The organism is Phycisphaerae bacterium (assembly GCA_018003015.1).
Classification (GTDB): domain Bacteria; phylum Planctomycetota; class Phycisphaerae; order UBA1845; family PWPN01; genus JAGNEZ01.
In genome coordinates this window covers 1-48865 of record JAGNEZ010000049.1, presented here as the reverse complement: position 1 = coordinate 48865, position 48865 = coordinate 1, and the positions used below count along the sequence as shown (strand labels likewise).

35 protein-coding genes are annotated in these 48865 nt (G+C 64.0%); 11 read left to right on the top strand and 24 right to left on the bottom strand.

Annotation, left to right across the window (positions count from 1 at the left end; genetic code table 11):
• The 3 genes from KA354_18345 to KA354_18335 form a co-directional block, all read left to right on the top strand.
• The coding region (locus KA354_18345; GenBank protein MBP7936606.1) for a hypothetical protein at nt 1–1308 on the top strand (1308 nt) is incomplete at its 5' end.
• 71 nt (nt 1309–1379) lie between these two features.
• Complete coding sequence (locus KA354_18340) at nt 1380–3842, top strand: BNR-4 repeat-containing protein (protein ID MBP7936605.1); 2463 nt, start codon at nt 1380–1382, stop codon at nt 3840–3842.
• Nucleotides 3843–4106: 264 nt separating this feature from the next.
• On the top strand, nt 4107–4745 hold the full coding sequence (locus KA354_18335; protein ID MBP7936604.1) for a peroxiredoxin: 639 nt from the start codon (nt 4107–4109) through the stop codon (nt 4743–4745).
• 161 nt (nt 4746–4906) lie between these two features.
• Here the strand turns inward: KA354_18335 and KA354_18330 are convergent, their stop codons facing one another.
• Complete coding sequence (locus KA354_18330; protein MBP7936603.1) at nt 4907–7741, bottom strand: insulinase family protein; 2835 nt, start codon at nt 7739–7741, stop codon at nt 4907–4909.
• Between the two features lie 445 nt (nt 7742–8186).
• Between KA354_18330 and KA354_18325 the strand changes: the two genes are divergently transcribed.
• On the top strand, nt 8187–8987 hold the full coding sequence (locus tag KA354_18325) for a PEP-CTERM sorting domain-containing protein (protein ID MBP7936602.1): 801 nt from the start codon (nt 8187–8189) through the stop codon (nt 8985–8987).
• 196 nt (nt 8988–9183) lie between these two features.
• Here the strand turns inward: KA354_18325 and KA354_18320 are convergent, their stop codons facing one another.
• Genes KA354_18320 through KA354_18295 form a run of 6 tightly spaced genes read right to left on the bottom strand, consistent with a single transcriptional unit; the run spans nt 9184 to nt 14062 of the window.
• Nucleotides 9184–9573, bottom strand: coding sequence for a hypothetical protein (locus KA354_18320; protein MBP7936601.1), 390 nt, complete (start codon nt 9571–9573; stop codon nt 9184–9186).
• A complete protein-coding gene (locus KA354_18315; GenBank protein MBP7936600.1) occupies nt 9570–10085 on the bottom strand; it encodes a hypothetical protein in 516 nt (171 codons plus the stop codon). The genes KA354_18320 and KA354_18315 overlap by 4 nt, the downstream gene beginning before the upstream one ends.
• A complete protein-coding gene (locus KA354_18310; GenBank protein MBP7936599.1) occupies nt 10082–10471 on the bottom strand; it encodes a type II secretion system protein in 390 nt (129 codons plus the stop codon). Before KA354_18310 ends, KA354_18315 begins: the two co-directional genes overlap by 4 nt.
• A gap of 16 nt (nt 10472–10487) precedes the next feature.
• Entirely contained in the window at nt 10488–11654 is a 1167-nt protein-coding gene (locus KA354_18305) for a type II secretion system F family protein (protein MBP7936598.1), read from the bottom strand.
• A gap of 10 nt (nt 11655–11664) precedes the next feature.
• Entirely contained in the window at nt 11665–12861 is a 1197-nt protein-coding gene (locus tag KA354_18300) for a type II secretion system F family protein (GenBank protein ID MBP7936597.1), read from the bottom strand.
• A 52-nt stretch (nt 12862–12913) separates the two neighbouring features.
• Nucleotides 12914–14062: a type II/IV secretion system protein gene (locus tag KA354_18295; protein ID MBP7936596.1), complete on the bottom strand. Its 1149-nt coding sequence runs from the start codon at nt 14060–14062 to the stop codon at nt 12914–12916.
• 200 nt (nt 14063–14262) lie between these two features.
• Between KA354_18295 and KA354_18290 the strand changes: the two genes are divergently transcribed.
• Together KA354_18290 and KA354_18285 are read left to right on the top strand one after the other, a co-directional pair.
• Nucleotides 14263–14844, top strand: a complete 582-nt coding sequence (locus KA354_18290) for a sigma-70 family RNA polymerase sigma factor (protein MBP7936595.1) — start codon at nt 14263–14265, stop codon at nt 14842–14844.
• The gene (locus KA354_18285) at nt 14841–15380 is read left to right on the top strand and encodes a hypothetical protein (GenBank protein MBP7936594.1); all 540 of its coding nucleotides are present in this window, start codon (nt 14841–14843) and stop codon (nt 15378–15380) included. Before KA354_18290 ends, KA354_18285 begins: the two co-directional genes overlap by 4 nt.
• Nucleotides 15381–15981: 601 nt before the next feature.
• On the opposite strand, the gene KA354_18280 is transcribed toward KA354_18285, so the two are convergent.
• The 3 genes from KA354_18280 to KA354_18270 form a co-directional block, all read right to left on the bottom strand.
• On the bottom strand, nt 15982–16530 hold the full coding sequence (locus tag KA354_18280; GenBank protein ID MBP7936593.1) for a response regulator: 549 nt from the start codon (nt 16528–16530) through the stop codon (nt 15982–15984).
• Between the two features lie 233 nt (nt 16531–16763).
• Nucleotides 16764–19061 (bottom strand): HDOD domain-containing protein, encoded by a 2298-nt coding sequence (locus KA354_18275; GenBank protein MBP7936592.1) that lies wholly within the window; start codon nt 19059–19061, stop codon nt 16764–16766.
• A gap of 31 nt (nt 19062–19092) precedes the next feature.
• Nucleotides 19093–19656 carry a response regulator gene (locus tag KA354_18270; GenBank protein ID MBP7936591.1) on the bottom strand — a complete coding sequence of 188 codons (564 nt, stop codon included), beginning with the start codon at nt 19654–19656 and terminating at the stop codon, nt 19093–19095.
• 225 nt (nt 19657–19881) lie between these two features.
• Here KA354_18270 and pyrR point away from each other — a divergent pair, with 225 nt between their 5' ends.
• Together pyrR and KA354_18260 are read left to right on the top strand one after the other, a co-directional pair.
• The gene (gene pyrR / locus KA354_18265; GenBank protein MBP7936590.1) at nt 19882–20415 is read left to right on the top strand and encodes a bifunctional pyr operon transcriptional regulator/uracil phosphoribosyltransferase PyrR; all 534 of its coding nucleotides are present in this window, start codon (nt 19882–19884) and stop codon (nt 20413–20415) included.
• A complete protein-coding gene (locus KA354_18260; GenBank protein ID MBP7936589.1) occupies nt 20412–21446 on the top strand; it encodes an aspartate carbamoyltransferase catalytic subunit in 1035 nt (344 codons plus the stop codon). Before pyrR ends, KA354_18260 begins: the two co-directional genes overlap by 4 nt.
• Before the next feature lie 15 nt (nt 21447–21461).
• Here the strand turns inward: KA354_18260 and ccsA are convergent, their stop codons facing one another.
• From ccsA to KA354_18240, 4 genes are all read right to left on the bottom strand, one after another.
• Nucleotides 21462–23363: a cytochrome c biogenesis protein CcsA gene (gene ccsA, locus KA354_18255; protein MBP7936588.1), complete on the bottom strand. Its 1902-nt coding sequence runs from the start codon at nt 23361–23363 to the stop codon at nt 21462–21464.
• A gap of 120 nt (nt 23364–23483) precedes the next feature.
• The gene (thiC, locus tag KA354_18250) at nt 23484–25400 is read right to left on the bottom strand and encodes a phosphomethylpyrimidine synthase ThiC (GenBank protein ID MBP7936587.1); all 1917 of its coding nucleotides are present in this window, start codon (nt 25398–25400) and stop codon (nt 23484–23486) included.
• A gap of 346 nt (nt 25401–25746) precedes the next feature.
• Nucleotides 25747–26655 (bottom strand): isochorismatase family protein, encoded by a 909-nt coding sequence (locus KA354_18245; protein ID MBP7936586.1) that lies wholly within the window; start codon nt 26653–26655, stop codon nt 25747–25749.
• Between the two features lie 178 nt (nt 26656–26833).
• Nucleotides 26834–28801, bottom strand: coding sequence for a glycoside hydrolase family 127 protein (locus tag KA354_18240; GenBank protein ID MBP7936585.1), 1968 nt, complete (start codon nt 28799–28801; stop codon nt 26834–26836).
• Nucleotides 28802–29095: 294 nt separating this feature from the next.
• Here KA354_18240 and KA354_18235 point away from each other — a divergent pair, with 294 nt between their 5' ends.
• Nucleotides 29096–29983: a hypothetical protein gene (locus KA354_18235; GenBank protein MBP7936584.1), complete on the top strand. Its 888-nt coding sequence runs from the start codon at nt 29096–29098 to the stop codon at nt 29981–29983.
• 165 nt (nt 29984–30148) lie between these two features.
• Here KA354_18235 and KA354_18230 read toward each other — a convergent pair whose 3' ends face one another.
• The gene (locus tag KA354_18230) at nt 30149–33079 is read right to left on the bottom strand and encodes a LamG domain-containing protein (protein MBP7936583.1); all 2931 of its coding nucleotides are present in this window, start codon (nt 33077–33079) and stop codon (nt 30149–30151) included.
• A 372-nt stretch (nt 33080–33451) separates the two neighbouring features.
• The gene (locus KA354_18225) at nt 33452–34126 is read right to left on the bottom strand and encodes a YdcF family protein (protein MBP7936582.1); all 675 of its coding nucleotides are present in this window, start codon (nt 34124–34126) and stop codon (nt 33452–33454) included.
• 54 nt (nt 34127–34180) lie between these two features.
• Here KA354_18225 and KA354_18220 point away from each other — a divergent pair, with 54 nt between their 5' ends.
• Nucleotides 34181–35737 (top strand): DUF2723 domain-containing protein, encoded by a 1557-nt coding sequence (locus KA354_18220; protein ID MBP7936581.1) that lies wholly within the window; start codon nt 34181–34183, stop codon nt 35735–35737.
• A gap of 222 nt (nt 35738–35959) precedes the next feature.
• The gene (locus tag KA354_18215; protein ID MBP7936580.1) at nt 35960–36358 is read left to right on the top strand and encodes a hypothetical protein; all 399 of its coding nucleotides are present in this window, start codon (nt 35960–35962) and stop codon (nt 36356–36358) included.
• A gap of 52 nt (nt 36359–36410) precedes the next feature.
• Here KA354_18215 and KA354_18210 read toward each other — a convergent pair whose 3' ends face one another.
• The 8 genes from KA354_18210 to KA354_18175 form a co-directional block, all read right to left on the bottom strand.
• Nucleotides 36411–37892 (bottom strand): metallophosphoesterase, encoded by a 1482-nt coding sequence (locus KA354_18210; protein ID MBP7936579.1) that lies wholly within the window; start codon nt 37890–37892, stop codon nt 36411–36413.
• Between the two features lie 158 nt (nt 37893–38050).
• Nucleotides 38051–39511: a hypothetical protein gene (locus KA354_18205; GenBank protein ID MBP7936578.1), complete on the bottom strand. Its 1461-nt coding sequence runs from the start codon at nt 39509–39511 to the stop codon at nt 38051–38053.
• A gap of 58 nt (nt 39512–39569) precedes the next feature.
• Complete coding sequence (locus KA354_18200; protein MBP7936577.1) at nt 39570–40145, bottom strand: Gfo/Idh/MocA family oxidoreductase; 576 nt, start codon at nt 40143–40145, stop codon at nt 39570–39572.
• A gap of 128 nt (nt 40146–40273) precedes the next feature.
• Nucleotides 40274–43456, bottom strand: coding sequence for a CusA/CzcA family heavy metal efflux RND transporter (locus KA354_18195; GenBank protein MBP7936576.1), 3183 nt, complete (start codon nt 43454–43456; stop codon nt 40274–40276).
• Nucleotides 43457–43587: 131 nt separating this feature from the next.
• Nucleotides 43588–44850 carry an efflux RND transporter periplasmic adaptor subunit gene (locus KA354_18190; GenBank protein ID MBP7936575.1) on the bottom strand — a complete coding sequence of 421 codons (1263 nt, stop codon included), beginning with the start codon at nt 44848–44850 and terminating at the stop codon, nt 43588–43590.
• A gap of 15 nt (nt 44851–44865) precedes the next feature.
• Nucleotides 44866–45006, bottom strand: a complete 141-nt coding sequence (locus tag KA354_18185) for a hypothetical protein (GenBank protein MBP7936574.1) — start codon at nt 45004–45006, stop codon at nt 44866–44868.
• Nucleotides 45003–46457: a TolC family protein gene (locus KA354_18180; GenBank protein MBP7936573.1), complete on the bottom strand. Its 1455-nt coding sequence runs from the start codon at nt 46455–46457 to the stop codon at nt 45003–45005. Before KA354_18180 ends, KA354_18185 begins: the two co-directional genes overlap by 4 nt.
• Nucleotides 46458–47417: 960 nt before the next feature.
• The coding region (locus tag KA354_18175) for a sigma 54-interacting transcriptional regulator (GenBank protein MBP7936572.1) at nt 47418–48865 on the bottom strand (1448 nt) is incomplete at its 5' end.

Genomic DNA, 48865 nt, shown 5'->3' with positions numbered 1-48865 from the left:
GTGGTGGTCAACGGCATCGTGTCGGAGGCGGAGCAGGTGAACGTTTACCTCGACGGAAGCCTGATCGGTTTGGCAAGCGGGAGTCCGCACGGGACGCCGGCCACGCTGACGGTCCCGATCAGCGCAAGCCCTCCGCTGAGCGGCCTGGTCACGGCCGGGCAGGTGGTGAACGGGGTGGAGAGCTGCTGGCCCGCGCCAAGCGTGCAGGTCAACAACTGTGCGGCCGTGGGAGCGGTCTCGATCCAGGGGGCTCTCGTGCTCGGTGACACCACCGTCACCGTGGTGGGCATCGATGCGGCCGCCACGACGGTGAACGTGTATGCCAACGGCACAGCGCTCATCGGCACTGCGCCGACCGAAGGGGCCACGAGTGTGATCGTTACGGTTTCCCCGCTGCCGCGCGATGCCCGTATTTCGGCCACTCAGGTCATTCGGCGGGTCGAGAGCTGCATGCCGACCGGCGTGGAGGTCATCAACGGGAGAATCACCTACGTTGACGCGGTTCCGAACACCACCGGGACGGACGGCAACACGACGCTCGACGGGGCCCTGGTGGATCTCATCGTTCTCCCAGACGACCCCAGCGGCAACGTCACGACCGCAGGAGTCGCCGACGACAACCTCTGGAACTGGCGGAGCATCGCGACCAATGGTGGCAGGATCTGGGAGACGGACACCAGCGGCACGGTGAACGAGAGCACCGCGCTGCTCAAGACGACGCTCTCGCTGCCCGCGGGGACGTACGACCTGTACGGCATTTTCTGGAACAACTCGCCTAGTTCGACCCTCAACAATGGTGTCTGGGACATTGGTTTCCGCGTCGGTGAGACGGGGCCCTTCAGCGTTTTCACCAGGTCCAATGCGTGGTTTGCCAGCGACGTGGGCACTCACGAGTTTGTGGACTCGACCCCGCCGGTGGTCACGCGTCAGGGCACACAGCCCGCGCAGGTGCTGCTGATCGCACCGCTGGGCCGATTCGAGACTGCCGGGCCGATTGACGTTTACGTGGATGCGTCGGGCACGACTTCGGCCAGCGATGACGAGCGCACATGGTATGACGGCATCGGTTACGTGGCCGCATGCCCCAGCCCGTTCGCGGACACGGACGGCGACCGGGACGTAGACCAGAAGGACTTCGGCGTTTTTCAGTTGTGCTACACGGGTTCGTCGTTCAGCGGAGCGCTGCCGTTCGAATGCGGCTGTCTGGATCACGTTCCGGACGGCAAGATCGACCTGGTGGACTTGGCCGCCTTCGTGAACTGTGTGAGCGGTCCGGCGGTTGCTGCTGATCCGAGCTGCGGCGATTGAGCCGTTCGCGGCGCGGTCGCAGCCTTGTGATGCCGGTCCCCGGGCGGGTCATGGAACGGGGGGCGTGGGGCATGGATCTGAAGTGGTTGTGCCGAAGGCTGCTGGCCGGTGTGGCGGCCATCGCGGTGACAGGCTCGTTGCCCTTGAGGGCGACCGACGATGTTGCCGGCGCCTTGACGATGCTCAACGACAACGGCGCCTGGTGCTGGTACCAGGGCGAACGGGCCATCATTCACGACGGCAAGCTGATTGTCGGCTCGGTTGCCGATGCCAACGGGGCGGGTGGAGCGGGGCGTGACGGCAACATCGAGGTCGCCACGTGCGACTTCCGCTCGGGCCGAATCACCCGGTTCGTTCTCCACGCCAACCTCGAGGCCGACGACCACAACTCCCCTGCACTGCTGGTCCGGCCCGATGGCCGGTACCTGGCCATGTATGCCCGCCACGGCTCGGACGCCCTGAGCCGCTGGCGGATTTCCGTGGACCCGGGGGATACCGCCGCGTGGTGGCCGGAACGGACCTTCGATCATGGGACGGGCGTCACCTACTCGAACCTCTATCGCCTGTCGGGCGAGAACGGCGGCGCGGGCCGTCTGTATGACCTAGTCCGCACGGTCGGCATCGACCCGAACCTGCTGACCTCGGACGACGATGGCCAGACCTGGGGCTATGCCGGGCGTCTGCTCGACTGGCCGACGCCCACGGGCGATCCCAAGTTCACTGGCTCCGACGGCAGTCGCCCCTACCTCCGCTACGCCTCGAACGGGGTGGACGAGATTCACTTCATCGCCAGCGATGACCATCCGCGGGCCTATGACAACAGCATTTACCACGGTGTGATTCGTGCCGGCAGGGTGTACGATTCCTTTGGCCACGTCGTTGACGAAAACGTTTTCGACGGCTTGGCCAAGAAGCCCAACGAATACGCCACGGTTTTCGACACTGATACCTCGCCTCTTGGTTTCGCCTGGACGACCGATCTTCGCCTGGACGGGCAAGTCCGTCCTTACGCCCTGTTCACCGCCCGGGCCAACCACAACGACAGCACGGACCACCGGTTCCTCTACGCCCGCTTCGACGGAGCGGCATGGCAGGTGCACGAGATCGCGAGGGCGGGCGGATACCTTTACGCCTCAGAGAACGACTACACCGGGCTTGGGGCGTTGGATCCGCATCGGGCCGACACGGTGTACATCTCCACCAAGATCGACCCCCGAACTCACTTGGCCGGTGCCCACTACGAGATCTACAAGGGTGTCACCGCGGACGGAGGGGCCGCGTGGACGTGGACGGCGGTCACCTCCAACTCGACGGTCGACAACCTCCGCCCGGTCGTGCCGCCCAGCGACGGCCCCCAGGAAGCCCTGCTGTGGCTGCGCGGCACCTACGCCAGCTACACGAACTTCAGCACCCAAGTCGTCGCTCTGCTGGTGCCCCCGCTGGCCTGTGCGGGAATACCTGCGGTCACGGTGGAGTCCCCGATTCTTCCGGGTGTGACGACCACCACGATCAGTGGCATTGTCCCCGAGGCCGAGAGCGTCCACGTTTACGTGAACGGCCTCACGTTGGTCGGCTCCGCCGCGGGCAATCCGCCGAACACGCCGCCCACGCTGACCGTCCCCGTCGCGCCGCTCGCGCTCAACGACCGGGTCAGTGCTCGACAGCTGGTGGCGGGACAGGAGAGCTGCGTACCGGCGTCTGAAGTGAAGGTGTGGGCGCCGCTGCGGATCACCTACGTTGACGCCGACCCCAGCACCGACGGGACCGACGGCAATACGACGATCAACGGCAGCTGGGTCAACACCGGCGCGGGCGGCAACGCCACCACCGGCACGAGCGCGGGATCGGGCAGTGACGTCAAGTGGCACATCCGCTCGCGGACAACGGTGAACGGCGGCGAGGTCTGGGAGGCGGGCGGGGCGGAAGTGCCCCCGATTCTGATCACCACCCTGACCCTCCCGGCGGGCACCTACGACCTGTACGGCCTGTTCTGGAACAATGCGGGCAACGCCGGTCTGTGGGACGTTCAGTTCCGGGTGGGCGCGTCGGGCCCCTTCACGACCTTCAGCAAGGGCAACGCGATCCTCTCGGCCGCCGATGGCAGCGACTTCGTCAACGCGACGACCACGCGGGACGACGCGGGCAACTATCAGGTGCTGATGATCGCCCCCCTGGGCCGGTTCCAGTTGACCGGAGCGATCGACATTCAGGTCAACGCGGCCGATCTGGTGTCAGGCAGCGTGGACGACCGAACCTGGTACGATGGGGTCGGGCACGCGCCGGTGTGCCACGTCCCCTTCGCCGATGCCGACGGCGACCAGGACGTGGACCAGGGCGATTTCGGGGCATTCCAGGTGTGCTATACCGGGCTGGGTGGCGGCGTTCCGAACCACTGCGCGTGCTTTAACCGCCCGGAAGGCCATTCCGGCAGCGACAACGACGTGGATGCCGCCGATCTGACTGCTTTCGTCGAATGCGTCACCGGGCCGGGGATTGGCTGGTCGCAGCAGCTCCGACCCGACTGCGTCCCATAGGACACGAGCCGTCTTTGGACTCCATCCTGTCCCGCCTGGTTCGCGGCCGCGGACCACGCGTCAGGTTCTTGTGATCCGTCTTCTGCTCACCCGCGCCCCGCAAGGGGAAGAACAAGGTCAACGATCGAGCGGGTGTACGGCGGGAGCGGTCGCGGATGGTGGTTTGGGGCCGGTCTTTTTGAGTGGTCGGTCTTCCGGAGGCGTACTAGAATCGACACACAGTTGGAGAGCCAAGGTGAGGACTTCTAACCCAAGGAGAGTGCTATGAGCAACGTCGAGGAGACATGCTGTCGCGAGCTGCAGGTAGGCAAACCTGCCCCGGCATTCAAGGGCACAGCCGTCGTGGGCTCGGAGTTCAGGCAGCTCAGTTACGAGAACGGGACGTTGATCGTCGGCGACCAGAAGTACACCGGCAAGTACGTTGTCTTGTTCTTCTACCCCCTGGATTTCACTTTTGTCTGTCCAACCGAGATCATTGCGTTCAGTGACCGGATTGAGGAGTTCGAGAAGCTCGGCGCGAAGGTGGTTGGCGCGTCGGTGGACAGTCATTTCACTCATCTGGCCTGGAAGAACACTCCGCGCAAGCAAGGCGGGCTGGGTGAGATCCGCTACCCGCTGCTGGCCGACCTGAACAAGGAGGCGGCCTGCAACTACGCGGTGCTGCTGGACGGCGGCGTCGCGGCCCGCGGCCTCTTCATCATTGACGACAAAGGGATTCTGCAGACCTACACGGTCAACAATCTTGGCGTTGGCCGGAGCGTGGATGAAGCCCTGCGGCTGATCCAGGCCTACCAGTACGTGGCCAAGAACGGCGAGGTGTGCCCGGCGAACTGGAAACCCGGCGACAAGACCATGAAGCCAGATCCAAAAGGTTCCCTAGATTACTTCAAGGACGTGAGATAGCCATTCCCGCCGGCTCGGGTCGGTTTCCGCGGCCCGGCAGTGGTCCTGGCCTGGTCGTTTCCGTACTTGTCACTCCTCGCGGAGGACGAGGGCGGGCCCGGTCGAGCCGGGGCAATGCAGGCGGACCCGATGGGTGAGTGGGCCGCGGGGAGGCCTGGCGGTCACGGTGTTCCGGCGGGCGTCTTCTCCTTCGCGTCCGCCGGCTGGGCGGGAACTGAGGCCGGGGCGACCGGAATGGCGGTCACGGTGAAAGCTCTGGCCGGGGTGAAGTACTTCCTGAACGTGGCCTGGATTTCCTCGGCAATCATGGATTCGATGGCCGCCTTGACCGTCTTCGGTTCGTCGAGGCTTCGCCCGCGATGGTCAAGATGTTCGAGCAGCTCGACCCAGTAGCTCGGTTCCTTCATTGAGATGTCGAGGGTATTGAGGACCTGCTTGCGGGCGTTCTCCAGTTCCTCGGGCCTGGGGCCCGACTCTGCGAACCGGGCGAAGAGCTTGTGGACCTCCTCGGCAACGCGTTCCGCGTTAGCCGGTTTGCACTTGGAGCCGGCCTGGAACGAGCCTGTGTCCCGGTAGATCCAGGAAGGTGAGAAGGACGCGCCGATGGAGTAGACGAGTCCCAGCTCTTCCCGGACGGTTTTGATCAACCGGCTGCTGAGGATATTGGCGGCGACCTGCATGGCTCGCCGGTCATCGACATTCTGGCCGTCGCAGGCCACGAATCCGGAGTACGCCACGGCGCTTGGTGTCACCGTAGCGACGTCGACCCTGCGATTCAGGGGTCCCCTGGATCGTGCCAAGGTTCGCAGCTTGTCCAGGTGCTCGACGCCGCGTTTGCGGGGGCCCAACGACCCGATGTAGCGTTCCACGAGGGGTCGGGCCTGTTCCCAGGTCACATCGCCGACCACGGCCACTTCGATTGGGGCTTCCTGGCAGAGTCGCTTGAACCAGGCCTGTCCCTGGGCCATGGAGAGGGCCTCGACGTTCTCCTTCTTGACGGTCATGCGCCGCGGATCGCCGCCGCTGAGCAGGTCGCTCATGGCCTCGCCCGCCTGGAATGCCACGTTGGTCTTGGCCTCCTCCAACTGGCGCAGGGTCTCGAGTTTCCAGTTCTTGAAGGCCGTCTCCTCGATTTTCCCGTCGATGAGCAAGGCGTAGGCCAATTGCAGCCCAGATTCCAGGTCTTTGGGCGAGCCGGAGACTCGGACCACGAAGGCGTCGTCGGCGTTTGCCCCGCCGCCCACACTGATGTTCTTGCCGAGCATCAGGTCGCGGACGGCGGTTGAACTGAGCCGCCCGGTCGCCGGGTTGCTGATTGCCAGGGCGGCCACGGAAGTGACTCCGAGGTTGGCCCGGATCTCCTCGATCCCGCCGCCAGCCAGGCTCATGGTGACCGTCACCGAGTCCTTCTTGTAGTCCATGAAGCGGTGGTGAACGCGAACGCCGTTGGATAGCCAGGCATGAGTCACGCCCAGGTCCTTGTCCTCGGTGCTCTCCGCCACCGAGCCCGGAACCGGAAGTGTAGCCAGGATGGCATCAGGGATCTCTTCGGTTCTTCGTGGCTCGACTTTCCGAGCCCAGGAGGCCCGAGCGGCCGCCAGAACGTCATCGCGGGAAGGGGCCTTGATGGTCTCCTTCTCCGGCAGGACCACGGTGTAGGCGAAGCCCCCTGGGGCGAAGCACTCCTTGAAAACCCGGCTGACTTCGCCGGCCTTGACGCTGGGCAGCAGTTTCCGAATCAGGTCGAGGCGTTGCTGGGCCGACATAATCGGGACACCATCATTGACGGCGTTGAGCATTGCGCTGAGCATGGAGCGTCCGTTTTCCGTCGGCTCGGTTCGGACGCCGCGTTCGGCTTGGGCGACGATTTCCCGCTTGACCAATTCCAGTTCCTTCTCGGTGAAGCCGTACTCATTGGCCCGACTGACCTCGCAGACAAGTTGCTCGAGCATTCTGGCCCAATCGCCCGGCTCGCCGCGGACGGCCGCCATGACGGTCATGGCTTCGTGGAACATGTCCGACACGTTCGCGCCCACCTGTCGGAAGGAGGCTTCGCCCTTCTTGACCATTTCGTCACACCGCCGGGAGAGGAGCCATCCGGCGAGTTCCTCGACCCGTTCCTTACGCCAGAGTTCCTCGGTGACAGCGGGGCCTCGCCCGGGAAGGAGAGCGAGGAGTTGAACGCTGCCGATGGTGACTTCCGGATCGGTGATGACGAACGCCCGTTCCCTGGGGAATGGTCTCAGCTCCGCCTTCAGCGGCGTCCGGCCCGGCTTTCGGGTCTTGACCGGGCAGAACCACTTCTCGATCAGAGGCTGGATCGGCTCGAAGGCGGTGTCCCCAACCATGAGGACGGTGACGTTCTCCGGCCGGTACCAGGTGTGGTAGTAGTCCAGGAACTCGCTGGGCGGGGCCGAGGCGATGACCTCCTCGATGCCGATCGGGAGGCGCTGGGCCAAGCGGCTGCCAGCGAAGAGTTCCGGCCACAGTTTGTCGCGGATTCGCTGTTCGGCGTTCTTTCGTCCCCGGGCTTCTTCGAGGATGACCGGCCTCTCCTTGTCGATTTCCTCGTCGGCCAGCGATGCCTGGAAGGCGAAATCGCTCAGGACCATCAGGGCCTTGTCGATCTGGGGCGGGTCGGTATTGGGCAAGTGGATCATGTAGCTGGTTCGATCGAAGCTGGTGCCGGCGTTCAGGTCGGCGCCGAATTTCATGCCGATGCTCTCGAAGTACGGGATCAGTTCGCCGGGCTTGAAGTGCTCGGTGCCGTTGAAAACCATGTGCTCCATGAAGTGGGCGAGTCCGCGCTGACTGTCCAGCTCGTTCAGCGAGCCGGTTCGGACATGCATCATGATGGACAACTTGCCCGGCGGATTGTCGTGCTTGCGGAAGAGCCAGCGCACCCCGTTGTCGCATTGGCCGGCCAGGGTGCGCGGATCGTGGGGAAGCAGATCAGCGGCCAGTGTCACAGAGGTCCAGCTGATCGTCGACACCATGAGCAGGAAACTGCGCCACCGATGAGATCCAGGTGCACTGGCTGTCTTCAAGTTTTCCATTGTCATTGGCTCCAACTGGATTCCGTAGCTGAGCTGACCGGCGATCGACGCCGCGCCCCTGCCTGCCAACCGCGGTCCGGTGCCAGCCTAGAGGCTGAGGGGGGACCTGTCCAGCGTCTTTGTCGGGCCGATAACTCTTGACATTCAGCCTCCCTGGGTTAATAATACCGCTCTGGGTGTGAAGGAAGCGCCTGGCGGCCAAGTGCGTCGAGACTCGCACCGGTCGAGCGGGAAAGGGGCGTTCATCTCGGTTTGGCCGCGGCTTCCCCCCATAGAGTCGAAGAAGCGGGTTCGTAAACCTGGTTCCGATCGTGTCCTGCGGTCGCAGGACGGCTTCAGTCAGATCGGCGAGACCGACGGTTCAGTCTTTGTGAGGAGAAGTGGGATGAACAGATACCTATTGGCGGTCGGCGTGGTGGCGATTCTCTCCACTTCGGCCATGGCAACGTTGTTCTTTGAAGAGAACTTCGATTCCTACACCCAGGGGAATCTTGCGGGTCAGGGAGGGTGGACTGCCCACAGCGGCGCCGGGGCCAACCCGATCCAGGTCGTCTCGAGTACCATCGCCACGGGCAACGCCGCGAAGCTGGTCAACGCGGCCGCTAGCAGCGAAGACGTGAACACGCCCGCCGGCGTGACCCAGGGAGCCGGTGACAAGTGGTATGCCAGCTTCCTGGTCAGCGTCACGGGAACGGTAACTGGCTCTGACTACTTTGCCCACTTCAAGAATGCCGCGAACGTCTTCCCCACGAAGATCGGCGTGACGCCCTTCGCCGGATCCGACTACACCTTCTACGTCTGGCAGGGCAGCGGCAGCGGTCCGACCGGCACGGGTGCGGGGGCTATCTGGGCGACCGGCTTCAGTTTTGGCACGGTGCACCGGATTGTGGCCTCCTACGAGAACGCGACAGGCCAGGGTGAACTGTGGGTCGATCCGGACCCCGCCCTGGGCGAAGACGGCAACACCAAGCTCAGTGTGACAAATGGTCCCTCCGCCAACGCCAACGCGTTGGCGTATGCTCTCCGACAGGGCTCCCTGGGCGCCACCAGCGGCTTGCTGGCGGGCACGCAGGAGGTAGACAACCTGCGAGTTGGCACGAGTTTCGCCGAAGTCATTCCCGAACCGGCTACACTGATTCTACTGGCTCTGGGTGGTCTCGCTGCCCTTCGTCGGCGCGGGGCCTGAGCTCTTCACTGCTCGGTCGGGAACAAGCTGAATCGGCGGATCCGCACACGGCCGAATGCGGGCACGAAGTTGTTCTGAGTACTGCACGAGACGCCAAGGTCATGATCCTCGGCGTCTCGTGTTTCGTGGGGGAGTCTCGGGGGATGGGCGAGACGGCACCCCCAGGGGTGAGCCTATTTTTCGCGCCGGGCGGTGGTCACGGCTCCAACGCCAGATCGAACTCATCGGCGACGACCGAGGGGCCGCGGCTGACCTCGACCCGGATCCGGCAGACCTTGCGGTCCCGGACCGCGATCACGGATGCGGTGGCTGATCCATTCATCTCGGGCGTCAACAGCCCTCGGATGTCCACCTCGACCGGTGCCGCCGGGGCAGCTACCGACCACTCCTGCAGTCGTTCGCGGGCGTAAGCGGCGACACTGTCGGCCGCGGCGCGGGCGGTCACGCGGACGCGGGTGGTCTGCGTGTCGCGATACCGGGCTCCGGCGAAGAGTGTCAAGCAGGACAAGAGCAGCATGACGATCCCGGTTGACGCGACCGCCAGGATGAGCATGGCCCCCCGCGGGTGGGACTTGGCGGGTCTCATGGCTGCACCCCCCTGCCCACCAAGGCCGTGGTGGAGAATCGCTCGGCAGCGCTGGAGGTCCGATCTCTGGGCACACGTTCGGTGAAGGTCATCCAGAGAAGGCCTGGCGAAGCCCCGCAGGACTCGATGCGGAAGCTCAACGAGCAGCTCCCCAGGTTCCACGTGTACCTGGAGTCGATCGTGTCGCGCGTGGTCTGGGTGCGGGTTACGGTTCCCCCGGTAACCTGGTAAGACGCTTTTGCCGCGCCGTCGGCGGAGAGCATTTCGACGGCCGTCGCTGTCTCCGCGCCGGCAGGGGCAGCGGCGATCTGGTTCGCTCTGCCAGCATCGGCCTGAATGCGTCTGACCAGATCCTGGACCACGGCCTCGGTGGCGATCTGGGCGCGTTCCCGGGCCTGCAGGCGTAGCGACTGGGCCGAGATGAGCAAGGTGATCGTGGTGCCGGCGGCAAAGAGTGGGAGCCAAGTCACCACTTGAGTCAGCATCATCGCGCGCCGTGGATGTCGGTTCATGGCTTGCCCTCCTGGGGAAGGTACCCGCTGACCTGTTCGTGGATCTCCCGACCGCCGGCCATCCGGACGGTGGCCACGACGGTCACCTGACGAAACTGCTGCCATTGTCCGGTGGCGGGCTGAACCCTTGTCGTCAGGGTGATGTAGTTCGACCACAGTCCGTCGGGCGGCTTGGAATCCAAGGGAGCACCGGCCCGGTATCGATCCAATTGCCCGGCTGCGGCCCAGCTCGCCGCCAATCGCCGGTGTTGCTCGGTGCGGACCCGGTAGTAGTCGAGCACTGCGTTGGCCGTGAGCGTACCCAGCAGGATGAGGATCGCCAGGCCGACCATGACTTCGATGTTGTTGAAGCCTCGTCTCCTATGGCCATATTCCGGAAGTTTCATCTCCATCTCCCTATCATCAAATCGAGCAGGCCGCGTCGATCAGCGCGATCAACGGTTTGAACATGGCGATGACCGTCCAGCCGACGAAGGTAGCTGCGCACAAGGTGGCGACGGGCACGGCCAGATTCCGCACCACGCACCACAGACGACTGACCAGGGCGTAGTGGTAGTCGGCCGCGAAGCGCAGGGACTCGCTCATGCGGCCGGTGCGTTCACCGTTGGCCAAGGCCATCGCGGTCACCTTGCCGAGCCCCACATCGACGGCCGCCTGCCCCGGACTCGTACCGGTCTCGAGTGTCTCCGCGAAGCGGCGCATCTTACGGCGAAGGCAGGTGTTGACGTCCAGGTCGCATGCTGTCGTGGCAGCCTGGGGCAAGTCCATGCCCGAGTCGACTGCCTGGCGCATGGTTTCCAGCACCAGGTTCATATCCTGTCCCAGGGTCAGCCGATGGAGACCCGGGAGGTGCCAGCGGATCGCGTCGGCGACCTGGGTGGCCCAGCGGGGCGTGCCCCACCGCCGCGGTCTGGCCCACAAGAAGAGGAGGACGGACGCCAGCAGCAGCACGAGCAGCCCGCCCGGAGGCGTACCGGTTCCGAACCAGCGGCAGACTGCAATGAGCGCCATGGTTTCGGACGGCAGGGTGGCGCCGTAATCCTTGAAGATCTCCACGTACTTGGGAATGATGCCCACCATGAGGAAGCCGACCACGAGGCTGGTGGCTCCGAGCATGGCGAGGAGGTACAGTGTGGCGTTCGCACCCGGCCGCATGCCGCGTCGCCATCGCTCAACAAGATGGCTCTCGGCCGCGTCCAAGGCGACGGACAGCTGGCCGCTGCGTTCCCCCGCCGCGATCAAGCTCAGCGTCCGGCTGGAGCAGCCGCGGAAGCCCTTTGCCACCGCCTCGGACAGGGGAAGGCCCTGGCCGAGCAGCCGGGCAATTCGCCGGAGATAGCTGGCGGCCAGCCCGTCCTCGGAATCCGCCCCGAGCGACACCGCTGTTGCCAGCGGCAGATTCTGGCGTACAACGGAGGCGATCTGGGAGACCACTCCGCGTTCCACGTTGCCGGGGAGGAACGCGCGGGCGACGATCCGAATCAGCCACAGCACCGGTCCGAGAAGGATGGCCCCGATGAGGACGGATCCGATGATGACGATGAGCAGGTATTCGAATGTGCTGATCATCTGTTCTTCCTCAACCGCTCACAGAATTGACCAGACTCACCAGCGGCAGGAACATGGCCGCAACACCCAACGCGAGGAAACAACCCAGGACGATGATCATGGCCGGCAATAAGAAGGCACGGAGCAGCCCTTGGACGTGGACCGCCCGGTTCTCGAAGGACCTGGCGAGCTGGCCGACAGCCAGAGGCAGTGTCTCCCGGCCGGTGGCGACCTGGACACAGTAGCCGAACAGCGGTGGAATCAACCGGGCAGACTGACTGGCCACGAAGATGGACTGGCCCTTCTCGACCTCGTGGGCGAGCCGATCGGCGTCGGTGATGAGGGCGCGGTGGCCGGTCGACTCGGCGGCCAGTCGCATGGCCTGGGGCAGGGGCAGGCCTGAGGCGAGGGAGGTGGAGACGGTCCTGAGGAAGCGAGCGACGAGCGAGGCCCGCTTGATTCGACCGAAAAGTGGCAGGGACATGACGATTTGCTCCCGCAGGATCACTCCCCCTTCGAAGAACTTGAGGCTGTGGAACAAGAAGGCCAGTCCAGCGAAGAAGAGGACGCCGAGCAGGACGATGAGCAGGTAGTGATCTGACAGCCACATCATGATGAGGGTAAGGCCGGGCAGGGCCACGCCGAAATCCCGGAAGACCTCCTTGATCCTCGGCACGACGAAAACGAAGAAACCCGAGGTGATGGTGAGCGCCAGGAGTACCACGAGAATCGGGTAACTCGCGGTCTCCCAGACAAGCCGTCGCGTCTCGCTGACCAGCCGTAGATGCTGGTTCAGATTCAGCAGAACGCCCGGCAGTTCGCCGGTCTGAATTCCAGCCTGGATTACCCGGCCGTAGAGCAGGGGCAGGCCCTCCTGCCGACGGGCGATCGCCTGATCGATGGGAACGCCGGCGCGGAGTTCGGTCACCACTTCGGTAATCCACCTCCGCAGTCGGGGCGATTCCACATCACGGGCGAGTTGGGCAAGTCCTTCGTCCAGGGCGATACCCGCCTTCGCCAGCGAGGCCAACTGCTCGTTGAAGAAGATCAGATCGTCCTCGCTGATCTGCGTCGGTGAGCGGGCGGGGCGTGGCGCGGCGCGGACCTGTTGGACCTGCACCTGCATCTGGGCCAAGCTTTCCATGGCCCGGTCATGTCCTGCGGCCTCGATTCGTCCGGCAACGGCCGTTCCTCCCGGACTCAGACCCTCGTATTCAAACCATGGCATCGGTTGTTCCTCCGACCACGCAGCGGGCGACCGATCGGTTCGCCTGCAGTTTCTACACGTCTTCCTGCTGGTCTCCATCCAGCGTTCCCAACACCCGGCGGACCTCATCGAGCGTGGTTCGCCCGTTGTCCACCAGTCTGCGGGCATCGGCGGCCAGATCCGGCCCCGACGCCTTGATCAACTGTCGAAGCTCACCCACCGGCCGGCGATCCAGAATTGCCTGGCGGAGGCGGTCGTTGATTTCCGCGACCTGGCCGCACGCGGTCCGGCCCAGATAGCCGCTGCCGAGGCAAACGTCGCAAGTTCCCTGGCCGCGGCAGGTCGGACAGAGTGTTCTGAGCAACCGCTGGGTGCAGACCAGGGTCAGTGCGCCGGCCACCTGGTACGGGGCGATGCCCATTTCGAGGAGACGCACGACCGCTTCGGCCGGATCGCCGCTGTGCAGCGTACTGACGATCAGATGACCGGTCAGAGCGGCTTCCACGACGATGTGGGCGGTTTCGGCATCGCGGATTTCGCCGACGAGCAGGACCTGAACATCCTGGCGGAGCAGGGACCGCATGGCCCTGACGTAGTCCAGCTCGCCGTGGGGTTGGACCTGGATCTGGGCCACGCCGGGAAGCCGCTGCTCCACCGGATCCTCCAGGGTGATCACGCTCCGGCCGGGCGTGACGGTGCGGATATGCCTGGCCAAGGCATAGAGGGTAGTGCTTTTGCCGCTGCCAGCGGGGCCGGTGACCAGGATCATGCCTTGGGGCTGCTCGGCCGCCCGCCGAAGCCGCGCCAACAGGGTTGGCGGAAGCCCGAGATCGTCCAGCCCGCTGACCTGGCCTACCGCGTACATCAATCGGAGTGCCGCCCGTTCGCCGCACACGGTGGGGAAGGTGGCGACACGGACGTCTATTCCTGGGGTGGTTTCCCTACTCCCATTGCCCGCTCGGAAGGCCCCCTCCTGGGGAATGTCCTTTCGGTAGGTCAGCAGGCCGGCCAGGACCTTGAGGCGGGCGATGACGTTGTCTGCCAGATGGGCGGGCAGCCGATCGACATCCTGTAGCAGGCCGTCCAACCGGTACCGGATGAGAAGGCCGCTCTCGCTGGGCTCTACGTGGATATCGCTGGCCCTTCGAGTGATCGCCCGGGCCAGGAGCTCGTCGACCGTCCGCACGATGCCCTCGCCGGCGGAGATGTCTGTTGGTGCCATGGTGGAGCCTCCACAGTCCCAAGACGCCTGAGTCAGGTTGGCGTTAAGGTGTTTTTGTGGCGCGGACTGTTAGATTCGGGCGTCAGGCGTCAATGAATAGAGGGGCGTTGTGCAGGCCCTGCCGTGCCAAGATGAGAATTGCCGCCCAGGTCGGCATATACATCCGCCCCCCAGGCGCATCATTCTTCGAGGAGCCAGACATGGCCCAGGCTGCTGCCTTGCCACTTGAGTTGCGGTCGCTCCTGGCGTCGCTGACCTCGGCCGAGGTCGCCGAGAGTCAGCAGTGGATCCTGCGTCTGCTCCGCGGCCAGGGGACCGCTGTGCTGACCGCCTTATGGCGCATGCTGGGTTCAGAAGCGGATGTCCTTGACGCCTACCAAACGGCCGTCTGCCGCCTGACCGCTCGCGGCCAGCAGGGTGTTGGGGCCAACCCGGCGGGGTACTTCTATCGCATCGCGGTCAACGCGGCGATCGAGACGTTGCGGACCCGGCAACGGCAGAAGGCCCACTGGTCGGAGCTGGTGGAATCACGGGCCAATCTTCCCCCGCCGCCAGGGGTGACGGTCGTCTGCGACGAGAGGGAGGCTCTCGAACGGATGAGGCTGGCGATCAGCGAATTGCCCCGGCATCTCCGAGAAGTCGTCATTCTGCGGGATTTGGGGCAGATGCGGTATGCCGAAGTGGCGGGGGTCCTGGGCATCACGGCGGGCACGGCCCGGCTGTACCGTCGGCAAGCGGTGATCAGACTCGCCGAGCTCATTGGAGAGGAGGTCACGGGATGACACGGAATCCTCCTGCGGAGGCGACTCCGAGGCTCGATGACTTTCGACGCGGTGATGACGGCGCTTCCTGCAGGCGCGGGGATTTGGCGAAGTGGTCGGCCGAGGGTGGCCCCCTGCCCGCTCGACTGTCGAGGCACATCGAGCTCTGCCCGGCCTGTCGGGCACAGGTATCGCGGGTGAACCGGGTCCAGGCGTCGCTGACGCTGTTGCAGGGTCAGGCCTTGCCGCCCAACCTGCACGCCCGGGCAAACGGACGGGCTCTCCGGCTTCTTCGCCGGGCGGAGAGGGCATCGGCTGCGGCCCGTGATCTGCTGCACCGCCGTCCGGATCTGCCCTACTGGCAGCGGATCCAGTTCCAGATCACAAGGCTGTCCTGCGGGGTAGCCGCGGCACTTCTGTTGCTCGTCATTCGGGTGGGTGTCGTACACGCGGCAGAGGAGACGCGCGAGTGGGGAGAGACCCTGGCCGCGATGTACGCGGATCGGCACATCAACCCTGACGGCCACGACGCCGGCGGCGACAGCCGGCTCGCATAGGCCCGCTCACGATGCACGTTTTTTCACCAAGACAAGGACGGGTCACGGGTTTTGCCCGCGTACACGGCGGCGGTGAGGTTTCTGGTTGGACAGCCTCCGCACCGGACCCTCCGCCCTGGAAATCGGGCTCAACTCGAAAGCGGAAACGGCGGGTACTCAAATGGGCGGGACTGATCCTCTCGCTGCTGATCGTGACGGCGTGGATTGTGTCACTCTTCTGGTCGGTTCACTACACCCGCCGCGGTTCGTATATTGACGGCAGACATTGGCGACTCTGCCCCACCTGCGGCCTGTCTTTCGCGGGCGGCTGTCTGACTCACTTCGCAGGGAATGCCCCGAAGGACATTTCTGGCGTTGTAGGTTACTTGCAGTTCGGCCTGGGGTATGTGGGCCAGCAGGGTTGGATGCCCTACTTTGAGCGCACTTTCTTCGGGTTCTACGTCTCCGTGCCTCTGTGGATTCTGCTTCTGCTTGTCGTCGTTCCGACCGTGTTTCTTTTCTGGCATGACCGCATGTATCCTGGGCATTGCTGCCAGAGATGCGGCTATGACCTGAGGGGCAACATAAGTGGGGTGTGCCCGGAGTGCGGCCAAGCGTTGGTTCAATCCTGGGTCAGGACGCCTGATTCCGCGACCTTGTGAGCGAGGTTGCGATAGGATCGAACCACGTCCTGGCAGATAAGATCGACCCGCTGGCGCAGATCGCGGCGTTCGCGGATGATTCGAGCGGTGAGGAGCCGCAGGCGCTGGTAGCGCAGGCGGTGGCAGCGGCGTCGACGGGCAGATCGGATGGCGGAGCGGGCCACCTCGGCGAGCTCGACCATGTCGAATGGCCGGAGCAGCACGTGGCGGAGGCCGAGTTTCATGGCCTGGACCAGCTGGGCGGGTGTGGGGTTATCGGCCAAGAGGATGACCGGGCACTTGTTGGACACGCGCAGCTGACGCATCAGGTCGAGGACATCGCCGTCCGGGAGGTCGCAGGAGGTGATGATCAGGTCGTGGCGATGGGTGAGCTCGCTGCGAAGTGCTTCCTGGCCGGTGCGGGCACGGCTGACGTTGGCCTGGATCGCCTCGCCGAGGCACTGGGAAATCATCTCGGCGACGTCGGCGTCTTGTTCCACCACCAGGATCTCGGTTGGTCGCCTGGGCATCAGCCTTTCCTCTTCCGGGAACACCGGACAGAGCTTCCGCGGGAAAAAAATGGCCGGCGGGCGTTTTGGCCGCGAGAGCGAGGAGGAGGAGGAGAGGAGAGAAGGCCTCCACAGCCCGCCTGGCCCGGATCTTGTTTTGTCCCCGACGGCAGGTCGGGGTTTCAGGGAAGCCCGAAGTCCTATGGAACCTCAAAGATGGTAAGCCGGCCGGTGCGGTCCAATCGCTTCCGCGGCTACCGAACCACCCGTCGGCCGCACTCCTCAGGTTTGCGTGCCGTCGGCAATGTCACCAGCACTACCGTCCCCTCCCTGGGTCGGCTCGACAGTCGCATCTGGCCGCCGTTGATCTCGGCATACCGAGCAGCTCGGGACAAGCCCAGCCCCCGGCCGCGGCCGGCGGTTCGGGAGGAGAAGAACGGGTCGGTAGCACGTTCCAGCACTTCGGGAGCCATGCCTACACCGTTATCCTCGACCCTGACCACGACCATCTCATCGGCTACATTGGCATGGCAATTGATCAGCAAGAGTGGCTTTGGCTGGTCCTGCATGGCCTCGACCGCATTGCGAACCAGTTCGTCAAATAACTTCCGCACCTGGGCGGCATCGGCGTGGACGTCGGGCAGGTCGTCCGATAGCACGAGGTGGAATTGCTCGTTGCCGAGCGAGGCCTTGGTCAGCCACTCGGCCCGAAGCTCGCTCAGCAGCCGGGCGATCGGCCAGGTGGTGGGCTGCGGCGGGTTGGGCTTGGCGAACTCCATGAGCTCATTCACGATCGCGCTGGCCTTGTGTGCATGCTCGGCGATGAGGTCGGCGACGCGGCGGGTCTGATCATCCTGGGCATTTCGATGCAGGAGCTGGGCTCGGCCGCTGATGACCGCCAAGGGGTTGTTGATCTCGTGGGCGGCGCCGGCGGCCATTTCCCCCACCGTGGCCAGGGAGCGCATCCGGGCCACCTCGGCCTGGGACTCCACGAGCCGGCGATTCATGTCGGACATTTCCTCGCTGAGGCGGCTAGCGGTCATTCGCGACTCGGCACCGTACAGCCAGGATCCGGCCCAGTCGGCCAGCACGGTCAGCGTCTCCATGATACTGGGTGGAGGAGCTTCGGTGAGAACGATGCAGCCCAGGAGTCGCCCTTGTTTCCGGATGCTCTGGCACCAAGCCGGGGGCGCGCCGAGCAGGGGCGTCAACCGGTCAAGGAGCGCCTGGCTGAGCAGCTGCTCGGGATCCTGTGCGGTCGGGCCCCGGTCGGCAAGGGTCCCGCCAGCGAGATCGTCGGGCATCAGGTCGGTATGCACCTCGGCGGCCTGGCGCGGGGTGACGGCCATCACGACCAGTGATCGACACGGTGACCAAGCGACCGCGGCCGCGGGGACCATTGGCAGGGATACCCGGGTGGCGGCCAGCATGGCCCGGCTGATGTGTTCGTGATCCGGCTCATCTCCCAGGGCGGACTTGAACTCCTGCAGGGCATCGAAGCACTGCGATCGCTGGGCCAGCCGCCCGTTCAGCTCGCTCAACCGGAAGTTGACCTGGGCCAGTTCCTGATTGGCCTTGCCCAGAGCCTCCTCATAAACTTCCTGGGAGGTCAGGGAATCGAGTCCCATCAGCCCGACCCGCGATTCAACCAGTTCGATCAAGTCGGTCTTGAGGGCGCCGACTTCAGCCTGGATATCGCCGGGCACGCCGAAGGCGCTCCAGAGCGATCGACTCATCTGGTAGTTGCCCGAGTAGCCAATTCGAACGTGGCGGACCAGTTCATCGGCCATCTGGACCAGGCGGACATGACCGGGGAAGCCGATCTGCGTGGGGGTCGAAGCCGGCAGGTGGTGGTGCAGCCAGACGCACTCCTCGATCATCGTCGGCAGCTTCCAGTAGGTGGCCAGCCGGCGTCCCGCCAGGGTGTGATCCAGCCCGAAGAGCTCTCGTTCCACGTCGAGCAGGCTGCCCAGCAGGGCATCGCTCTTCTCGACCACCCGGTCGTACGTCTTGGGGAAGCAGGCGGCCAGGACCACCTTGCCGAGATCGTGAAGCAGCCCGCAGATGAAAGCTTGCTCCGGATCGGGCACAGGTTCTGATCCGCCGACGCCCCGAGTCGCCCAGCGTTTGTCACAGAGCAGCCGGGCGGCGCATCCCACGGCCAGGCAGTGTTTCCAGAAGGCGAGCCGGTCGAACCTGCGGGAGCCGCTTTCGACCCGATGGGAGAATGTCTCGAAGATCTGGATGGAAAGAGCCAGATTGCGGACCGCGTCGAACCCTAGGAGAATGACCGCTCGCTCGACTGTCTCGGCATGTGCGGTCTTGTCCGCTCGTCGGACCAGGGACACGATCCGGGCAGCCAGACTCGGATCCGATTCGACGATCCGCACCAGATCGCGGATCGAGGCCCGCTCGTTGCTGCTGAGCTCCAGGAGCTGGACCGCCACGGCCGGGAGCGTAGGCAAAGACTCGATCTGAGCGAGGATGAGTTCGACCTGACTCCCGTGCTGGCCGTGCATCCCCCCCTTTGTTTCGGTTGCCGTCAAACCCATCGATCATCCCTCCCGACCGAGACAGCTCCTCCTATACGTGCACGAGCTGAAGGATGCGGGCGATCAACTCGTCGATCTGGAACGGTTTGCGAAGGAAATCATCCGCGCCTGCGGCCCGGAGCATGGCAATCTCGTCGGGATCGGCGACGCCGCTGATCATGATGATCCGCGTCTCGGAGAACGTCGGGTTGCCCCGAACGGTCCGGCATACCAGATGGCCGTCCACGTCCGGGAGCTTGTAGTCCAGGACGATGACGTCCGGACGGAACTCCTGGGTGAGCATGCCGGCCTCGTAGCCGCCGCGGGCGACGCGGACCTCGAACCGGCCGTCGCGCTCCAGCAGTTCGACGAGCATCTCCAGGATCGCCTCGTCGTCGTCGACCACCAGGACCCGTTTCTTGCCCGACTCGAGGTACTCGAGCGGTATGTGATTGGACTTCATGAACTCGACCAGGGAGTCATGCGGGATCCGCCGGAAGCGGGACCCAGGGACCCGGAAGCCCTTCAGTCGACCATTGTCGAAACACCGGATCACGGTCTGCTGGCTGACCCGGCAGATATCGGCCACTTCGCCTGTCGTGTACGTGTTCTTCATCGCCAACGAACCTCAACGTGCTCCTATGGGCAGCGCAGCCACGTCCGCGGTTACCCAAACGTCCCATACGAGGACATTTTCCCCAACTTCTCCAGTTTCACGCTCCAACTCTACCAATTGTCAGCCGGGACTGTCAACTCAAAATCGGTGGATTGGCCATGGTGGTCCGATCACGTGATTGGAGCTCTTGTCCGCGGAACGGGATGGTGTTACCTTTCGCCTGTCATGGAGAAAACCTCGACCCATATCCTGCTGAACGCCGAGGGGATCGGCGAGCTGGTGGGGCAACTGGCTCAGGCGGTGTTTGACTCACTGCCGCGGCAGGTCCCCGTGGGGATCATTGGTATCCGCCGCCGGGGCGAGGTGCTCGCCAAGCGGCTGGCCCACGAACTGGCTTTCCGAGGGGCGCAGGGGGTTGCGATCGGCTCTCTGGATATCACGCTCTACCGGGACGACCTGGCCGAGCTGGGTCCCCAGGCCATCGTCCGACAGACGGAGATCGACTTTGACATTGACGGACGGTACATCGTGCTGGTGGATGATGTCCTTTTCACCGGCCGATCGGTCCGGGCGGCTCTAGACGCTCTTATTGATCTGGGGCGTCCCAAGGCGATCCGGTTGGCGGTCCTGGTAGATCGGCCGGGGCGGGAGCTGCCCATTCAGGCTGACTTCGTTGGACTGACGGTGAAGCAGCCGGGGGTCTCGGTAACCGTGCTGTTGACCGAATCGGATGGCGTGGAAGAGGTGCGTTCGGAATGAGCAAATCAAGGACCACGGGATCCACACCGGCCGCGGCCGCCGTGCGTACCGGGGTGGTTTCGGCTCATCCGCAGGATGGTTTCGTCTGGACACGGCCTCATCTCCTGGGGCTCGAGGATCTGTCCCGCGACGAGCTGCTTCACATCTTCAAGACCGCGGAGAGCTTTCAGGAAGTGTCCACCCGGAGCATCAAGAAGGTCCCTGCCCTTCGCGGCCGCGTGGTCGTCAACCTGTTTTTCGAGGACTCGACTCGCACCCGGATGAGCTTCTCGCTGGCCGCCCAGCGGCTTTCGGCGGACGTCATGGAGTTCTCGGCCGCCAAGTCCTCGGTGACGAAGGGCGAATCCCTGCGCGACACCGTTCGGAACATCGAAGCGATGGGCGTGGACACCTTCGTGATCCGGCACACAGCCGCAGGCGCCCCCCACTACATCACGCAGTTCACCAACTGCCACGTACTCAACGCGGGCGATGGCCAGCACGAGCATCCCACGCAGGGGCTGATTGACATCTTCACGATCCGCGAGCGCAAAGGCCGCATCGAAGGCCTCAACGTCGTCATCGTCGGCGACATCGCCCACTCGCGTGTTGCCCGGTCGAATCTTTGGGGGCTCAACAAGCTGGGCGCCAAGGTCACGCTGGTGGGCCCGACCACGCTGGTGCCCAGGGCTTTCGAAAAAATGGGGGCAAACGTCAGTCACAATCTCGATCAGGCTCTTCGTGATGCCGACGTGGTGAATATGCTCCGGATCCAGCGCGAGCGGATGACCAGCCAGCTCTTCCCCAGCACCGAGGAGTACGTTCGTCTTTTCGGCCTGACCCGCGAGCGGCTCAAGGGCACCAAGCCCGACTTGCTCATCCTGCACCCAGGTCCAATCAACCGCGGCGTCGAGCTGGCCAGCGACGTCGCGGACGGCCCGAACAGTTCCATCCTCCGGCAAGTCTCCAACGGCTTGGCCATCCGCATGGCCGTGCTCTTTCTGGTGAATCAAGCTCCGGTCAGCCAAGGGGCGACGGCTCCTGGGATTTGAGGAAGCATTTCGTGGTCAGAGGGGCGCGACCTGGGCAGACCTTGCCACCCGACTCCGCAGCAGGTATACGGCGGCGCACGCGACGATGAGCGACAAGTCGATGCCGCCGATCATGAACATGTAGCGGACGACCGCCCCGGTGCCGAAGCCGTAGCTGTGAACGCCGATGCCGAGCACGTAGTTGACCCCCACATAGGTCATGACGATCGTCCAGAAAGCCAGGACGCTCTTGAAAGCGGTCGCAAACGGCCCGCGAGCCAGGACGAAGAGGAGAATGGCGACGGTCGCACCGAGCAGGGCTCCGACCTCGGCTCCGCTCAGCGGACGAAGGCTGATCGCCAGGATGGTCAGGACTACGGCGCCGAGGCCGGCCCCAAGCGCATATACCCAACCCGGCGTGTCACCCTTGTCGGCTCTCAGATGGAGGATTGCCAGGTAGGCCAGGAAGGCGATGAGCGACCAGACTTCCTTGGGATCCCAGCCCCAGTAGCGTCCCCACGACGAGGAAGCCCACATGCTTCCGGTCGCAATACCGGCAGCCAGCAACACACACCCCGCGTACATATACCACGAATGCACGGCGTCGATCATGGTCGTGAGCCGCTGGTGACCCGGGGCCCACGCCATGAGGACGAGCTGCACGTGGGCCGCCAGCGCCGCCAGCGCGAGCACGCTATACGACAGCATGATGACCGGCACGTGAATGGACATCCAGACGGTATCGAGAAGAACGGGAGCGATCGGCCGGATGAACGGGTCGACCGGCAGTGTCTCGGCCAGGATGAGAGCCAGTGCACCCAGCCACGATGCGGTGATGGGCACGATTCGATCGCGAACCAGCAGCATGGAGACGATGCCGAACGCCCCCATGCCCCAGCTCAGGAAGAGCAGCGATTCGTACATATTGGATGCCGGGATCCTGCCGGCGATCATCCAGCGCAGCCAGAGCCCGTAGCTGAGCATGGCGAAGCCCAGAACGAGCGCGGCCACGGCTGCCGCGTTGAGTTTTCTCCATCCGCGGAGTGCCGCGATCAGCGCCAGGATCGCGCCCCCGGCCATCGCCAGGTAAGCCTTGCGGAACAGAAACAACCGGTTGTAGCGGAGTTCCAGGGCGACGGCGTGCTCGTCGGGCCGGTCTGAGGCGGACACCTGATCCAGGGCGGCGACCAGCTGATCGCCGGCGACGGTGAAGGCATCGGCGTCCTCGGCGAGGAATGCCCCGCCCAAGTCATGCCAGGCGGCCCTGACCGCTTCGGGGACAGGCGCTCCCACGGCGGAAGACGAGCCAATTGCCCGCCAGGGGCTCTCCGCGGCGGCGCCTGGAACCAGGCGGATGACCTCTCCCTGAAACACACGACGAAGCAGAGCGAGCTTCTCGTTGATGTCGCGGACTCCGGACTGCAGGGGGTCCAGCTTCCGGCCGCCTCGCATCATCCGGAGCTCCTGGCTCAGCGACTGCAGTCGTTCGGCGGCCAGCAGATCGGCATACGAGAACCGGGTCTGTGTCCGGCTGAGTCCGAGTTCGCCGCGGAGGTCGGAATTGGAGACGGGAATGACCGGATAGTAGGCCCACACTTCCGGCTGGAAGGTCCAGGCGAGCAGCCACAGGATCGGATCTCGTTTCTCGAAGTAGACCTTGCCGGTCACTGACCTGACGACATCGCGAGCCAGCGTGTCCAAGGGGGGGTAACGACCTTCGTGCTGCACGACCCACTCTCGGAGAGGATCGATATCGAGCGAGTTGGGGAGTCGGGGGAAGGTGGCCGGTCTCGATTGGGCGGTCCGCGTTCGCGGGCCGGGCATTCGGGACAGGCCGGGCATCGTGCTGGTTGCGGGCATTCCCCGGGCATTCTGAGCATCGGCAGGGAGCGACTGGGCCAGCACGCCGACCAGCACGCAGGTGAGTAACTCGAGCATCGGACACACCCCTGAGCACGCGGGCGCCGCCGTATGGCCGGACATCCGACCGGATCTCGGGCACGGGACCCGTGTTCCGCCGATGGGACCCACGCCGGAGGCTGCATGCCCCGGCGATGACTAACGTACCTGGTAGATCTCGCTGCCCGCCTCGCGGAACTCGGTGCTCTTGCGGCGCATGCCTTCCTCGATGTCCTTGGCATCCGCGACACCCTGGGCCGCGGCCTCGTCACTGACCTGCCGGCTGATCTCCATGGCACAGAACTTCGGCCCACACATACTGCAGAAGTGGGCGACCTTGGCACCCTCCGAAGGCATTGTCTCGTCGTGGGAAGCCAGGGCCGTCTGGGGATCCAACGACAGGTTGAACTGGTCACCCCATCTGAACTCGAAGCGGGCCTTGCTCAAAGCGTCGTCGCGGTACTGGGCTCCCGGGTGGCCTTTGGCCAGATCCGCGGCGTGGGCGGCGATTTTGTAGGCGATCACGCCGTCGCGCACATCCTTGCGGTTGGGCAGGCCGAGGTGTTCCTTGGGCGTCACGTAGCAGAGCATCGCGCAGCCGTACCAGCCGATCATGGCCGCGCCGATGGCGCTGGTAATGTGGTCATAGCCCGGAGCGATGTCCGTGGTCAGCGGCCCGAGGGTGTAGAACGGAGCCTCGTGGCACCATTCGAGTTGCCGGGCCATGTTGTCCTGGATGAGGTGCATGGGCACGTGCCCGGGGCCTTCGTTCATCACCTGCACGTCATGGTCCCACGCCCGGCGGGTCAGATCGCCCTGGGTCTTGAGCTCGGAGAACTGGGCCTCGTCATTGGCGTCCGCGATGGAGCCCGGTCTCAGACCGTCCCCGATCGAGAACCCGACGTCATAGGCGGCCATGATCTCGCAGATCTCATCCCAATGTTCGAAGGCGAAGTTCTCGTGATGGTGGGCCAACATCCACTTGGCATGAATCGAACCGCCTCGCGAGACGATCCCGCTCAGCCGCCTGACGGTCAGAGGCACATCTCGGAGTCGCAGGGCCGCGTGGATGGTGAAGTAGTCAACGCCCTGCTCGGCCTGCTCGATGAGCGTGTCGCGGAATACTTCCCAGGTGAGTTCCTGCGGACGGCCGTCCACTTTTTCGAGGGCTTGATAGATCGGCACGGTGCCGATCGGGACGGGCGAGTTCCGGATGATCCACTCGCGGGTCTCGTGAATGTGTACTCCGGTGGACAGGTCCATGACCGTGTCGGCGCCCCACCGGATGGCCCAGACCATCTTCTCGACTTCCTCCTCGATGGAGGAACTCACCGCCGAGTTGCCGAGATTGGCGTTGATCTTGACCAGGAAGTTGCGGCCAATGATCATCGGCTCGATCTCAGGATGGTTGATGTTGGAGGGGATGAAGGCCCGCCCGCGGGCGACCTCATCGCGCACCAACTCGGGGGTTATGACTTTGGGGATAGGGGCGCCCCAGGGTTGGCCGGTGTGGATGCGGCCGGCCACTTGATTTTGGCCGTTTCCGCCCGCCAGCCCGGTCAACCCCTCGCGCCTCTGGTTCTCGCGGATGGCGATGAACTCCATCTCAGGGGTGACGATTCCCTTTCTGGCGTAGTGCATCTGGGTGACCCGCCGCCCCACCCTGGCCCGCAGGGGTCTGCGCAGGACGGGGAATCGGACTGCGTCCAGGTCCCGATCCGCCAGGCGACGGCGGCCGTACTCGGAGCTAGGCGCGGCAAGTTCCTCGACATCGCCCCGGTTCAGGATCCAGGAGAGCCGGACCGCCGGCAGGCCGCCGCGTGGATTGATGGCCACGTCCGGATCGGTGTAGGGGCCGGAGGTGTCGTAGACCGTGATCGGCGGGTTGATGGTCGCCTGTCCGCCCGGAAGGTGCGAGGGAGTGGGAGACAGCAGGATCTCACGCATGGGCACGCGGATGTCCGGATGGATCACCCCGGGTACGTAGGTCTTGCGGGAAGCCGGGAATGGCTCACGGGTAATCACTTCGTCGTGAACAACTGGGCCATCCGCGGGCTTGCCAGTCTGGGCAGTCATCGAGCAGAACCTCAGAAATCCCGGCGAGCCAGGGAGGATCCGGGGGAGACGACCGAGGCGTCGGCCGCCGGCCGATCGTCAGGTCGAGCCATAGGAGGTGCGCCGTCGCATTCCCTACGCAGCTCCCACCGGCCCCAGTGATCAACGGCCGGGTTGCGCTGATCAGGTTCAAAGGGAGTAGCGGCCGCTCGTGCCGCCGATCTCAGGCCGGCCGCGTGCCGGCCGCCCCCAGCGACCGGAATCAGTGTAGGTCGAGGGTCTGCCAAGATCAAGGCGGGGAATGACCGGTTTGACCTTGTCCAGGGACAACGCTGCCGGCAGCCGCTTGCGGACGCAGGTGTGGTGATCAGGCGTTGGTGATCTCTCGCCGGCCGACGGAGCCGCTGGTCGACTCCACGGGATGGTGTCGTCGGCTGCGGAGGCGGCGGCGTGAGCGGCGGAACCGGCTGACGACCGGAGGCGTTGCAGGGGTGGCGATCAACTCTGCGACGGTGAGGAGGTTCACGCCCTTGGCCCCGAGTTGCCGGATGGCCAGATCGCCATCCGCCTGGCTCCACTGCCCGCACGCATCGGTAACGACGGTCACGTGGTGATGACGGGCGAGGAGACCCAGGGCAAGGGCCTTGATCGCCCGCTCGAGCCCGACGCCGATGAGGATGACCTCGTCGGTCTGGAGCTGGGTCAGGAACCGGTCCGCCTTTGGGTTGCCCAGGATGTCACGGGTTCGCTTGCGGAAGATCAGCTGGCGGTAGTGGTCGTGCAGGTCTGGCGGAAGACTCAGATAGTTGTCGGTTTCGATGAGGATCCGCGGCTCGAGTAGCGTGAAGTCAAGCTTGCGCTGGCCGGGGGTGTCATCGATACAGTGCAGGGGCGCGTCGTGAATCGGCTCCGTAGGCCGGTGAGATTCGATGAGTGAGACGACCGCCAGCTGCCCCTCCGTAGCCCATTCGATGACCGCTCGTAAGCGAGCGATGAGCGGTTCCCGGTCCGCGACGCCAAGAATGGCCCCGGCGTCCAGAAAGTCCCGTTGGGTACAGACGTCGATAACCACCCGGCTCCAGTTGGTGCTCTCTCTGCGCCCCCCCCCCATTCTCCTAACCTCCCCTACGTCATAACTCACGTCAGCACCACCCTTTACGCGAGGCCGAACCGACCTCGGACGGTCCTGGCATCCGGTCGTTTCCGCCTCCGAAGTGTGCAGGCGGGCGTACCAGCCCGGAGCCGCGAACGGCTTGCGGGTGAAGCTGTCGGTCATACAATCATATCCCCGCCGGGCGTTTTTTCTCCTGCGGGCTTTCTGTGATTTTTCTCGGGCCGAAGGAAGGTCAGAAGGCTGCATGGCCCAGCTTGCCCCGAGCCAGGGGGGTGGGAAGCCTTGGAACCGTCCGGCTCAGGCCTACCGCCGATCGGGTTTCGGGCCGTAGAGGGGGGCGTCAGTCCTTGATGACCGGGAACTCTGTGATGCGCAGTCGCGTGCTGCCGTAGGGTATGAGTTCCAGGGTGGTCTCCGGCTCCTTGGACATCAGCGGGCTCACCGGCGTCGGCCCGGCGGAGTTGTTGACCATCTTCCAGCTCGGGATCGCCTTACCCTTGACCCGCAGGGTCACCGGCGGCTTAGCGGTGTCGTAAGGCACAGGGCTGGGCCGGTCAGTGAAGGTCGTGACCGAGGCGGCTGGATTGGCCGGGTCGATGAGCAAGCCGTAGTTCCAGGGCGTCGTCGGCTCGATCTGCCAGTCTGCTGAAGGGAACTTGTCGCTGTAGCCTTTGAGCTTGGTCCATTTCTCGCCGATCTTGAGCGAGAAGTAGAGCGGGCCACGCAGGATGGCGATCGCGTTGTTATAGCGGGTCTCGGTGCGGACCGTCATCGGGAGCGTGAGTTGGATCTCGTCGCCGTCCTTGAAGGTGCGTCTGATCTCGGCAAACCGGCCGGCCGGCGCGGGCACCACATCGTCGCCCACTCTCAGCTCAGCGTCCTCCGCCCAACCCGGGATGCGGAACTGAAGCGGGAACTCGGTCGGCTTGGCAATCCGGATGGCGAATTTGACCTCACCGCCGAAGGGATAGTCCGTTTCCTGGGTGATGGTCACTTCCTCGCCCGTCTCGCCGACCTTGGCCTTGACCGTGCTTGGCCCGTAGATGACGGCAGCCAGCCCGTTGTCCTGGGTCGCCATCCAGAGATGGGTGACCAACTTGGGCCAGCCCTGATGCATGTTCGCGGTGCAACAACCGAAGTTCGGCTCGAGGCCGTAGATATTCGAAGTATCGTCGTTGGTCCGCCATTCCCGCTTGGCGACCGAAACGAGAACCTGATTGCTCTGCTGGTCGTACTGATGGGCCCAGTAGTCGGCCGTGCATGCACCGGGGTTGGCGTTGTAGCCGAGGAGTTCGATGCGGTCGGCCAGCGCCGGATCGCCGAACACTTCGACCAGACGCTCGAGAGAGAACATGAACTCGACGACCGCGCACAACTCGGTGCCCTGCGTGGGTCGGCGGCCCGAGAGATGCTCATCGCCGGCGAAGCGCCCGCACGCCTGGCCGTGGTATTTGTCGAGGCTTTTCAGGCCGACGTAGACCGCGTCCTTGTGCCGGATGTCCTTGGAGAGTGAATGGTAAATCCCCGGGTACTTGACGGCCATGGCGATGTTGACCACGTGGGAAGGATGGCCCGGGGCGTATCCTCTGGCCAAAACATCATCAGTGTAGGGAAAGTTGGTGAAGTACTCGGTCCACTTGAAGCTGTGGTCATAGATGGACTTGACTACCTTGAGGACGTCCGGATTACCGGTACGGCGATACAGCCAGAAGCCAGCCACCGCGTTCTCCATCGCCCGCATTCCCCGCCATTCGTTGTTCGGCCAATCGGGCGGATTGTCGCCCAGGTACTTGAAGTAGTTGCGAACAACTTCAAGGGCCTTGGGGTCGCCGGTGGCCTCCTGGTACTGGATCAGGACCTTCAGGGCGACGGCTCGTGGCCAACGGTCGGGGTTTGACACCGGCCCGAACCAGCCATTCGGCTGTGCGCTGGCGATCATCCAGTCGATCCAGGGTCTGACCTTGGCGATCAGACGCGGATCGTCCAGCACGTAGGCCAACGGCACGAGGCCGTCGAGGTAGTATGGACCGCGCTCCCAGTCTTCGCCCTTGGCCATGCCGAGCCAGGCAGATTTCTTCAGGCTTTCCCAGAACTCGTCAAGATGTCCGGTCAATCCGTTCGCCTGAACGGTTAACTGATCCTTGAGCCAGCCACCCGGCTTAACGGCCCCTACCGGCAGGGACACGTAGGCGGTCTGGGTGACCCCCTCACCATTGACCGGATAGTGCTTATTGGCGCCGTAGACCGACATTGTCATGGCCGCGAATACCACGGGGACGGTCCGTGTCATCATCCGTGCGTTGCGCATTTCACACACTCCTCACCGACAATCACCTGCACACCCCCGTTATCACAACCGGGAACGCGGCCATCGTCAAATTCGCCGAGGTATCGGGTTCGGCCCATGTCGAAGGATGAAATAGCCGCAGCTACCGGGCGTCTAAGGGGGGATCTGCAACCTTGGCGCGCGAAGCGAAGTAGGATAGAGAAGCTAGCCAAGACCCGGGCAGCCAGCGTGATTTGTTCTTGGGACGCGTCGCCGGGTGCTCGTCGGCCCGTGGACAGACCCTGCTCCACGATGCCCGTTCGAAGGGAGAACAGAATGCGTGCGTTTCCACTCGTTAGTCTGGCCTGCGCGTTCGCCGGAGTCATTCCCTCAGATGTTCGAGCCGAGGAGAGCTTCAAGGTCACGGTCACCCAGATCACCGAGATCCGCTCCAAGATCCTGACCACGAAGGCCAAAGACGCCGCCCAGGAAGGCGGGGTCTACGAAGTCACCGGGGCCTTCAACGGCGTCATCCTCCGACTGCGAGCCGAGGGCAAGGGCATCCAAGCGGGCATGCGGGCCGAGAACATCAAGATCATCGAGGCCGTGGATGACACTGGCCAGAGGATACGGAGTTCGCCCGAAGCGACCGGTATGGCCGACGCCTCGACCTGGCGTGGCGACGCCTCTCTGCCTGATTGGGCGAGCCCGGGGGTATCGGGTATCCAAGCCAAGGAACCGAGGAAGAGCATCGACGTCCAGATCCGGCTGACCTCGCCGTCCAGGAAGGCCACGAAGTTGGCCCGCGTTAAGGGTGAGTTCGACATCAGGATTGGCGGATCGGGAAAGAGCGCGAGCTTCCGAAACCTGCCTGCCTCGCTGGGCAAGACGCTGAACGACCCGGTGCTGAAAGATGCCAGCGTCGCGATCACCTTGGTCGAGCCCAAGGAGGAGGATGGCCAGGATGCCGGGGCCGCGAACAACGTGCTGACGCTGAGAGTCAGAGGCAACCTCAAGCAGCAGTCTGGCAAAGTCGAACTGCTGGACAACCGAGGGAACGACGTGGTCCGGAGCAAGACCTCGATGAGCATGGGAGGAACCACGACGCTGACCTATGACCTCAAGAAGCCCCTGGACAACACGATGGTCCTCAAGGTCAGCTTCCTGGTCGGCCAGAAGCCCACGACCGTGCCGTTTGACTTGCGTGACATCGAGCTACCCTGACCGTGATTGCCCCGGGCCGGAAGCTGCCGACGACGACGCCTCCCCCGCTGCCGAGCGCCCGACAAAGAACGCACCCCGGCCACAGAGGGGTGACCGGGGTGCGATAGCTTGTGAGCTTCCATGGCCATGCGGTCGATCGAGCTGGCCGCTGGTTGGACCGGGCGATCAGTCTCCGCAGGTCTTGTCCACCGGAACATTTGGCCCACTGGTCAGGGCACACTTCAGGAACGCCTGGAAGTCGGGGCCCGTGATTCGCCCGTCGGCATTGGTGTCGAAGCACCGGCATGTTGAGGCCATCTCGACAAAGGCCCCGGTATAGCAGAGCTGATAGGCGGCAAAATCGAGCTGATCGACATCGCCGTCCTCATCGGCATCCGCGAACGGATAGGGGCAATCGGTGCTCAGTGTGCAGCCGACGCAGGCCTTGATGCGGTCGATGGAGCCGGTGCCCTGGCCTCCTGCCATGTTCTGGAAAAACGCCCAGGGGAAGGCGCCGTTGTTGAATTCATTGGTGATGACGCCCTTGCCCAGCGAGGCGGCGTCCCATCCACCGCCAATCTTACCGCCGCCCTGAACAGAGACACCGGCCGTCCGGGGTGTGAAGACGGCGCCCGCCGACGGAGAGAAACCGACCTTCCAGCCGGTCTCGTCCGCCTCGATCGTCACCACCAGAGGCATTTCCGGGGTAATGGTGGTCACGTTCGGCAGTGCAAACGTGGCTACGGTCTCCAAGCCCACGGCCCCTTCCCAATCCTCGCGGCTCAGGTGCGACGCATTGGTCGCGCGGATGTGGCCGGTCACCACCAGATCTTGCGTCGGCAGCGTCCCGTTGGCCGCGTAGAAGAGGTTGACATACAGGCCACCGGAGGTATTGCTGAATAGTTGAGGGTCTCTGTTGGATGCGTCATGAGCTTGATTCGCGGAGATGATACCCAGCTCATGCCGGCAGTCGGCGCCTTCGCCGCCCGGGAAGCCGTTCCATCCTTCCTTGCTCACCGTGGCGCCGTTGATGACGTACTCGAGTCGAATGCCGTTCGTGGTCATGACCTTGAAATCGGCCGAGCCCTTCTTGCCGTAGATGCCGCCCGCACTCCATTCATACGTGCCGTCAGTGACCTTCCAGCTCGAGTCCTGCTCGGTCTGCGTGGCGCCGTTGAAGTATTGGTACCAACCCCCGCCAGAACCGCCGGCGTTCGTGTAGACACAATTGTCGTCAAAGTGATCGTTGACGATGATCAGGCCCTGACCCGCCAGCATGTTGTTGAAGGTCGCGCTGTCGGTGAACAACCAGCCGGACTCGGGGTTCGCCGTCACGGTCAGTGTTGTGACACCGTACCCCCCGGGGATCGGCGTGACCGTCAACTGGGCGTTTGCGGTCCCCGTCGGAATCGGATACGCAACGCCCGGGGCAACCGTCAGCCCGAAAGCGGGAATGGTCACCGCGATCACTGACGAATTGAAGGAGAAGGTCAGGTTCAGGCCTTCCGGGGTAGTCTGGCCCGTGGGCGCCGACAAGGTCAACGACACCGGCGTCATGTTCGTCGGATCGGTAAACGTGTGTTCATGAACCGAGAAGGTCATCGCCGCGCTGGCATAGTGGGCGGCGATCTGAGACTCGGTGAGAGCCGCCCCGTAGACGGCCACTTCATCGATCTTGCCCTTGAATCCCCAGTCGCCCTGCGGGTCGACCGCCCCGATCTGGAAATTGCCCAGGAAACCTTCGGGCATCACCAAGCTGAGCGGGGTGTCGTCGTTCGTAACCCGCCGACCGTTAATATAGAAATCCAACTGGCCGGCCTCGAAAACGGCGGCCAAGTGGTACCACTGGGCCGTTGCGAACAGATCAGGAACCGAGGACGCCCAGAAATGCCCCCCACCGGGAGCCTCGGAACCGCTCGTCTCGACGCCAAAGGACTTGTCCGACGTCCGCAACTCCATGCCGTAGTAGTTGTAATCGTAGATATCGGCGCACGACAGGACCGCAAGTCTTCCGGCATCCGGGTCGCGGTACTTCAGGCTCGTGGAAGGGGTGACCCAGGCCTCGATCGTTCCGGACCCGCCGGCAAAGGTGAAGGCGGGCACCGGTCCCATGGTCACGCTCCCCAAGCCGGAGAGCCCCAAGCCCAGAGCCTGGCCGCCCGCGAATCCGTTCGTCCAACTCGTGGGCCCGACCAGGGCACCGTTCACCGTGCCTTTCTTGTCCGCTACCGACCCGGAGTCTCCCTCGAAGCTGTAGAAGCTCAACAGGGAGGCCTCCGCCTGAACAGCGCTCTCATACCCCGCCAAGATACTCAGCGGTGTGGTGGGCGACTCGAAACCCGTGCCCACCATGGCTTCATAGTGCGACGCAATCTGCCCTTCGGTCAGTGCGTCGTCGTAGACCGCCACTTCGTCAATCCTGCCTTTGAACAGCTCCGCTCCGGTCGGAGAGGACGAGCCGATCTGGAAAGGCTGGCCAATGTCACTCCCGATGCCCCCGAAGCTGCCGATCCGCACCCCGTTGGCGTAGAGCTTGACCGTCCAGGTGGGCTGATCGAAGACAAAAGCCAGATGATACCACTCGGTCGTTTTGAACGGATAGCTGTATGGATGGTAGCCGCCCCCGCCCGCGTAGACGCCCCAGCCGTTCAGCCAGCCGTCCAAGTGCATGCTGAACCGGGTCGGACCCCCGTCACGGGCCGCGGCCAGCGCCGGATCGGAGCCGTACAAGCCGGGGTTCGCGCCCGGCCGAATCCACATCTCGACGGTCCCTGGGTTGCTGTGACCCGTCTCGGCATCGCCTTCGTAGAAGTTGAACTTCTCGACCACCCCGAAGTTCACCCACCCGGCGCCATCAAGCGTCAAGGCCTGTCCTGTGGCGCCCAGGGCCTCATCGGCCACGGTGAACGCAGCCGTGCCCTGCAGGGTGCCGTGATGGCCGCCGCTGGCGGTGTCAACCACGCTTCCGGAGTCGGCGTCAAACGTGTAGTAGCTGACCAGTTTGGCCTCAGACCTTACCGCGGCCTGATACTCGGACAAGCCGGCGAACGCAGTCGAGCCAACGAGCATGGCGGCCACAGCGGCCATCCGCAGCGTGTTACGAACATAACCAGACATACAGAAACCCTCCTTCGTGAAAAGGGTGATGTAACCGAAAGCCGAATGCCGTCTCCGCTACGGCATGGAGCAAGGCCAGTCATCCCCGCTTGTGGGGGCAACGCAGGCCCCACGTGGCGATGCCCCATGGGCCCCCGCGATCACCGCCCGGAGCCCCCCTGGCAGACTGAACATCGGGCTGCCAGACCCTGTTCATACTATCGGTTTTTCGAACCCGGTCACTAGGCCCTTTCGCGCAAATTGGTTCATGCTTTGCGTCATCTCGTGGCCAGCGGACGCCATTCGCGCATCTATCGGTCCTGCGCCCATGTGTCCCAGTGGCGAAGCGCCCGGCCCGCCCCGACGTGGCGAACCGGACACGGGCCGGTACCGTCAGATTCTGCCCATCAGCCAATACTGCACCAGTCCCACGTACTCGTAGAGCACATGTGGAAGCAACTGGAGGCGGGAACGTACGCGCATGAAGTACGCGACATCTTTCTGCGGCAGGAAACCCGCGCCAAAGACGGAGAAGTGCCGGTAGCCCGCCTTGGCAAAGCAGTCAGCGGCGCGACGGCTGTGGTGGTGGCTGGTGACGATGAGCAGGCGGGTGGTTTGCGGATCGATGCCTGGCAGGCGGTCGATACCGGCCGGATGGGCCTCGGTCGTGCCGGACGTTGAATCGGTCATGATGCGATCGCGGGGAATGCCGCACTGGATGAGTGTGTCGTGCATCCACTCGGCCGCGACCGGATGATTGCTCACGATGACCTTGGGGGCGAAGCCGCGCCGGTAGGCATCCACCGCCCAGAGCAGGCGAGCCGGATTGCCACCCAGGCAGACGATGTAGTCGGCCTTGGCTGGCGGCTTGGTCACATCGAGCCAGGCATAGAGCCGCTCCACTGCGGGCGTGAGCACGAGCAAGATCTGCGTCAGGGCGATGAGGACCAGGGCCGCCCGCGTCAGCCGATATCCCCGGCGGAGGATGCGGATCGGGAGCCAGGCTTTGGGCCCAGGCGCCTGAGCGTCCAGATGGTTCGTTGTCGGAGGTTGAGTCGCCTGCTTCATGGGGCTATAACTCGCGGTATGCCATCAAGGCCGGTTTATCAGGGTTGGCTTGCGGTGTTCCTCATCAGCCTGACCGTTTATGCCGCCACCGCCAACCGTGGAGCCCAGTGGCAGGATTCCGGCGCCTACATCCTGAGCATTACGACGGGCGAGTTGAAGAGCTCGCTGGGGCTCGCCCTGACCCATCCGCTGCATTATGGGCTCGGGCGGCTGTCGCTGCAATTGCTGAGCTTCGCTGAGCCGAGTGCGGCCATCACCTGGGTGAGTTCTCTGGCCGCGGCCCTGACGATCGCGAACGTGTTCGGTGCGGCTCGCTGCCTGACGGGCAACGGGTGGGCGGCCCTGTTCGCGGCCGTATCCCTGGCCGTCGGGCACACTTTCTGGCGGCTGGCCACGGTCGCGGAGGTATACCCGGTCAGCGCCGCCCTCCTGGCCGGTGAGTGCTGGTGCCTGATCGCGTTCCTCCGCAGGGGGGGGCGAGGGTACTTGTGGGGCATGCTGCTACTCAACGGGCTGGGGATCGCCAACCACCTTCAGGCCGCGCTGACCACACCGGTACTCGGGCTCGTGGCCTTGTTTGCGGTCCGGGCTCATCGTGTCACATGGGGCCAGGCGGTCACCGGGGCCTTACTCTGGCTTCTGGGGACCCTGCCCTATTCCAGCCTGGTGGTGCACGAGTTGCTGGTAACAAGCGACTGGCCGGGCACCATGCAGTCGGCTCTTTTCGGAAATGGCGGTGTGTACCGAGGCAGCGTGTTCAACCTGTCCTTATCCCTCAAGTGCACCGTGATCACCCTCGGCTTCGTGCTGCTCAGCTTCCCCAATCTCTTCTTGCCCGCGGCCGGGTACGGCTTGGTGAAGCGGCGAACATCCGGCATTCCCATCGCCGTCTCACGGGCGCTTCTCGCCGGGCTGCTGATCCACAGCCTCTTCGTGCTCCGGTACGACGTGATCGATCAATACACCTTCATGCTCCCGACCTACGTGTTCCTGGCACTCTTCGCCGCGATCGGCGTAGCGGTGTTCTTTGGTGGCCCCGGCCTCGCCGTGGGTCCGCTACCGGTTCACGATGCTCTCCCAACCACGAGCGGTACGGGGGTGCACTGGGGAAGCTCTCGTCGCGCCGCGTGCACAATGGGCGTTCTGCTGCTGATGGCGACTCCGGCCCTGTACACCCTGGCCCCGATGGTCACACGCCATTCGGGCGTGTTGGAGAGAGCAGGTCTGGCACGACACAAGCCCTACCGCGATGACGATGTCTACCTGTTCGTGCCCTGGGCCTGTGCGGATCGCTCCGCGGAGCAAATGAGCCGCGCGGCCGTTTCGCTGGCGGGCGACGCCGGGCGGATTCTGGCGGCCGACCCCATGGGCCGCAACGCTATCTGCTATCGGGCGATTCGCGACGGCCAGACGGACATCGAGGTCACACCCTTCTTACCCAAGCACGGAAAACGGATTCTCGAGGACGCCGTGGTCGAAGCCCTTTCCGGCCGACGTGTCGTCTTCGTACCGGCCGATGTCACCGAGCCTCCTCCGCCCGCGGTGAAGGCCGAACGGCACAACGGGCTCTTCCTGATCACCGGGCCGGACCCGAGCCAGGCCCCGGACTGAGTTTCCAGCCCGAGCAAGGCGACTGCTGATCGGACGCAGAGGTTGCCCGGTGGACCGATAATCTCCCGCCTGCGGCTTCAACGCGATTTCACCCTGCAGCTCAAGGAGGTATTCTTGTTTCGTTCGCCAAAATGGGCGTAGATCCCCCCGTTTCCAACGGGTAGAATGTGGCGAGCGAGGCACTTCACGCCGCCGACGGCTTCGAGGAGGCGAAGGAAAGTGATGCGACAAGACATCCACTCACCGGCTGGCGGCCGATCAGGCCAGGAAGCTCCCGTCTATCCCGCGCCCGAGTTCACCCGCGAGGAGAAGCGGCGGATCTTCAAGCAGATGGTAGTGCACGAGCTGGAGGGCGGCTTCCTGCGGTACTCCCGCCGCGAAGCCCTGATGCGCTATGCCGCCCAGCTCAAGATCGGCGAGTTCGAAGCCACGCTCCTCATCGCCGAAGCCCAGTACTCGCCCGACACGCTGGAGACTGTGGATCCGATCGAATTCGGGACGGCCGTGACCTTGAAGTCGGCCACCAGTCCAGAGCGGTGGTCGCTCTCCCTGCGTATCGCGATCGCGATGGCCGTGGCCGCCCTCATTGATGCCGCGATCATCTACTTGCTGTTCGTGTAGGCCACCAGCGATCAATGGTCGATGACCGGTGTGGCCCGAAGCCGACTTCCGCTCAGCGTCTCAAGAGGATCTGGCCTCGGCGATCGCCGGGGCTTCCTTCCGGCTCGACCTCCTGCGGCGTGGCCATCTGCGTCAGTGCCCTCCTGGCCTTGTCCAGCTTGGCGAGTTCCCGGGCCACCTCGCGCATGGCCCGCAACGGATCGTCGCCCAGCGCGGGCAGATCGTCATCCAGATGAGAGAACATGTCGTAACCGATGAGCACGGAATTGTCGGCCGGGTTGCGCCAGATCTCGATGATCCGGCCCTCCTGCGGGAGGGCGAGCGTACTGCAGGTCTGGATTTCAACATAGCCGTTTCGGTCGAACACCCGGTTCACATGATGGTGACCCGCCAGGTGGAGAACCACGTTGGGGTACTCGTTCAGGAGGTTGCGGAGGTCGGCCGGCCCGACTACGAACTCGGAGAGTTGTTCCAGCGAACGGCTCGGATAATGCGAGGCCACCATGATCAGCTCGCCGCGTGCCTGGGCGGCGGCGAGTTCGCGGCGCAGGAACTCGCGCTGACCGATGGAGATGCAGCCGTCGTCATAGGGAAGCGCGGGAACGGTCAGCAAGCGATCGCTGGTGTCCATGCCGATGAGCCGCAGTCCGGGGAGTGGTGACACACTGTACCAGCCTGTGTCGTTCTCGGCCGCGCTGAATCCGTGGCCGGCCGGCTCCGTGGCCGTGCCGAACAGGGCGCGCTTGAACTCGGAGCGGTCGAAGAAGGCCCGGGCGGGATTGGGCATGACCAGACTCGGGTTCCCCAGCAGGGCGGGTAGGCCGGGGCGGGCCGGCGTTACCTGGCCGTGCGTCCAGCAGCCGGTCGGATCGAGCAGGGTCGGAGCCAGGATCCCCGGACGGGAGCTGATCGGCAGAGGCGCTCTCCGCGCGCCGTCCGGGAAGGTCACGATCGCAAACGTACCCAGGGCATAAGTGTCGTGATTGCCGGGAACGGCGTACCAGGGAATCGACGGACCCTCGCCGTGAAGCCCGCTACGATACAGACCCTGGGCCTGAAAAGCGGCGTGCGGGTCCAGGGTCGCCGCCGGCCGGGCATCCGCGGGCCGGTCATCCGGGCCCGAAAGGGGCTCGACCATTCGGCCGTCCATGACATCGAGGGCCCACCCCAGCTCGTTGGATTGCGCGTTGTCGCACAGGTCGCCGGTGTGGACGACGAAATCGATAGTCAAACCCGATTGGTGGATCCGGTTCGTCGCCCGCACTATGCCGTCCAGAAGCTGCGGGGCATAGGCTTCCCAAGGTCGCCAGGCGCTGTTCACGACCACGTCAAAACCGGCGTACCTTGCCGGTGACTCGATGTCGAGCAGGTGGGAATCGCTGATGTGCACAATCCGGGCGACGAGCACCGCATCGGCAACGCCGGCCACCTTCACTTCACGCTCAGGCCACAGGAGGCTCGTGTCCACCGGGCTCCCGCAGCCCGCGAGTAATTCCGCCGCAACGGCGACCGGGAGGAGTCGCATGTAACTCATAGACGCATCATACACGAGATACCAGCAGGCACAAACGCGATACCGGCACGCGTCGGCAGGTATCGGTTCAGTCGCGGGTCGAGCCTCTCAAGACCGCCGCCTCGTGTCTCGAGCGCGGGTCGACTTGCACCGAACCGGGCGTGAGGGGTTGACTATGATCAGGGACCCGCGGCCCGCTTCACCGCCAGGGCAATGTCTTCCGTGTAGGGCGGCGAAGTCAGGCTCCGCCGGCCACCGTCATGCGGGATCCTCTCGGCCTTGTCGGTCCGGCCGGTCTTCGTATTCAGCCATTCGGCCTGGTAGGTGCCGGGCGGCAATTCCACTACCAGCTCGGCCCGCGTTCCCCCGAGAACGTAAACGGCGTAGGCCTTGCCTTCCTCCGCCAGTGCGCGCACGGTGGCCCGGGCCGTCCTGGCCTCGTCGTGTGCCCCGCTGAGACTCGCGGTCACACTGCCCCCCTTGATCACATCGTTGCGCGGACTCATCCGGGTGAAATCAAAGCCCTCCATGAACTTCCTGAGAATCCCCAGCTGGGCGCGGAGTTCAGGACTGCCCCCGCCCGGCGACTGGTAGTCGCGAAGCGTGCCGGCCGGGTGCTTCGCCGTGAAGGAGTAATCCAGGCTGCTGTACACGCCCCCGCCGGCAAGGACGAAATCCCAGCCCTCGGTGCGGTAGAGGGCATCGGCCTTGCCGCGGAATCCGGTCTCGTCATCGCCGATGACCCTGCCGAGGCCGTAGTTCATCCCGACCGTGTCCGGAGGCTGGGCATAATGGAAATTCAGGATCGAGACCCGCGGGTCGGGCTTCTCGACCTTCCGGCGACCATTGGCGATGTTCTGAGCGATGAGATGCTTGTGGGGCAGGGCCCGCTCAGTTTCGGCAATGACCTGGGCGATGCGGGCCTGCCATTCGAGCGTGACCCCGCCGAAGTACGGCTCGTTGCAGATCTCGAAGTAGACATTGTCAAACGCGTTCAGCTCGGTGACCGCCTTGCGGGTCAACGCTTCCTGAATCTCCTGCAGATCCTTGTGCCTCAGCGTGTAGACCTCCTCGCGGGGGCAACGGCCGATGTGGTGGATGTTGTTGGCCGCGTTCATCGGGTTGACCTTCCAGAGAGCCTCTTCGTAGAAGGGACAGAAGAGCACGTATTCGACGACAATCCCGCGCTTGCCGGCCTGGGCGAGGAAGTCCTTCAGGCGGGCGAAATAGGCGTCATCGAACTGCTTCAGGTCGAACTTGCCGCCATCCGAGGCTCCGGGGGTAGCGGTGCGCGGCCACGGGGCCTGGTAACGCCGGGGAGCTAGGGTGTTGTCGGTGATGCCGAACGAACCGGGGATCTCGCGGTAGGTGCCCGAAAACGTGCGGGTGAGATTCAGGCCCTTGGACTGGAGCTCGTCAAGGTAGGCGAGGTAGTCGAAGTCCAGGTTGAGCACGGCGCCGTAGTGCTCTCCGGAAGTGATGAGGATCGTTGGCTTCCCGCGGAAGAGAAAGTAGTGAGGGTTGTCCGGGTGCAGTGTCAGGTAGGTCGATTCGCGCCCCCGCTTCTCTTCGGCGGCAGCCTGGGCAACGAGAAGAAGAGCTACCAGAGCGATCATCAAGGCGTACGCAGCAGATCTCATGGCCAAACCCTCACGGATGAAGTGTCCTCCCCGGGAGGTCCGGAAGTCTCCCGAGCGGTCAGTGATTGTACCGAGCCGCACGAATCGCGGGAAGGAATGAGATGGAACCCGACTTGGACGCGAATCTTCGAAAGGCACTTCGCAGAAACGAGTCATATCGCTTGTGCATGTCCACGGCCACAACCGTGCCGGCGGACTTGCTTTGGGCGGCGATGGACCTGGCCTCCTTCAACGACAGGGTCAACGGCTTCTCGGCCACGACGTGCACGCCTCGCTCGACGGCGGCCAGGATGGGCGCGGCATGGAGATGATCCGGTGTGGCAACAAAGAGAACATCCGGTCGGCGCTCGTCGAGGATCGAGCACCAGGGCATATCCCCGTAGTGGGCAGTGACGTCCGCATCCGGCACCCAGGCCCGATAGGTGCTGGCCAGGGCCTCGCCGCTGTGCGCCGTCCGGGTACCGACGGCCACCACCTCGTACCGAACACCCGCCAGGTCGCGAGCCCGATGGTCGAGTCCGGCCGTCCCCAGGTAGGGCCCGATCCCGCACCGCTGCACGTCCGACAGACATCGCAGGACGACGTCCTTGCCGAACATCCCACCGCCGACCAGGGCCACTCGGATCGTTCGCATGTTCATGCTTCACGTGCTCGATGACGCGGCATCGCTACCCTGCCTGAACGAGGGCTTCTGGCATTATACACGCGTCACCCGGCCCGGGGAGAAGGCCCCGGCAAAGGGAGTCCATCGCGAGGTGACGGTCACGGCGTGCCCCCAGAAGACGCGTCCCGCCGTGCCCATCCGTACACCGCGGGGAGCACGACCAACGTCAGCAGCGTGCTGCTGATGATGCCGCCGATGACCACCGTGGCCAGGGGGCGCTGAACTTCTGCGCCTGTCCCCGTGGCCACAGCCATCGGCAAAAACCCGAACGACGCCACCATTGCCGTCATCAGGACCGGACGGAGTCGCGTCAGACTACCCTCGATGATGGCCTCTCGAACAGTCTTGCCCTCACGGCGGAGCTGATTGATGAACGTCACCATGACCAGGCCGTTGAGCACGGCCACGCCGGACAGGGCGATGAAGCCGACGCCCGCGGAGATGGAAAGTGGGATACCGCGCAGCCAGAGGGCAACGACGCCACCCGTGAGGGCCAGCGGAACGCCGGTGAACACCAGGATGGCGTGCCTGATCGAGTTGAACGTGGCAAAGAGCAGGACGAAGATCAAGCCCAACGCCACAGGGACCACGATGGTCAATCGCTCTTTGGCCCCGATGAGGTTCTCGAACTGACCGCCCCAGCCAAGCCAGTAACCCTCCGGAAGGCGACCGACCTTCTGCTCGATCCGCTGTTGAGCCTCGGCCACAAAAGTGCCGAGGTCTCTACCTCGGACGTTGCACTGCACGACGATACGTCGCTTCCCGTCCTCGCGGCGGATCTGTCTGGCGCCCTCCGCGATACCGATCTTCGCCACGCTGGAAAGCGGGATGTAACCGGCACGCGGGTTGCTGTTCCCACTGGCATAAGAGGCCAGAGTCCTGGAAGCCTCGTCGACCTTGGGCAAGGGAATGGGCAGCACCCCGATGGTCCGGATGTTGCCACGCAGGCTCTCGGGCAACCGCACCACAAGCGGAAAACGCCGATCCCCTTCGATGACCTGGCCGGCCTCGACACCACCCATCGCGATCTCTATCACCTCCTGAACATCCTTGACGTTCAGGCCGTATCGAGCGACTGCTTCGCGGTCAATGTCGATATTGACCATCGGCATGCCGGCCACCTGCTCGACTTTGATGTCCTCCGCCCCGCGCACGTTGCCAAGCTCCCGCGCAATCGTGTTGGCGTACTCGAGCATGATCTCCGTCTCGTCGCCGTAGACCTTGACTGCCAGGTCGCTGCGAACACCACTGATCAGCTCGTTCATCCGCAGCTCGATGGGCTGGCTGAACTCGTAGTTCTGACCCGGCAGCCGTTTGACCGCCTCGTCCATTGCCTCAGCGAGTTCAACCTGCGTCTTGGCCTTCTTCCACTGCTCGCGCGGCTTCAGCATGATGTACGTGTCGGAGACCTCCGGCCCGCACACGTCGGTCACGACTTCCGAGGTTCCCGTCCGGGCGAAGATACTGGCGATCTCATCCGGAAACTCTCTGATGAGCAGTTGTTCAACCTTCTCCTGCATCACGACACTGGACGACAGGGCTATGCTGGGCATCCGGGTGGGCTGCAAGGCCAGTGCCCCTTCGCTCAGCTTGGGGATGAATTCACTGCCCATCCGCAGCGCCAGGACACCGGTGGCCGCCAGAACAGCGACGGCCCCGAGCACGACCGCCCAGCGCAACTGAAGCACCAGGTCGATCACCGGCGCGTAGATGGCCTTCGCCCATCTCGCCAGGCAGAATTCCTTCTCTGCCATCCGACCGCGTAGGGCCAGTGCAGCCAACGCCGGCACAATCGTGAATGTCAACAACAGGGCGCCGGCCAAGGCCAGGAGAACGACTTCCGCCATCGGCTTGAACATCTTGCCCTCCACGCCGGAGAGACTCAGGATCGGCAGGTACACGATCATGATGATCCCGACGCCGAAGAGGGTTGGTCTTCCGATCTCAACGGCCGCTGCCTCCACTACCTGAAAGCGCTCGCCCTCGGTGAGCACCCGCCCCAGTTCGTGCTGGCGTCTTGAAACCCGTCGGACGATGTTCTCGATCATGACGACCGCGCCGTCCACGATGATGCCAAAGTCGATGGCTCCCAGGCTCATCAGGTTTGCGCTGATCCGGCCCTGCACCATTCCGGTGATGGCGAACAGCATCGAGAGCGGGATCGCCAGAGCGACGATGATCGCGGCGCGGACGTTGCCGATCAGAAGAAAGAGGATCACGACGACGAGAATCGCGCCTTCGGTGAGGTTCCTGCGGACCGTCTCCAGTGTGGCGTCCACAAGGTAGGTGCGGTTGTACAACGCGTTGATCCTGACGTTCTCAGGCAGAACCTTGCTGATCTGGGCGATCTTCTCGTCAACGCTGTGTGCGACGGTTCGGCTGTTTGCCCCGTAAAGCAGAATCGCCGTGCCGACCACCGCTTCATGGCCGTTGGCGGTTCCGGCACCGGTTCGCAACTCCTTGCCCAGACTTACCTCGGCCACGTCCCTCACGAAGAACGGCACGCCGTCGTGCGTGCCCAGCTTGATGCTGCCGATGTCGGGCAGAGCTCGGATTTGCCCGGTCGAACGGATCGTGTATTGCTCCCCGCTGTGCTCGATGTAGCCGCCGCCCGCGTTGGCGTTGTTCGCGGCCAGGGCCTCCAGGACATCGCGGAAACTCAGACCGTACGAGATCAGTTTCATGGGATCCGGCGTCACATGGAACTGCTTCTCGTACCCGCCGATGGTGTTGACTTCGGTGATACCCGCGATGGATCGAAGTTGCGGTTTCACGATCCATTCCTGGATCGTCTTGAGGTCCATCGGCGTGTAGGGCGTACCGTCGGGCTTGGGTCCAACGGCGTCCACGCTCCAGAAGTAGATCTCACCCAGCCCCGTCCAGATCGGTCCCATGAACGGCGCGCCGACGCCGGGTGGCAGGCTCTCCTTGGCTTCCGCGAGTCGCTCGTTGACCAGTTGCCGCGCCCGGTAGAGGTCTACGTCGTCATCGAAGATGACCGTGACCTGGGAAACACCGTAGAACGAGACGGAGCGTATCTCCTCGACGCCCGGAATGCCCTGCATGGCCCACTCGATGGGACACGTGATCTGCTTCTCAATCTCTACGGGCGACAGCCCTGTCACCGCCGTGTTGATTTGGACCTGTTTATTGGTGATGTCGGGCACGGCGTCGATCGGGAGACGCGTGAAACTCCACGCACCAAGTGCCACCAGGCCGATGCCCAGCAACACCATCAGGAGCCGTTGGTGAATTGCGAAGCGGATAATGCTTGTCATCATGGAGATTGGCTCCTCGAGCAGTCCCGCCGCTCACCGGCCGAAGGGTACTGAAAGCAAGCCGGAGCGACACATCCATCCATGCTCATCAGCTTCATAAGAGCCAACCTCCACATCCGACCACGATTCAGGGCTCAGTGCTCATGCTCGCCCGTGCCCTTGCCCAACTCGGCCTTCAGAATGAAGGCCCCTTTGGCCACATAACGTTCGCCCGGCTTCAGACCGGAAACCACCTCCGAGTACACATCGTTCTCTCCACCCAACGCCACAGAACGCTTCTCGAAGCCGCCGTTCTCAGCAACGAACAAGACGGCCTGGTTCTCGATCATCTGAAGGGCGTCGTTGGGAACAAGAACGTCAACATCCTCCTGGCCGGTGATGATCTCCGCCGTCACAAAAAGACCGGGCTTCCACAGGTGGTTGTCGTTGGTGATGATCGCCCGGGCCACGCCCGTCCGCGTGGACTCCCGCATGATCGGACTCACATAGAAGATCCTGCCCTCAGCCTTGGCCGACTGCCCGTTCGGTCCCGGGGCACTCAGACGCACCTTCAACCCTTCCCGAACATAAACCGCATCCTGAGAGTAGACGGTGATATCGACCCAAACGGTCGAGAGATCCGCCAGGACGAACACGTGGCGGCTGCTATCGTGAACCTCGCCGCGCGTGATGCGCTTTTCCACGACCGTCGCGGGGAAAGGCGCCTTGATCTCATATCGCGAGAAGCCTCCGCTATCGTCGTCGGGAGCCGTGGCCAGCTGGTCGTGCGGGATACCGAGAGCCTGCAACTTCGCCTCAGTTTCACGATGCTGGATCCGCGCTTCCTCCAGCTTTTGCCTCGCGTCGTGATACTCCTGCTCCGGTGCGATCTTGCCCTGGACCAGCTTCTCCACCCGCGTGAAGTTGCCTTCGGCCAGCCGGAGTCGGGCTTCGGCCGCCAGATCCGCGGCCCGGGCTTCGGCCAACTCGCGACTTTCCATCACGGCCATCACTTCGCCGGCTTCCACTGTGTCCCCCGCGTTCTTGCGGACCTCACGTACCATGCCGGACACGCGGGGAACGATGTGGGCCACGCTGTCGGCATTCAGCACGATCTCACCGGGCAGCTTGAGCGTACGTTCCAGCTTGCCCCCAGCGGCCTCGGCGATCTGAACGCCAAACTCTCGGATCGCCTCCTCGGAGAGCTTGACCAGGTTCTCGGCGTGTTCGTCGTGCCCTTCCTCGCCGGGGTGGCCGGCTGCGTCGAGATCGTGCGTGCCGTCATCCGAGCCACCGGTGTGAGGATCCACCGCCGATGTCGTCTGGCCCCTGGTCAGCCAGACGTAGGCCGCGCCGGCTCCGCCCAGCAGTCCCAACGGCAGGACAGTCAATACGGTAATCAAGATGTCTCTGTACATGGCTGATCTTCCCATTCAAAACAGATACGCTGCCAGCGCCTGGAGAAAGAAGTCCTTCGCAAGCGTCGCCAACTGTGCCTGTAGACTGGTCTCGCACCCGCCGACGATCGCCAGCAGCGTGATCGAGAACAGACCGAGTCCGCTTCTCTTGCTCATGGTGTTTCTCCAACAGCCGGCTCACCAGTAGCCGGCCCCCTTGACGGGTAGTCGTTGCTCAGGTCCGCCAAGGGCAAGCCAACCGCACGTTCCACTTCGGGGATCGTTGCCGCGGCGCTCTGTTGTGCCTCGATCGCACGTCGCCGCGTGTCAAGAAAAAACCGCTGTGATTCAAGAACCGAGAGGAATGACGCCCGGCCTGCGTTGTAGGACTCGCGTGAGAGGGCCAGGCTCTTCTCCGCAAGCGGTATGAACCGTTCCCTATAGGCGGTGACGATGCGCCATGCAGTCGCCGTCTGGTCGCAAGCGCTGCGGACCTCCTGCTCCATCCGTTGGCTCACGGATTGAAGCGTCTTCTCGACCTGCTGCCTGGCATACTGAGCCTTGGCAATCTGGGCCTGGTTCTGATTGAAAACAGGCAACTCCAGCCCCCAGCTCGGACCGATGATGAAGTCGGTGTTCTGCCGGCGATCTGATCGCGGCTGGATTTCCGGGGCGGTCAATGCGCCGTTGGCGATGGAAGCACGGGCCGTATCCGCAAGGATACTGCGACCGGGCTGGGCCTGGCGCTGGGCCCGTTCCATCGCCGTGCCAAGCTCCAGCGTCGGGAACACCTTCAGATACTCCTCTCGCACGCGGGCGTCGGCTTGGGCCACTGCCTGCGCCGCTGCCCGAACATCCAAGCGTTTCTCCCGAGCGATGGCGATCAGGACCTCAGCCGGCGGGAGCCCCGGCACCGATGACGGCAACGACTCCGACAGTGCGATCCGTTCCGGGTCCGTGGTCAATCCGAGGAGCTGGGTCAGGCCGCGACGGGCTTCGGACGCCGCGAGCCTGGCCGACTCAACCGAGAGTTCGGCCTCCAACACAGCGCTACGCGATAGATTCACATCGAGTTCGCTGCCCGCACCGGCTTGCTGGCGACCGACCGCCATGTCGAGCAGCTGACGGGCAATCGCGAGGTTATCCAACGCCACCTTGTGGAGTTCCCTGGTGCCGGCTGCACGTGCATACGCGGCCCTGGTATCAGCGGCCAGTTCCGCGGCCTGACGGGCAAGACGCAGGATCACCTGATCCAATGCCGACTGGGCTGCACGCTGCCGGACGGGGATTTGCCACAGATCGGCCACGTTCTGGGCCATGGTGACCTCCAAGTCAGCGAGGCCACCACCCGCCGGAAATCGCAGTGATCCTCCGAGCGAGGGATTGGAGAGCAGGCCCGACTGAACGAAATCGGCCCGAGCCATGCCTACGTCCATCCACGCCGCTTGAAAAGCGGGATTGCTCAGAAGGGCCAGTTGGATGGCTTCGTTGAGGGTCAATCCATCGACCAGCAGAGCCTCGACGCGAGATCGGACGGCATCCTCCTCGTCGGGTCGGTAGGTGCTCTTCTGGCCCGTCGCCTCGGCCACATACTGGGTCACCATGTGATACTCCTGGTTGGGCTTCACGGCGGCGCATCCAGCCAGAAGGACACATGTCAATACGCTCAACAGACTCCAAATCAACGCTTTCGGCGTCGCCATGGCGTTCGACCTCGATGAGAATGGGTTCAGTATCCCCAGCCACGCCTTTTCAGCAGCGCTGCTACGCCCCGTGGCCAGACGGCCAGGAAGCGCGCATGGAAAGACCTTCACGACCGAGAGAGAGACGTCGCGAGGATCAGATCAGAAGCGGCAAGAAGCCACCGACGGGCGGCGATTCCCCGCAGTTTCGTATGGTCTCCCGTGGGCAGCCGCCCTTGCTGGTTACCGGAATCGGGGGAAGAGGAGAGGGCATGACGGCGAAATCACACGCAGCCGCGGATACCACTGGAGAGGGCGTTTCTTCTTCGTCGGTGGCCGGCTTGCCGACAACCGCGGTCCGGCATGGATCGGCATGGCAAGGCCCCTGATTGCCTTCCTGCTGGGGCAAGCACTCCCCGCAAGTCGGGCCGCAGTCGCACGGGTGTGCGAGGATAGCGCCCACACAGAGCGTCGGCCCTATGAGCAGGGACCAGCAGATCAGCATGATGGCCACTATCCTCTTCATGCGACCGAATTGTAGTTGGCGTTCGGGGTCGCGTCAAATGAGAGCCCAATGTATGAGCAAAGCCGTTTGATTGTCCGCATGAACCAAGGCTCGCCCGCCTGCCGCATGGGTATTCACAAGGACTTAGAAACGGAGAGGGCGGGATTGATATCGCCCTATCCGCGCAGGCGTGCCAAAAACGCCATTTCATGCGGAAGCGGTAGCTGTTACAGGACTTAGCGGCCTGCGATGATTGATGCCTCTACCACGATGATCCATGACTATGAACGTGCGGTTTGGGACAGTCGTTGGGACAGTCAACGTTTCGGCCTTTCTTGAAGTTCAGCCTGACGAGCTGCACGTCTGCTACCGCAACGGATGAGTGTCAATCGGCGCGGCGGCTACGCATCCCGCCGGATGCTCAGCTTCTTCATTCGAGAGTAGAGCGTGGACACCTTGAGGCCGAGCAGTTCGGCGGCGCCGCCCTTGCCTCGGATGCGCCCCCCTGTGGTCTCAAGGATGTGGCGAATGTGCCGCCGTTCGACCTCTTGCATCTGCGCCCCGGCATCCCGCGCTTTACCGGCCGATTGGGGCAACGTTACGCTCAACTCTTTCCTCTGCGTGAGAATCATCGACCGCTCGATCACGTTGCGGAGCTCGCGGATATTGCCGGGCCACAAGTACGCCTGAAGAGCCGCCATGCTGGTGCGATTGATGTGGCTGATCGGCTTGCCCATCTTCTCCCCAAACTCCTTGATGAACGCCCAGGCCAGTTGGGGAATGTCCTCCCGGCGGTCGCGCAGCGGGGGCACCGTGATGGGAAACACATTCAGGCGGTAGTACAGGTCCTGCCGGAACGTGCCGTTGCGCACGGCGGCGGACAGATCGCGGTTCGTGGCCGCGATCACGCGAACGTTGACGCGCATGGTCTTTGAAGTGCCGAGCCGCTCAAACTCGCCGCTCTGGAGCACGCGGAGGAGTTTGGCCTGCGTTTCCGCGGGCATCTCGCCGATCTCGTCGAGGAAGATCGTGCCGCCGTCGGCGGCCTCGAAGCGGCCGATCTGTCTCGTCAGGGCGCCAGTGAACGCCCCCTTCTCGCGCCCGAACAGCTCGCTCTCGACGAGCGTTGCTGGTATGGCGGCGAGGTTGGTGGTGATGAGAAGTTGGCTCTTGCGTAGGCTTTGAGCGTGGATGAAGTGTGCGAGCAGTTCCTTGCCGGTGCCGGTCTCGCCAAGGATCAGGACGGTGGAATTGGTCGGTGCGACCTGTTGGGCCTGGGCGATCAGTCGACGGATGGCATCGCTGGTGCCCACGATCCCGCCATACCCGGTGACGCTAGTCAGTTCCTCGCGCAGGTAGACGTTCTCGGCTTCCAGTTGGTCCTTGAGCCGGCGAATCTCCTCGTAGGCCGCGCGGATCTCAGTAATGTCCTGGACGGTTCCGGCCAGTCGGACGGCCCGTCCGTCCCGATCGAATTCCGGGATGGCCAGTTCGCGGACCACTCGACAGGACCCATCGCGGCGTACAATCCGGTGATCGACCGTGAAGATGCCACGGGGACCCGCCGTCGCGCGTTGTGCCTCCCGCCGGACCGCCGCCAGGTCGTCAGGATGGACGAATGTCCAGAACTCATCCATGCTGGAACTGAATTCCCGGGGATTCACATTGAAGATTCTGTACACCTCGTCCGACCACTTCAATTCGTCGTTCAGAAGGTCCCACTCCCAGTTCCCCAGGTGCGCGATGAGCTGGGCTTCCGCCAAGCGGTCCACATGCCGCCGGATCTCAAGGTCGGCACGCATCCGTGCCAAGGCGCCCCCGAGCAGTTCGCCGACCAAGCGGATTCGGC

What these genes read in the sequence shown, in the direction of transcription:
- ccsA (MBP7936588.1), bottom strand. Translation starts at nt 23,363, where the DNA reads ATGCTCGAGTTACTCACCTGCGTGCTGGTCGGCGTGCTGGCCCAGTCG.
- KA354_18315 (MBP7936600.1), bottom strand. Translation starts at nt 10,085, where the DNA reads ATGAACCGACATCCACGGCGCGCGATGATGCTGACTCAAGTGGTGACT.
- KA354_18215 (MBP7936580.1), top strand. Translation starts at nt 35,960, where the DNA reads ATGCGACAAGACATCCACTCACCGGCTGGCGGCCGATCAGGCCAGGAA.
- KA354_18235 (MBP7936584.1), top strand. Translation starts at nt 29,096, where the DNA reads ATGCGTGCGTTTCCACTCGTTAGTCTGGCCTGCGCGTTCGCCGGAGTC.
- KA354_18260 (MBP7936589.1), top strand. Translation starts at nt 20,412, where the DNA reads ATGAGCAAATCAAGGACCACGGGATCCACACCGGCCGCGGCCGCCGTG.
- KA354_18185 (MBP7936574.1), bottom strand. Translation starts at nt 45,006, where the DNA reads ATGAGCAAGAGAAGCGGACTCGGTCTGTTCTCGATCACGCTGCTGGCG.
- KA354_18230 (MBP7936583.1), bottom strand. Translation starts at nt 33,079, where the DNA reads ATGTCTGGTTATGTTCGTAACACGCTGCGGATGGCCGCTGTGGCCGCC.
- thiC (MBP7936587.1), bottom strand. Translation starts at nt 25,400, where the DNA reads ATGACTGCCCAGACTGGCAAGCCCGCGGATGGCCCAGTTGTTCACGAC.
- KA354_18330 (MBP7936603.1), bottom strand. Translation starts at nt 7,741, where the DNA reads ATGGTGTCGACGATCAGCTGGACCTCTGTGACACTGGCCGCTGATCTG.
- KA354_18285 (MBP7936594.1), top strand. Translation starts at nt 14,841, where the DNA reads ATGACACGGAATCCTCCTGCGGAGGCGACTCCGAGGCTCGATGACTTT.
- KA354_18245 (MBP7936586.1), bottom strand. Translation starts at nt 26,655, where the DNA reads ATGACCGACAGCTTCACCCGCAAGCCGTTCGCGGCTCCGGGCTGGTAC.
- KA354_18200 (MBP7936577.1), bottom strand. Translation starts at nt 40,145, where the DNA reads ATGCGAACGATCCGAGTGGCCCTGGTCGGCGGTGGGATGTTCGGCAAG.
- KA354_18225 (MBP7936582.1), bottom strand. Translation starts at nt 34,126, where the DNA reads ATGAAGCAGGCGACTCAACCTCCGACAACGAACCATCTGGACGCTCAG.
- KA354_18290 (MBP7936595.1), top strand. Translation starts at nt 14,263, where the DNA reads ATGGCCCAGGCTGCTGCCTTGCCACTTGAGTTGCGGTCGCTCCTGGCG.
- KA354_18280 (MBP7936593.1), bottom strand. Translation starts at nt 16,530, where the DNA reads ATGCCCAGGCGACCAACCGAGATCCTGGTGGTGGAACAAGACGCCGAC.
- KA354_18270 (MBP7936591.1), bottom strand. Translation starts at nt 19,656, where the DNA reads ATGAAGAACACGTACACGACAGGCGAAGTGGCCGATATCTGCCGGGTC.
- KA354_18190 (MBP7936575.1), bottom strand. Translation starts at nt 44,850, where the DNA reads ATGTACAGAGACATCTTGATTACCGTATTGACTGTCCTGCCGTTGGGA.
- pyrR (MBP7936590.1), top strand. Translation starts at nt 19,882, where the DNA reads ATGGAGAAAACCTCGACCCATATCCTGCTGAACGCCGAGGGGATCGGC.
- KA354_18310 (MBP7936599.1), bottom strand. Translation starts at nt 10,471, where the DNA reads ATGAAACTTCCGGAATATGGCCATAGGAGACGAGGCTTCAACAACATC.
- KA354_18240 (MBP7936585.1), bottom strand. Translation starts at nt 28,801, where the DNA reads ATGCGCAACGCACGGATGATGACACGGACCGTCCCCGTGGTATTCGCG.
- KA354_18325 (MBP7936602.1), top strand. Translation starts at nt 8,187, where the DNA reads ATGAACAGATACCTATTGGCGGTCGGCGTGGTGGCGATTCTCTCCACT.
- KA354_18210 (MBP7936579.1), bottom strand. Translation starts at nt 37,892, where the DNA reads ATGAGTTACATGCGACTCCTCCCGGTCGCCGTTGCGGCGGAATTACTC.
- KA354_18335 (MBP7936604.1), top strand. Translation starts at nt 4,107, where the DNA reads ATGAGCAACGTCGAGGAGACATGCTGTCGCGAGCTGCAGGTAGGCAAA.
- KA354_18300 (MBP7936597.1), bottom strand. Translation starts at nt 12,861, where the DNA reads ATGCCATGGTTTGAATACGAGGGTCTGAGTCCGGGAGGAACGGCCGTT.
- KA354_18305 (MBP7936598.1), bottom strand. Translation starts at nt 11,654, where the DNA reads ATGATCAGCACATTCGAATACCTGCTCATCGTCATCATCGGATCCGTC.
- KA354_18195 (MBP7936576.1), bottom strand. Translation starts at nt 43,456, where the DNA reads ATGATGACAAGCATTATCCGCTTCGCAATTCACCAACGGCTCCTGATG.
- KA354_18340 (MBP7936605.1), top strand. Translation starts at nt 1,380, where the DNA reads ATGGATCTGAAGTGGTTGTGCCGAAGGCTGCTGGCCGGTGTGGCGGCC.
- KA354_18275 (MBP7936592.1), bottom strand. Translation starts at nt 19,061, where the DNA reads ATGGGTTTGACGGCAACCGAAACAAAGGGGGGGATGCACGGCCAGCAC.
- KA354_18295 (MBP7936596.1), bottom strand. Translation starts at nt 14,062, where the DNA reads ATGGCACCAACAGACATCTCCGCCGGCGAGGGCATCGTGCGGACGGTC.
- KA354_18205 (MBP7936578.1), bottom strand. Translation starts at nt 39,511, where the DNA reads ATGAGATCTGCTGCGTACGCCTTGATGATCGCTCTGGTAGCTCTTCTT.
- KA354_18320 (MBP7936601.1), bottom strand. Translation starts at nt 9,573, where the DNA reads ATGAGACCCGCCAAGTCCCACCCGCGGGGGGCCATGCTCATCCTGGCG.